Source organism: Streptomyces sp. NPDC048275 (assembly GCF_040652275.1).
Classification (GTDB): Bacteria; Actinomycetota; Actinomycetes; order Streptomycetales; family Streptomycetaceae; genus Streptomyces.
Window position 1 is genome coordinate 1 of the sequence record NZ_JBEZLR010000062.1, and the last position, 57,671, is coordinate 57,671.

Below are 57,671 nucleotides of genomic sequence, written 5' to 3' on the forward strand. Positions count from 1 at the left end.
TTTTGGCACGCTGTTGAGTTCTCAAGGAACGGACGCTTCCTTTGTACTCACCCGAGAGACTCTCTCAGGCTTTCCTCCGGGCGCTTCCCTTCGGTGTTCCAAACTCTATCAGTGATTTTCCGTCTCTCTGACCACGGTCCTGCAGGCATGCAGAACCAGACCCCGAGATAGGATCTGACAAGTTGGGTACTGCCAGGCAAGAACGCTTGCTCGCGTCGCTCGGCCTCAAGCAGGAGTACGACTCTACATGGGGGTTTGGAGCGGGCGCAAATCGTTTGCGCCGTACTCTACGGCCGCCAACCGTCACCTCTCATGCGGAACCGCCACTTCATATGACATACGCTGCTGAGCAGTGCGCCGTCCCGTACAGGCAGTGACGGCCCATATGAATCTCCACCCCTGGGAGGCTTCCCATGACCACCGTGACGTCCCCGCTTGCGGGACGCGCCATCGGACTCGCCGCGGTACCGGATCCCGTCTTCTCCGGGGCGATGGTAGGCCCCGGCATGGCGATCGACCCCGTTCGCGAGCCCTCGGAGGCTGTTGCCCCCGTGGACGGAGTAATTGTCTCGCTCCACCCCCATGCCTTCGTCGTCGTCGACGGACAGGGGCACGGTGTGCTGACACACCTGGGTATCGACACCGTGCAGCTCAACGGCGAGGGCTTCGAACTGCTCGCCAACAAGGGTGACACCGTGACGCGCGGTCAGGCCGTCGTGCGCTGGAACCCCGCTGCCGTCGAGCAGGCCGGTAAGTCCCCGATCTGCCCGGTCGTGGCGCTCGAGGCCACGGCCGACTCTCTCTCCAATGTCCGCGATGACGACGATGTGAAGGTCGGCGACGAGCTCTTCGGCTGGCAGTGACATCAGTGCCGTCATAGACGGCAAGTTCGACAACCACCGCGGCGGCGGGACGCGCCGCACTATCGGAGACGGGTGAGATGGAGACAACGCTGCGAGGCGTCGGCGTGAGCCACGGTGTGGCGATCGGCGAGGTTCGGCACATGGGAACGGCGGTACTTGAACCGCCTGCCAAGCAGATCCCGGCGGAGGACGCGGGGCGCGAACAGGGGCGTGCCCGCAAGGCCGTCGAGGCGGTGGCGGCCGACCTGATGGCGCGCGGCAATCTGGCGGGGGGCGAAGCCCAGGCGGTGCTCGAGGCACAGGCCATGATGGCTCAGGACCCGGAGCTGATGGCGGACGTGGACAGGCGTATCGCAGTCGGCAGCACGGCCGAGCGCGCCGTCTATGACGCGTTCGCCGCTTACCGCGCATTGCTGGCCGGTGCCGGCGAGTACCTCGCGGGTCGCGTGGCCGACCTCGACGACGTGCGGAACCGTATCGTCGCCCGGCTGCTGGGGGTGCCCATGCCGGGTGTCCCGGACAGCGACGAGCCATACGTTCTTATTGCCCGTGACCTCGCGCCCGCGGACACGGCGCTGCTCGACCCGACTCTCGTCCTGGGTTTTGTCACCGAGGAGGGCGGGCCGACGAGTCACAGCGCGATCCTGGCGCGGGCACTCGGTGTACCCGCCGTGGTCGCTCTGCCCGGCGCCGGTGAACTCGCCGAGGGCACAGTGATCGCTGTCGACGGCAGCACCGGTGAGATCTTCGTGGAGCCGAGCGCCGAAAAGAAGGCACAGCTGGAGACTGCCGCGGCAGCGCGCAAGGCGGCGCTGTCGGCCTCCACCGGTCCCGGTGCGACCTCCGACGGACACAAGGTGCCGCTGCTGGCCAACATCGGCGGCCCCGCGGACGTGCCGGCGGCCGTCGAGGCAGGGGCCGAGGGCGTCGGTCTGTTCCGTACCGAGTTCCTCTTCCTGGACGACAGCAAGCAGGCGCCGTCCGAGGAGAAGCAGGTCGAGGCGTACCGACAGGTGCTCGAGGCGTTCCCCGAGGGGCGTGTCGTGGTGCGGGTGCTGGACGCGGGCGCGGACAAACCTCTCGACTTCCTTACTCCCGCCGACGAGCCGAACCCGGCGCTGGGTGTGCGGGGTCTACGCACCCTGCTCGACCACCCCGACGTGCTGCGTACGCAGCTCACAGCGCTCGCGAAGGCTTCCGAGGGGTTGCCGGTCTACCTCGAAGTGATGGCTCCGATGGTCGCCGACCGCACCGACGCCAAGGCGTTCGCGGACGCGTGCCGTACCGCCGGGTTGCAGGCGAAATTCGGTGCGATGGTGGAGATTCCGTCGGCCGCGCTGCGGGCGCGGTCGATCCTGCAGGAGGTCGAGTTCCTGTCTCTGGGGACCAACGATCTTGCGCAGTACACCTTTGCGGCCGACCGGCAGGTGGGCGCGGTGTCCCGTCTGCAGGACCCGTGGCAGCCCGCGCTGCTTGACCTGGTCACGCTGTCTGCCGAGGCAGCGAAGGCCGAGGGCAAGAGCTGTGGTGTCTGTGGCGAGGCCGCGTCCGACCCTCTGCTCGCGTGTGTACTGACCGGTCTGGGGGTCACCTCCCTGTCGATGGGGGCCGCGTCGATTCCCTATGTCCGAGCAACGCTCGCCAAGTACACGTTGGCGCAGTGCGAGCGTGCCGCCGCGGCCGCGCGTGCCGCGGACACGGCCGAAGAGGCGCGCGCCGCGGCACAGGCGGTGCTGTCCGGCGAGTAGCTGGATCACATCGTCCAGCGACGCTTGCCGAGGGGCGCTCCACCTGCGGGTGGGGCGCCCCTTCGCGTTCAGTGCGTGTGGCCCGTCCCTTCTCCCTCCTGTCCGAGGTCGGGCGGTACGCAGTAGTCCACGCCTGATTCCGGTGAGACGAGGTCTCCGGATGCTGCGTCGGTGCAATAGGCGTCGAAGACTTCTCCGGCGGTGAGGGGTTCCAGTCCTTCGCCACGCAGCCGCCATCCGTAGACGCGGTCGGTCGTGTCGGGGGCAATGGTGCGCATGACGAGTCCTCCGGCGCTCCGGGTGGCGATGCCAAGGGCCAGGACAGTGGTGAATTCGAGGGCCTCTGCCTCGTCGAGGCGCGTGGTGCCGTCTGCGTCGTCGTCGGCTCGGAGTACGGCGAGCAGTGTTTCGGGTGCCGCGGAGACGCTGCACACGAGGTGATGTTCTCCTGGGCTCGCGGTGTCGAGGACGCGGGAGAGCAGATGGGAGGCTCGGGCGAAGGACGCGCGTCCGATGTCCTCTCCGCAGGCCGCACAGCTGCCGACGCGGGCCAGAAGTGTGGTCGCATACTCCCAGGTCGCTTTACGGACGGCCTCGTCGACAAGGTCCGGGACGAGTTCGGCGAGGGGCTGCCCCTGGTACGGAACGGTGGGGCCCGTGGCGGCCAGTTCTGCGGTGAAGCGTGTCCGGCTGGCGGCGGCGTCAGGTTCCAGGCCGCTGTCGGCGCAGAACTCCGCGTACTCCTCGGGGTCGAAGAGTGCCACTGTGGTGTGGCTGCCCTGGGCCGCAAGGGTCCTGAGCAGGGACTCCACCTGCTGAAGGTAGGTCGTGTGGTCGTCGAAGGTGAAGGTGCGGTAGCGCCGCATCGCCGTGAAGTCGTGCTCGTCCGTCAGCAGACCGATGGTGCCGGCGATTTCGCGGCGCAGGACGTGTCGCATGGTCCGGTGTTCGGTGTGCGCCATGTTTCCCCCTGTGCGCAGTCGATCAATGTTCACTCACAGTAACTGGCAGCACTGACAATGCAGGGACGACGAGGTGGTCGCGCACCACGCGATGCCGGAAACAGGCAGGTCAAAGCGATGGTCGCGCCACGGTGGCCCTGCCGATGAGGTCGGTCGCAATGGCTGTGGTGACGGCGAGTGATCCGATACTGCGCTGGGCGCCTGGCACGACTCCTGAGCCCCCGAAGGCGCCCTCGGCCGTGCCGGTGCGAGGGATACGTCAGTTCCCAGGAAGGCTGCACTCAGCAGGCCCGAGGCGTCCTATCGAGGTTGGTCAACCGCGCTCGCGGGCCAGGTCTTCGTAGAAGCGCAGCAGTTCGACGTTGTCCACAGAGCCCAAGTTGACCGCCTTCTCCAAAGGTGCGCCCTGGAGGAGGCGTTTGACGGGGACCTCGATGCGCTTGCCCGTGAGGGTGTGCGGGACTCCCGGTACTTCGATGACCTCGTCGGGAACGTGGCGCGGTGAGAGCTCTTCACGGATGGTCTGCTTGATGCGGTTCAAGAGGGCCTCGTCGAGTTCGGCTCCGGGGGCGAGGTGGACGAAGAGGGGCATCCAGTAGCCACCGTCGGGCTGTTCGATGCCGATGACGAGCGACTCCTTGATCTCCGGGAGACGTTCGACCGCTTCGTAGATGTCGGCCGATCCCATGCGCACGCCTTGGCGGTTGAGCGTCGAGTCGGAGCGACCGTGGATGACGACGGAGCCGCGCGAGGTGACGGTGATCCAGTCGCCGTGGCGCCACACTCCGGGGTACATGTCGAAGTAGCTGTCGTGGTATCGGCTGCCGTCGGGGTCGTTCCAGAAGCGGATGGGCATGGACGGCATCGGGTTGGTGACCACGAGTTCACCGACTTCGTCGGTGAGGGGTTTGCCGCTGGGGTCCCAGGACTGAAGGTCGGTGCCGAGGCCGGGTGCCTGGAGTTCGCCGATGAACACCGGCAGTGTGGGTACGGCTCCTGCGAAGCAGGAGCACACGTCCGTGCCTCCACTGACGGAGGCGATCCACAGGTCCTCGCGGACCTCGTCGTGCAGCCAGCGGAAGCCGTCGGGCGGCAGGGGCGAGCCGGTGGTCGCCACGCACCGCACGCGTGTGAGGTCGAAGTCACGGGAGGGGTGGACGCCCGCCTTGCGGCACGCCATGACGTAGGCGGCGGACGTGCCGAAGAGAGTCGCTCCCGTACGTTCGGCGATGCGCCACTGGGCACCCGTGTCCGGATAGCCGGGACTTCCGTCGTACAGGACGATCGTGGTGCCCGTGAGCAGGCCGGAGACGAGGAAGTTCCACATCATCCAGCCGGTGGACGTGTACCAGAAGAAGCGGTCCTCGGAGCCCAGGTCGCAGTGCAGGCCCAACTGCTTGAGGTGCTCGACGAGAATGCCGCCCTGGGACTGGACGATGGCCTTGGGAAGGCCGGTCGTGCCGGAGGAGTAGAGCACCCACAAGGGGTGGTCGAAGGGAACCTGTTCGAAGTCGGGCTCGACGTCGGCGGAGGTCAGGGCGTACCAATCCAGAGCGCCTTCGGGCGCCTCGGTGCCGAGCAGCGGGATGTGGACGACGGCGCGCAGGGTCGGCAGTTCGCGGCGCAGCTCGGCGACTACGTCGCGTCGGTCGTGCTCCTTGCCGCCGTACCGGTAGCCGTCGACCGTAAAGAGCACGACGGGTTCGACCTGCTGGAAGCGGTCGAGGACACTGCGGGCGCCGAAGTCGGGGGCGCAGGAGGTCCACACGCCTCCGACGGCGGCCGTGGCGAGGAGGGCGACGACGGCCTGCGGGATGTTCGGGAGATAGCCGCTGACACGGTCTCCGGGGCGTACGCCGAGGGCGCGCAGTTCGGCGGCCAGGGAGCCGACCTGGCGGCGCAGCTCTGTCCAGCTCACCGGGGTCGGTTCGTGGCCCTCGTCGACGTACAGGAGTGCTGGTTCGTCCATGCGGGTCTCGGCCGTGCGCAGGGCGTGCTCGGCGTAATTGAGCGTTGCCCCGGGGAACCACTCGGCACCGGGCATGGAGCGGTTGCCGAGCACGCGCGCGTAGGGGGTCGAAAACCGTACGTCGAACCACTCGGTGACGGCTTTCCAGAACGTGTCCAGTTCGTCCACGGACCAGCGGTGCAGCGCCGTGTAGCCGCCGCCGGACGGGGCTCCGTGGTTCTTGGAGGCCCAGGCCTGGAACTTGGTGATCTGCGCCTGGGCGATGCGTTCTGGTTCGGGCTCCCAGAGCGGTGAGGCGTTCGCGGTGGACATGGGGCGGCTCCCGGACTGTGTGCGTCGGTCGCGCACGAGTTGGGGTGTGCGCGTCACGCGGCTGACACGGACGATGCCATGTGATCGACTTCTGCACCAGGGTGCGCCACGCATGGCCAGCGGCGTGAAGATGTGCCCCCACCACGGGTGAACGGCAGTTGAACGACTCACCCATATGGGGCAGGCAATGGCAGGGTGAGCAGCATGGACGGTCGTGACCTGGTGCGTTCGGTGAAGGTGGTCGGTTCCACGGGGGCGGCCCAGAGGTTGCGTACCGTGCGTGCGGCATGGCGAAGGAAGCGTGCCGACGCCGCCGGGCTGCCGCAGCGGGGTGCCGAGCGGGCGCGGGTGCCGGGCCCGGTGCAGGGTGTGGAGACCGGGCCCGGGGGCGGTGTCGTCCGGTTCAGCCGGTCCGAGCTGCGGATCACGGTCGCGGTGGGCGGAGCGGTGTTCTGGGGCTGGGACGGAGCCCGTCCCGAGCCGTCGTACGCGCTCGCGGGCCGCTGCCCGGAGCCGGACCCGCGGGCCGTCCTGGAGCCCGACAAGGACGGTGGCTGGCGGGTGGTGGCCGAGCGGGTGACGGTCGTCGTCTCGCGGCACGGTGCCGTCGAGGTGCGCACCCCTGGTGGTGTGATCCTGCGCCGCGATCTGCCGCCTCGTTGGTGGGAGCACGTCGACGGGGGCGCAGCACGCTGGATGCAACGCTCCGAAGTGGCCGCCGACGCACGGTTCTTCGGTCTGGGCGGGCGGGCGGCGGGACCCACGTTGCGCGAGGGGACGTACCGGCTGTGGAACACGGATCCCGGCCACGCGTTCGCGCCGGGCGAGGACCCGCTGTACATCACGATGCCCGTGCAGATGGTGGTCGCCGACGCGGGCACGCACTTGGTGTTCCACGACACTTCGTGGGACGGCACGGTGACCTTGCGCGAGGGCGAGGAGGGTGCGGGCTCCGGGCACGACCGGTCAGGGACGTGCGAGTTGCGGATGGACGGCGGCCCACTGCGCTGCTGGGTGATGGTGGGTACCCCCGCACGCGTGCTGCATGCCTGGGCCTCACTCACCGGGGCGCCCGCGCTGCCGCCCGCGTGGGCGCTGGGGCACCATCACGCTCGGTGGGGTTTCGGCAACGAGCAGGAGGTGCGACGGATCGTGGCGGGTTATCACGAGCGCGGTCTGCCCCTCGACGCGGTCCATCTGGACATCGACCACTACGACGCACACCAGGTGTTCACGGTCGACCGGAAGCGCTTTCCGAAACTGCCGGAGCTCGCCAGGGAGCTGCGCCGCGACGGCATCCGGCTCGTGTCGATCGTCGACCCGGCGGTCAAGGCCGAGCCCGGCAACGCCGTGTATGACAGCGGCTCCACCGAGGACGCTTTCGTACGGGATGCCTCGGGACGGCTCGTGCGGGGTGTCGTATGGCCCGGGGAGTCGGTCTATCCGGACTTCACGCACGCGCGCGTGCGGCGGTGGTGGGGCGGGCTCTACGAGGAGCGGCTGGCGCAGGGGTTCGCGGGGTTCTGGCACGACATGAACGAGCCGACGTCGTTCACGGCGTTCGGGGAATCGACCCTGCCGCGTTCGGCGCGACACTCCCTGGAGGGACACGACGGTGACCATCGAGAGGCGCACAACGTGTACGCCCTGGGCATGGCGCGGGCCGCGTACGAGGGCCTGCACGAACTGACCCCCCAGGTGCGGCCCTTCCTCTTCTCGCGCTCCGGGTGGGCAGGAATGCAGCGCTACGGAGGGACCTGGTCCGGAGACGTGGCCACGGGGTGGCCCGGATTGCGAGCGTCGCTGTCGCTGGTGATGGGGCTCGGGTTGTGCGGGGTGCCGTACTCGGGGCCCGATGTGGGCGGCTTCGACGGAAGCCCGTCGCCCGAGCTGTTTCTGCGGTGGCTCCAGCTCGGCGCGTACCTCCCGCTCTTCCGCACGCACGCGAGCCTGCGAGCGGGGCGCAGAGAGCCCTGGGAGTTCGGTGACGAGGTCCTGGCGCACGCGCGCGTGGCGCTCGTTGAGCGGCGGCGGCTGCTTCCGTACTTCATGACGCTTGCGCATCTGGCACGCCGCACTGGTGCACCGTATGTGCGGCCCGTGTGGTGGGGCGCGCCCGAGGACCGGGCACTGCGTGACTGCGAGGACGCGTTCCTGCTCGGCGACTGTCTCCTCGTGGCACCGGTGCTGGACCACGGGGCTGATCGGCGCGCGGTGCAACTGCCGCGGGGGCGTTGGTACGACACGGTCACCGAGAAGGCGTACGAAGGGCCGGCCCAGGTGCTGGTCGACGCCCCCCTTTCGCGGATTCCGGTGCTGGCGCGCGCGGGTGCCGTCGTGCCCGTTCGGGGTGTCGACGGCGGTGTGGAGCTGGAGGTGTGGGCTCCCGCGCAAGGGCGTGTCGGCGGCGGGCTCGTGGTGCCGGACACGGGCGACGGGTGGGACGAGCCGGAAGTCGAACGCTATGTGACGCGTTGGAAGGGGCAGCACGTGGTCGTCCGGCGGGACGGGGAGCGCGGCCCGAGCGAGCCGGGGTACCCGGTGCGGGTGCGGGGCCTCGGAGGCGCCGTGACGAAGCCCTGAGGGGCTCCACGGCGGCCTTTCAGGCGTACCGTCCCTCGAACCACGCGTGGACCGCCAAGGTGTGCAGTGGGAAGGCGAGTTCGGTCGGCCTGCGCAGCAGGTGCCAGCCCTCGGTCTCGTCCGTGGCGGCGGACGCCGGCAGTTCGGCAGCCGGGCGCGTCGGGAGGAGCCCGAAGAGCAGCAGGTGACCGGCGGGAGAGCTCATCGCGTCGGCGAGCCGCACCTCGTGGCTCGCCGCGTCGATACCCGTCTCCTCCTTGAGTTCCCGGACGACGGCGTGCCGCCAGTCCTCCCGGTAGTCGATGAATCCTCCGGGCAGCGCGATGCCTCCGCGCGCGGGAGCGATGGTCCGGGTGATGACGACCAGCGCGGTGCCGCCGGCGTCGTACACAGGTTGCAGGGCTACCGCGACCGGCAGTGGATTGCGGTAGGCCACGGTGTCACAGGCGGCGCAGGTGCGGGGCCAGCCGGAGACGCCCTCTCCGTAGGGTGTTCCGCAACTCGAACAGTGCGAGTCCGGCGCGAAGTCGGCGGATGGGTGCGAGGGTGCGGGCACGCCGCGGACTGTATCCGATCACGGCGACTCCTCTTCGGGGCGTCCTCGGTGCGGCTTCGGATGTCGGCCCGCCCCGTCGCCGGAGGGCGGGCCGGCATGGCTCAGTCGGACGAAGTCAGGGATTTTTTGGACACCGGGAAGTCGAAGTAGGTGTCCGGATACGACTCAGGCTTGTACGTGTAGTGCCACCATTCCTCGGCGAGGTTGACGAATCCGAGGTCCTCCAGGGTGCTCTTCAGGAGCAGTCTGTTGGCGCGCTGCGCACCCTGGATGCGCGGGTCCACGGTGTGGGAGAGGGTGTCGAAGCAGTCGAAGCCGGTCCCCATGTCCACGGAGTTGTCGGGGAACCGCTCGTCCTGGGGCGCGTAGCAGGGCACAAGGGGCTCGCCGGGGGTGTACGGCCTGGTCGGCTTCGCCGGCAACCTGACGATGGTGAGGTCCATGGTCGAGCCGCGGCTGTGTCCGGACTTCTCGGCGATGTAACCGTCCTCGAACAGGCGGGTCTTGTCGACCTGCGGATAGAACTCCGGTTTCATCGACTCGGCGTCGAGGTCCTCGGCCCAGCGGACGAAGTGGTCGACAGCGCGCTGCGGCCGGTAGCAGTCGTACACCTTGAGGGTGTAGCCCTTGCGCAGCAGCGCCACTTGGGCCTGGTGAAGGGCTTCGGCGGCGGGCCGGGTCAGGATGCAGATCGGCTGGAGGTAGCCGTCGATGCGCTCGCCCACGAAGTTGTGCGGCGTGAAGTAGCGCATCTCCTGGATGATCGTCGGGTCTACGGATCGCAGGGTTACGAAGTCCTCGGGGGCCTTCGGCTCGGGCGTCGCCCGGGCAGTGACCGAGGCCGAAGTCACGGCCAGCAGAGCGGTGAGTGTGGTCACCAGGCCGCGCACGGCGGTCGAAAGTCGTGTCATGTCCCCTCCATCTATCAGACGCGGGTTCCGTGCAGGAAGGGATCGCATACGGCCCACGCCATGCGGCAACAAGGGGCGGCCGGAACCACCCCCGTGGGCCCCGGCCGCCCCTCCCGATACTCCGACGCCCGGGGTGCCTGCATGGTTCTCCACATCACCCTGCCGATTTTCCGTTACCCATGGCAGACTTCTGACGATCCGTCAGCTCAAGCGCCATGGAGGGATCTTGTCACGTACACGCTCACCCGTGGTCACCGGATGGTTCGCCGGCGAGAGCGGGGACGACTTCCGTCTGCTCGGCACGCGCTGCTCGGCGTGCACCTCGGTCTTCTTCCCCCGCGAGGACGCCTTCTGTCGCAATCCGGGCTGTCGGGGCGGCGAGCTGATCGAGGTACCGCTGTCCCGGCGTGGTCGCGTCTGGTCGTACACGGACAGCAAGTACCGGCCTCCGTCACCGTATGTGACCGATCCGGAACTCTCATGGGAGCCCTGCGCGTTGATCGCTGTGGAGCTGGAATCCGAGCGGATCGTCGTACTCGGTCAGGCGGTTCCCGGGATCGCCGTCGCCGACCTGGCGGTGGGCATGGAGGTGGAGGTCGTCCCCGGCGTGCTGAACGAGGACGAGGAGACGACTTGGACGACATGGCACTGGCGGCCGACAGAGGGGACGGCATGAGGGGCATGAGGCCTACGGGGGTGACGGCATGAGCAGCGACGTGGCGGTGCTCGGCGCGGGCATGCACCCGTGGGGCAAGTGGGGGCGCAGCTTCGTCGAGTACGGGATCGTGGCGGCGCGCGCGGCGCTGGCCGACGCGGGTATCGACTGGCGGGACATCGGCTCGGTCGTGGGCGCGGCCACCGTGCGCGGCGGCTATCCCGGATATGTGGCGGGGGCGACATTCGCGAAGGCGCTGGGCTGGCAGGGCGCGCGGGTCACGAGTGTGTACGCGGCGTGCGCCTCCGGGGCGCAGGCACTCAACGCGGCGCGGGCGCAGATCCTTTCGGGTCTCGCCGACGTGGTGCTCGTGGTGGGCGCGGACGCGGCACCCAAGGGGTTCTTCCGTCCGGCGGGCGGGGACAGGCCGGACGATCCCGATTGGTTGCGGTTCCGGGTTCTCGGAGCGACGAATCCCACGTACTTCGGGCTCTACGCACGGCGGCGGATGGCTGTGCACGGGGACACTCTCGAGGATTTCGCGCACGTCAAGGTGAAAAACGCCGCCCAAGGGGCACTGAATCCGAACGCGCGGTACCAGACGAGGGTCACCGCTGAAGAGGTGGCGGGCTCCGCTGTCGTCTCCGATCCGCTGCGGCTGCTCGACATCTGCGCGACCTCCGACGGGGGCGCGGCTCTCGTGCTGTCGAGCATGGGGTTCGCGCGACGGCACGGGGCGGCTGATCCCGTGCGGATCCGCGCCGTGTCGACGGTGACGCCGCGCTACCCCAACACCGTGCTGGATCTCCCGGACATCGCCACGGACTCCGCGATCGCGGTGGAGCCCCCGGCCGACAGCTTCCGGGCATCGATCGCGCGGGCCGCGTACGAGGAGGCGGGCATCGCTCCCGAGGATCTCTCACTTGCCGAGGTGTACGACCTGTCCACGGCGCTGGAGTTGCAGTGGTACGAGGATCTGGGGCTGTGCGGTGAGGGCGGGGCGGCAAAGCTGCTGCGGGAAGGTGCCACGACGCTCGGCGGGCGCATACCAGTGAACGTCAGCGGTGGGCTGGCGTCCTTCGGGGAGGCGGTGCCGGCACAGGCCATCGCCCAGGTGTGCGAGCTGACATGGCAGCTGCGAGGCGATGCGGGCGACCGCCAGGTCGCCGGCGCGCGAGTGGGCATCACCGCGAACCAGGGGTTGTTCGGACACGGGTCATCGGTCATCGCCGTGCATTGAGTCGGCAGCCGCGCGTACGCCCGTACGCCCTCTCGGTGACCGCCACGTATGCCCATCTCGGTGGCCGTCCGTGCGCAAACGTCCGGCAATCCTGCGCACCCGGTGTGACGACCTCGGATTGCTGCGTGAACAGCTCATGAATCGCGCCCGGGCGTGCGCGGGCGGCGTCATTATGCTCCCGTGCCCTCCTGGACGGATACTGTCCGCTTCGCGTTCCAGCCGGTCGCCAATCTGACGACCGGAGGAATTGCGGCGCTGGAGATACTCGCTCGTCCGGATGCTGGTGACATCTTGGCGCAGGCCCGCCGGGACCCCGAGCTCGACGGTCGGCTGGCCGCTTTGGCGATCCGGGCGGCGGCCCGCAAGGAGACGCTGCTGCCGCTACATGTCAACGTGTTCGCAGGGACCCTGGCCGATCTCGGCAGACTGGCGGCGCTGCGCAACGCGGTGCGCGAAGCCTGCCGGCAGCCCTGGGAAGTGACGGTCGATGTCGGTCCGCCGTACACGCACGTGCCACAGCGCGCCCTGCTGGAGGCGGTTGCCGCGTTGCGGGCCGAGGGTTTCCGGATCTGCGCCGACGGGGTGGGCGACGGCGACGTACCGCTGCGGCTGCTCACGGATCTCGCGCCCGAGCTGGTGGAGCTCGACGTGTCCCTGCTCGCGCGGCCGGCGGCGGTGCGGGCGATGCGGACGCTGTGCGAGCAGTTGGGCGCACTGCTGTCGGTCGAGGGAGTCGAGACGGAGCTTCAGTGCGCGGCCGCGGTATCAGCGGGCGCGCAGCTGGCGCAAGGCGAGCTCTTCGCGCCGCCCGCCCGGCTGCCTGCGGCGGACGTATACGTTCCGGCCCTCTCCCCCGGCGTCACGGCGGCGCCCCGGTCGGGGCCGTCGGTACGGCAGTTCGTGCGACCGGCCGCGCTGCTGCCCGCGACGGCATCCGCGGGGCAGGTGCGGGCGCTGCTCACCGGATCGCCCGACGTGTCCGGGGTGCTGCTCGTGGATTCCTCCGGGGTCCCTGTCCGGTCGGTGCACAGGTCGCGGTTCCTGTTGTCGATGTCGGGGCCGTACGGGCATGCACTGTATGCCGACCGGCCGGCCGCCAAACTCGGCGATCCGCCACGTACCGTCGGTGTCGACGCCACCGCGTGGGAGGTGCTCGACGTGGTGGCGGACGGGGAGCGGGGGTTGGTGCGTGCAGCTGCAAGGCGGAGGAGGGAGGCGACGCGGAGCGTCGTTGACCGACGACAACGCCGCAGATGGGCGTGCCAAGCCCCGCTCACCGGCATGATCCGCCGGACAGGCCCTAGCCCTCACTCCCCGGGACTCGGGCCTGCGACGGGCGATGTTGGACACCTGTGGGACGGGGGTGGCGCGTGAGTCGGTCGGCCTGCGGCCAGACTGCCGGTGAGGCCCGTACGGGCCCGGATCTTGCCTCGTTCATGGCCTTCAACCGTTGCCGTCGCCGACCTTGACGCCCTCTGGGCGCCGGTGAACACTTCCGGGTGTCAATCGGCATCGCCGCATTCGGGCGCCTTCAGCCACCGCGCCGCTCGGGATTCCGACCTGCACCAAGGGCCGTCCCCACGGGCGATTCCGCTGCGACGGCACGCTCGTCACGGACACCGGGCGGGGCGCGGGACAGGACCTCGCTGCCCTCGGCTGAAGTAGCCATGGGAAACGCACCCTGCACGGTGGCCCGGGGCGGATCGCTCCGGGCGAGGTCTAGGAGCCGCCATGAGCAACGGAGACATATTTGTGGGCGAGTTGATCGGCACCGCGATTCTGAATTCTGTTCGGCGCGGGCGTCTGCGCCGCGGTCACCCTCAACAAGTCCAAGGCGCAGGGAGCCGGTTGGGTCGTCGGGTGGGGATTCGGCGTGCTCGCCGGCGCCTACACCTCGGCTCCGTGGGAGGACGTGCCCTTCTACATCCCGGGACAGTTCGCCGGCGCCATCATCGGATCCACGCTCTGCTGGCTGCTCTACCTGGGCCAGTTCAACTTCAACCTCAACGCCGACGACGACAACGCCATCGAGACTCTGGGCATCTTCTCGATCCGGCCCGAGATCAACCATCCCGTGCAGGACCTGATAAGCGAGATCATCGCGACCATCGGGCTGATGCTGCCCGTTCTGGCCATGGTCGGCGGCGACGAGCACGTGACGGGCATCGGCGACGCGGGACTGCCCGTCCTGCTCATCGCCCTTCTCGTTGCGGCATCGGCCTCGCGCTGGGCGGCCCCACCAGGTACGCCATCAACCCGGCCCGCGACCTTGGCCCGCGCCTCACCCACGCTTTACTGCCGATTCCCAACAAGGGCACCTCGGAATGGAGTTATTCCTGGATCCCGGTGGTCGGCCCGATCACGGGTGCCGCCATCGGCGGCCGCGATCTACCACGCAGCATTCTGACGAAGGGGACGTCATGACGGACAACGCCGAGAAGTACGTCGCCGCAATCGACCAGGGCACCACCTCGAGCCGCTGCATCATCTTCGACCGGGACGGCGCGATCGTCGCCGTCGACCAGCGCGAGCATCGCCAGATCTTCCCCAAGCCGGGCTGGGTGGAACACGACGCCACCGAGATCTGGTCCAAGGTGCAGGCGGTGGTCGCGGGAGCGATCGCCAAGGCCGGGCTGCGCGCCGAACAGCTCAGCGCGCTCGGCATCACCAACCAGCGCGAGACAACGGTCCTGTGGGACCGCGCCACCGGCAAACCCGTGCACAACGCGATCGTCTGGCAGGACACCAGGACCTCCGCGCTCTGCAATGAACTGGGCGGCTCGGACGGCCAGGACCGCTTCCGTGAGCAGACCGGACTGCCACTGGCCAGCTACTTCTCCGGGCCCAAGGCGACCTGGCTGCTCGACAACGTGCCGGGCCTTCGCGCACGCGCCGAGCGCGGCGAGATCGCCTTCGGGACCATCGACTCCTGGCTGATCTGGAATCTGACCGGCGGCACGGACGGCGGGCAGCACGTCACCGACGTCACCAATGCCGGGCGCACCATGCTGATGAACCTGGAGACCCTCCAGTGGGACCAGTCCATCCTCTCCGCGATGAACGTCCCCGAAGCCGTGCTGCCCGAGATCAGGTCTTCCGCCGAGGTGTACGGCACCGCGGTCGGCCAGCTCGCGGGCGTCCCCGTCGCGTCGGCGCTCGGCGACCAGCAGGCGGCGGTCTTCGGGCAGGCCTGCTACGACGTGGGTACAGCGAAGAACACGTACGGCACCGGCAGCTTCCTGCTGCTCAACACCGGCAACCGTCCCGTCCCCTCGAAGAACGGGCTGCTCACGACCATGGGCTACAAGATCGGCGGTGAGGCGCCCGTCTACTGTCTCGAGGGGGCGATCGCGATCACGGGTGCCCTCGTGCAGTGGTTCCGCGACCAGCTCGGCATCATCCGGACCGCCGATGAGATCGAGTCACTGGCCGCCAGTGTCGAGGACAACGGAGGAGCGTACATCGTGCCCGCTTTCTCCGGCCTGTTCGCGCCGTACTGGCGCTCCGACGCGCGGGGGGTCGTCACCGGACTCACGCGGTACGTCACGAAGGCACACCTCGCCCGCGCGGTCCTCGAGGCGACGAGCTGGCAGACCCGTGAGGTCGTGGACGCCATGTTCCAGGACTCCGGTGTGCAGATCACCACCCTGAAGGTGGACGGCGGCATGACCAAGAACAATTTGCTGATGCAGCACCAGGCGGATGTCCTCGGGGTGCCGGTGATCCGTCCCAAGGTCTCCGAGACAACGTGCCTGGGCGCGGCCTACGCGGCCGGGCTCGCGACCGGCGTGTGGAACGATCTCGACGAGCTGAAGTCGCATTGGCAGAAGGACGTCGAGTGGACGCCGTCCATGGAGGCCACCGTGCGCGACCGCGAGTACCAGAACTGGCGCAAGGCGGTGGAGAAGAGCTTCGGCTGGCACGAGGAGGGCCTGAGCTGACGAAGCTCGATGGGGGTCTACGCGCGCGTGCGCCCCGGGTGAGCCACGCGCGCGTGCAGGACCGCGGCCCGTACCCCGGTCGGCGGGGGTACGGGCCGTGTCGGCGCGTGTACGGGCCGCAGGCGTGGATCAGGTCGGGACCGACTCACGTCGATCGGCCGCATACGCCATCGCATGCTGGACGACCTCGATGAGGACCTCCTTGGCCGACTCCCGGTCGCGTGCGTCGCAGAGGACGACCGGCACGTCGTCATCGAGGTCGAGGGCCTGCCGGACGACTTCGGCCGGGTAACGGGCCGCTCCTTCGAAGCAGTTGACACCCATCACGAACGGTATGGAGCGCCGCTCGAAGTAGTCGACGGCGGCGAAGCAGTCCTCCAGGCGACGGGTGTCGGCGAGCACGACGGCGCCCAGCGAGCCGGTGGCCAGCTCGTCCCACAGGAACCAGAAGCGGTCCTGTCCCGGCGTCCCGAAGAGGTAGAGCACCAGGTCCTCGCGGAGCGTGATACGGCCGAAGTCCATGGCGACGGTGGTGGTGTGCTTGGCCTCCACACCGCTGGTGTCGTCGACCGGGCGGCCCGCCTCGGTGAGCACCTCTTCGGTGCGCAGCGGTTTGATCTCGCTGACCGCGCCGACGAGGGTCGTCTTGCCCACGCCGAAGCCGCCGGCCACCAGGATCTTGAGCGTGATGGGCTCGACCGGTGGCTTGCCGCGCTCAGAACGCCCGAAGATCATCGATCTCTTCTCCTGCTTGATGGGGGTCGCGTGACGGTGGGCCGTAGCCCCCGCCGCCAGGGGTTTCGATGACGAGTACGTCGTCGGGGCCGACGTCCGCCGTATCACTTCCGTCAAGTTCGACGACTGTGCCGTCCGCGTGCTCCACCCGGCTCGCGCCGAGCGCTCCGGGCTCACCGCCGGCCATGCCGTAGGGCGGGATCCTGCGGTGCTGGGAGAGCGTGGAGACGGTCATGGGCTCGTGGAACCGGATACGGCGCACGGCACCGTCCCCTCCGCTCCAGCGCCCCGCGCCGCCGCTGCCGCGCCGGATCGCGAATTCGTCGAGCTGGACCGGCAGTCGCCACTCCAGGACCTCGGGATCGGTGAGCCGCGAGTTGGTCATATGGGTCTGTACGACGGACGCGCCCGGGAAGCCGTCCCCGGCACCCGATCCGGAGGCCACGGTCTCGTAGTACTGGTACCGCTCATTGCCGAACGTGACGTTGTTCATCGTCCCGGAACCCTCGGCCTGCACTCTCAGGGCTCCGTACAGCGCGCCGGTGATCGCCTGGGACGTCTCCACGTTGCCCGCGACCACGGCTGCCGGGGGCTCGGGGGCGAGCATCGAACCGCGTGGCACCACGATGGCGAGAGGGCGCAGACAGCCGTCGTTGAGCGGGATGTCGTCGGCGACCAGGGTGCGGAAGACGTACAGGACGGCGGCGTTGACCACCGAGAAGGGCGCATTGAAGTTGGTGGTCAGTTGCGCGGAGGTACCGGTGAAGTCAACGGTTGCGGAGCGTTCTTCGCGGTCCACGCGGATGCTGACACGGATGACGGCCCCGGAGTCGGTCTCGTAGGCGAACTCACCGTCTTCGAGGGCGTCGATGACTCGGCGTACGGCTTCCTCGGCGTTGTCCTGGACGTGGCGCATATAGGCCTGGACGACATCGAGCCCGAAGTCCTCGATCATGCGTGCGACTTCGTCGACGCCCTTCTGGTTGGCGGCGATCTGGGCGCGTAGGTCGGCAAGGTTGGTCTTCGGGTTACGTGAGGGGTAGGGCGCCTCGGTGAGCAGACTGAGCGTCTCGGCTTCGCGGAAGCGGCCGTTCTCGGCGAGCAGCCAGTTGTCGAAGAGGATGCCCTCCTCCTCGATGACGCGGCTGTTCGCGGGCATGGAACCCGGTGCGATACCGCCGATCTCCGCATGGTGGCCGCGCGAGGCGACGTAGAACAGGATCCGCTCACCCTCCGTGTCGAACACCGGGGTGATCACGGTGACGTCGGGGAGGTGCGTGCCGCCGTGGTACGGGTCGTTGACCGCGTACGTGTCCCCCGGCCGCATGCTGTCGCCGCGCCGTCGGATGACCTCCTGCACGCTCGTACCCATCGATCCCAAGTGGACAGGGATGTGGGGGGCGTTGGCGACAAGGCTGCCGTCGGGGTCGAAGAGGGCGCAGGAGAAGTCCAGGCGCTCCTTGATGTTGACCGACTGGGCCGTGGATTCCAGGCGGGCGCCCATCTGTTCGGCGATGGACATGAAGAGGTTGTTGAAGACCTCAAGGAGAACCGGGTCCGATTCCGTGTCGAGATCGGAACTCTGCGTAACCGCCACGCGTTCCATGACCAGATGCCCGTCGTGGGTCGTCGCGGCCCGCCAGCCGTCGTCGACGACGGTCGTCGCACCGGACTCGGTGATGATCGCCGGGCCGGGGACCGTTTCACCGGGGGGCAATTCCTCCCGGCGGTGCAGGGGCACGTCTCTCCAGGTGCCGCCTGTGTGGAGGCTGGCCGTCTCCGGGGGGGCGGAGCGGCCTTCATAAGCGACCAGGGCGGAGAGATCGGGGGGTTCGGTGAGACCAGTGGCCTCTACGGAGAGGGCTTCCACGACGACTGGACGGTCGAGGGTGAAGGAGTAGGTGGCGCGATGGCGTTCTTCGAAGGCCTGACTCATGGCGTCGGGCTGGGTGAGCTCGACGGCGAGTGCCGTGTCCGTGCCGTCATAGCGGAGCTGAGCACGACGAGTGATGCGGATGCGGCCTTCGGGCACGTCCTCGGCGAGGAGTTCGGCCCGGGCGACGCCCTCCAAGTCGTCGGCGGTCTTGAGGATGCCGGGCATCGCGGAGGCTTCCAGGGGCGCTTCGACGGACTGCTCGCGCATGGCCGTCGTGTCGGCGAGTCCGATGCCGAGGGCGGAGAGGACACCGGCCATGGGTGGGACCAGGACGGTACGGATGCCGAGCGAGTCGGCGACCATGCACGCGTGCTGACCGCCCGCGCCACCGAAGGTGGTCAGCGCGTACCGGGTGATGTCGTGGCCCTTCTGGACCGAGATCCGCTTGACGGCGTTGGCGATATTGGCCACAGCGATCTGCAGGTAGCCCTCCGCGACCTGCTCCGGCGTGCGGTCGTCGCCGGTCTTCTCGTGGATCTCGCGGGCGAGGGCGGTGAACCGGTCACGGACCAGTGCGTCGTCGAGGGGCTGATCGCCGTCGGGTCCGAACACCCTTGGGAAATGGGCCGGTTGGATGCGGCCGAGTGCGACATTGGCGTCCGTCACGGTGAGCGGACCGCCGCCCCGATAGCAGGCCGGACCGGGGGCGGCGCCGGCCGAATCGGGTCCCACCCGGTAGCGGGAGCCGTCGAAGTGGAGCACCGAGCCGCCGCCCGCGGCGACCGTGTGGATATCCAGCATGGGCGCCCGCAGCCGGACCCCGGCGATCCGCGTGGTGAAGACCCGTTCGTACTCCCCCGCGAAGTGCGAGACGTCCGTGGACGTGCCACCCATGTCGAAGCCGATGACACGGTCGAAGCCGGCGAGCTGCGACATCCGGGCCATGCCGACGATGCCTCCCGCGGGGCCCGACAGGATGGCGTCCTTGCCGCGGAACTGGCCGGCTTCGGCAAGGCCTCCATTGGACTGCATGAACATCAGCCGCACGCCCTGGAGTTCATCGGCGACGTGCCGGACGTAGCGGCGCAGCACGGGCGACAGGTAGGCGTCGACGACGGCCGTGTCGCCACGCGGGACCAGCTTCATCAGCGGGCTGACCTCGCTGGAGAGCGAGATCTGCGGGAATCCGACAGCGGCGGCCAGGTCACCGACGGCCTGTTCGTGGGCGGGGTGGAGGTGGCTGTGCATGCAGACGACGGCGACGGCGCGGATCCCGGCGTCGTACGCCTCCTGGAGGGGCCCGGAGAGGGCGTCCAGATCGGGGGCGCGCAGGACGGTGCCGTCGGCGGCGATCCGCTCGTCCACCTCGACGACACGCTCGTACAGCAGCTCGGGCAGTTCGATCGCGCGCGCGAAGATGCGGGGGCGGTTCTGATAAGCGATACGCAGGGCGTCGCGGAAGCCTCGGGTGACGACAAGGAGGGTGCGCTCGCCCTTGCGTTCCAGCAGGGCGTTGGTGGCCACGGTGGTGCCCATGCGGACGGCCTCGATCCGCCCCCTTTCGCCGTCTGCTCCACCGGCTCCACGACCGCCCTCTGCCAGGAGTTCGCGGACGCCCGCGACCGCCGCGTCCCTGTATCGGGCGGGGTTGTCGGACAGCAGTTTGTGGGTGAGCAGACGGCCGTCCGGGCGCCGCGCGACGATGTCGGTGAAGGTGCCGCCTCGGTCGACCCAGAACTGCCAGCCTGTCACGTCTGTCCCCTGCTTCCGCCCAGCTCAGAGCGCCCGGAGGCCGTTGATCACGTCGCGCAGAATACTCTCGTCCGGCAGCTCTGCGGGGGGTACGGGACGTGTCACATGGACCATTTCCTCGGTCACGAGGTCACCGATGAGAACTCGCACTACTCCGATGGGGAGATCGAGTTCGGCGGCGAGCTCGGCCACCGACTGGGGGGCGTCGCGGCACAGTTCGACGATGTCCAGGTGTTCCGGAGACAGCGAGTGGTCCGCTCCGGGGTCGTCCGTGTGGGACTCCGTCACGACCACCGCGATCAGATCGAGGCGGTGCTGGGCCGGACTGGTGGTGCGGCCTCGTGTCATGGCATAGGGGCGGACCACTGGTCCGGCGTCGTCGTCGAACCAGTGGCGTGTCCCCTGACCGTCTCCGCTCATGTCATCCCACTACCCGCCCGAAGGCAGATCCGTGCGCGGAGTGGCGGCCAGATGTACGCCGACCCGCTTCACCAGGAGCGTCATTTCGTAGGCGACCTGCCCGACGTCGGAGTCGGAGTCGGAGAGAACGGCGAGGCAGCTGCCGTCACCGGCGGCCGTGACGAACAGAAAGGCGTCCTCGAGCTCGACGACCGTCTGCCGGACACCGCCCGCTTCGAAGTGGCGGCCGACGCCCTTGGCGAGACTGTGGAAGCCGGAGGCCACGGCGGCCAGGTGCTCGCTGTCCTCCCGGGTCAGGTCCTTCGAGGCCCCGGTGGGGAGGCCGTCGCCAGAGAGCACGATCGCCTTGTGGATGCTGGCAACGCGGTCCACCAGGTCGTCGAGAAGCCAGTTCAGCTCTCCCGAAGCCTTGGTGGTCGCGGTAGGCCCTGCGGCCTTCGGTGCGGTCATCGACCGTCTCCCTTTGTCGTTCGTGGTGCTGTGCCGTCCTGGGCCTCGCCGCCCGTGGCGTTCTCCTCGCGGCCGCGCTGCCAGCCTCGCTGCAGCGAAGCCATTCGGCTGCGTACCTCGTCGGCGTCGCGATCGGCGAGATCCGCCCCGTTCCCGTTGCGGGCCTTGTCACGCTCCGTAAGCCGTTGGGGTCCGTCCTTCAACTGCGGGGCCAGATTGGCCTGCCGAACGCGGCGGGGCAGCGGGCTTGCACCCGATTCTGCCCCTTCCGGCGCGGCGTCGGAGTTCGGGGGGGTCTCAGCCGTGCCGGACGACGAGGTGGTGCGACGAGTGCGTTGGGGGAGAGCGGGGGCCTCTCGAAGACCGGAGGTCTCGGATCGGAGGCCTGGGGTCTCCGCGCGCTCGCCGTTACGACGCGCGGAGGTTTCGGTGCGCTCGCCGTTACGGCGCATGGAGGTCTCAGAGCGCTCAGCATGCTGGACGGCAGGCGGCTTCAGGCTTTCCCGCTCCGCCGCACCCAGCAGTTCCACCGGCTCCCGATCCTCCACCGGCTCCAGAGCCTGCACGGGTTCGAGAGCCTGCATGGGCTCCTCGTCCGCCTCGCCGCGTCGGGGTCTCGTCCGGGCCACGGGACGACCGTGTGAGCTGACGAGCTTGGGGGTCCTGCGGCGCGGCAGCGAGACCGGGGCTCCCGGATGGCCGCCGCCGTCGTCGGAGCGGGCCGTCTCGCCGCGGCTCTCGCGGGGCTGCTCGTGCTGCTCGACGGGGACACCGGCGATGGAGCGGCGCGGCCGGAACAGGCCGCCCTGGCCGCCGTCCTCGTCGTCGAGGGCGGCCGGGAATCCGCTGAGGGTGTCCAGCTCGACCGGCGCCTCCAACTCGACCGGCCCGTCCAGGATCGAGGTGGGCAGGCCAGGGAGGTGCACCGGCACCTGGGAGAGCGCCGACTTGCGGTCGCCCTCGATCTGGCCCTCCTTCGAGGGCAGCGCGCGGTCGAGACGGAACCCGATGCCGTTGGTGTCCGGGACGTCGTCCGTGAGCAGCGCGTCGGGGATGAAGACGACAGCGGTGGTACCGCCGTACGGGGATGTCTGGAGGGAGACACGGACGTTCTGTCGCTGAGCGAGTCGGCTGACCACGAAGAGACCGAGCCGGTCGGTGTCGGACAGCTCGAACTCGGGGGTTTCGGCGAGCCGCAGGTTGGCGTCGAGGAGAGCTTCGGCCGCCATGCCCAGGCCGCGGTCGTGGATCTCCAGGGTGAAGCCGTTGGCGACGCGCTCGCCGACGACCTGCACGGCGGTGTGCGGGGGCGAGAACACCGTGGCGTTCTCCAGGAGTTCGGCCACGAGGTGGGTGAGGTCGGCGACCGCGGGCCCGGTGACGGCGACGCGGGGCAGTCGGCGTACCTCGATGCGTTCGTAGTCCTCGACTTCGGCGACCGCGGCGCGGACGATGTCCATGAGCTGGACGGGCTTGCGCCACTGGCGGGACGGGGCGGCGCCGGAGAGGATGACCAGGCCCTCGGCGTGCCGGCGCATGCGCGTGGTCAGGTGGTCGAGGCGGAACAGGTCGGCCAGTTCATCGGTGTCCTCGGTCCGACGCTCCATGGTGTCGAGCAGGGTGAGCTGCTTGTGCAGCAGGACCTGGCTGCGACGGGCGAGGTTGACGAAGACTTCGGAGACGCCATCCCGCAGTTCAGACTGCTTGACGGCGGCCTCGACGGCGGCACGCTGCAGGGTGTTGAGGGCCTGACCGACCTCGCCGATCTCGTTCTTGTCATACTCCAGGCGCGGCACTTCGGTCTCGACGTCGACCTGTTCGCCTGCGGAGAGGCGGCGCATGACGCTGGGCAGCCGGACGCCGGACGCCTCGTGGGCCTCCAGGCGCAGTCGGCGCAGATCGCGGATGAGGCCCCTGCCGATGCGCACGGACATGATGAGCGAGACCAGCAGGGCGATGAGGCCCAGTACGCCCGCGATGACCACCTTGACGATGATGCCGGTGGCCACCGGCTGGACCCGGTCCTGATAGCGGTCGCCCGCCTTGTCGTCGAGATCGCCCAGTTCCTTGAGCACATGGCCGGCCGCCCTGTCCCAACTCTTCGCGGTGACGCCGCGGGGCAAGCCGGAGGAAGAGATGGCGACGGCCTGTTCGGCCACGCGCAGGGGAGCCGTGTCGGCGTTCTTCCAGTAGCGCTCGTAGCGTTCGCGTTCCGAGGAGGGCAGTAGCGGCAGGTTGACGGCGTACAGCAGGGTGCGCTGGGCGACGAGGTCGGAGATGTCGCGGATTTCGTCGTCGGTGACACGGCCCGAGACCAGTGCGGAGCCGAGGAGGGCATCCTCGCGGGAGAGCAGTTCGCGGGCGACAGCCACGTTGACGAGGGCGCGGCCCTGCTTGTCCATCTCCACGTTGTCGACCACATGAAGATTGGACACCAGCGTGTAACAGGGGTCGAGCAGACGGTTGTAGCGGTCGAAGGCCTGGGCCCGGTTGACGGTGCCCTCCTCGACGGTGCGGCGCAGCGAATCGATGCCGTCGAACGCGTCCAGGATGGAGCTGAGATGCTCCGAGGTGCCCCCTCCCATCGCCTCGAGTACGTCTTGGTCCTTGGCGTTCTTGCGGACCTTCGACACGGCCCGGTCGGTGGCGGTCCGACTGTGCTTCAGCGCGGTGAGCGCGTCGGAGGCACGAGGGTCGGCGAGATAGACGAGTGTCTGGCGGCGTTCCTGCTGGAGGACGCGGACGGTGTCCTCGGTGGGGTAGCCGATCTTCTCGACGACATCCGACACATTGAACAACTGGTTGGCCTCGCGCCCGGTGAGGACCGTCGCGAAGGCCCAGATCCCTGTCAGAGACAGAAGCGGCACGAGGAGCAGCGCCACGATCTTCCGGCGGATGGACTTCCCGCGAAAGCGCATGGCCTCCCCCACCTCGCCCCCCTCCGGTTTGGGGGTACACATGTGCGTCAACAAACGGCGTGAGCCTACTACCGACGCACAGGTAACTCGAAGGCGCGTCCGGTCGCTCACCCGGCGCGAAGGCAACGAGACATGGCCAGTTGGGGGAACAAGAGATGGGCAGTTGTCCGTTCATTGGGGGAGATTGCCTCCCTCAATCAGGCACCGGGGACCGGACCGCATCGGAACGGTGAACTTGGTCAGTTGGCCGGAATTCTTCGCTGGTTGGGAATCTTCGAGGCACGCCGTTCGTCCTTCTCTATGGGAAATGGGGGCGGAATCGGCCACACGGGTCGCATGCCGCTCATAGGCGGCGTAAAACAGCGCAAGCCGGGCAGCCACTGGGGAGCCGGTGTCGCATGACACCTGCGTGAGGGGTCTGCTGGGCGGTGGGGAGTGACAAGTTGATGGGCACGGCGGAGCGGAGCGGGGCGCCCGGGATCGGTGCTGCGACATCCGTGGCGGCGGCGCAAGGGGCTACCCAGGCACCGGATCGCGACATTCCGGCGGACGGGCACGACCGGACGGACGGACGGACGGCTACGACTGGTGGGCGCGAGGAAGTGAACAGACTGGGCGTTGCCACGGGCGGGCGCAGTCAGGTGAGCGGGCGCGGCGGTGCCGGGGAGCGCGACCACGGGAGCGGGCAGGCCGGCGTCAGGAGCGGGCGCGAGCAGGACGGCGGGCAGGGCCTCGCCGCGGGTGGGCACACGGACGAGCGTGAGGAGCAGGCGTACTACCGGCCGTTGTGGATCGAGGAGCCCGCACGCCGACGGCGACTGCCCGATCCGGTGCGGACGGCGGCCGTGCGGGCGGTGCTCATCATCTCCGTGACCCTGATTCAGGCGATGGTCGCCTTCCTGTCCACGCTGGCGGGATCCTGGCTGGCCTTCCCCATGGTCTTGAGCAGCGTGGCCAGCACGGTCGTGGCCACATGGGCGGCCCTGGACGTCTGGGTGACACGCCAGGTGTGGAACCAGCGGAACGGGGTGGTGTCGGAGCCGAGCAGCACCGCGCGGGCCCTACGGCGCGAGCGGCGCCGGACCCGACGGCAGGCCCGCGCTGCCGAACGCGCGCAGAAGCGAATACGGCGGCAGGGCGGGACCGGCCAGTTGTCGCACTCCTAGTACGGCTGACGGCTGACGGCTGACGGCTGACGGCCAAGGGGAACACCCGGGGCGTCACCCGGCTACGTCGGTGGGGCGGGCCCTCCCCCGTAAGCCCGCCCGCGCAGCCGTCAGGTCGCCGCCGCGCCTGTCGGCTCCAACAGGTCGGCGCTGCGGACCAGTTCGCGCCGCGCCTTCATGAACGGGCGCGGCCGGTCGATGGAGAGCACAGCTGTCGTTCGGCCGTCGCGTTCGTACAGGGCGAGGAACCCGCCTTCGGCCGGAGCGCCGTCATCGAGTGCGCCCTCGGCGATACGGACGGTGTCCGCATGGTGGCGGCGCCCCGCGAACTGGATTCGCGCGCCGTACTGGTCGGACCAGAAGTAAGGCAGGGACCGCACGGTCTCGACGGCGCGTCCGGCGAGCAAATTGCGCACAGCGACACGGGGTTGTTCCGTGGCGGAGGTCCAGTGCTCGGCTCGCGAACCTCCGACACGGGCGACGTCACCGACAGCGACCACCTGCGGCAGTCCGGTCACACAGCCGTCGTCGCACAGCACACCGTCGTGCAGAGCGAGTGTCGAACCGGCGAGCCAGCCGGTGTTGGGGGTGGCGCCGATGCCTACGATCACGACGTCGGCGGGCAGGATCCGGCCGTCGGAGAGTTCCACGCCGGTGACGACGGCTCGCGCCGCGCCGTCCCGGCTGCGCTCCGCAGCGGGAGAGGAGGCAGTACTGCCCTCTGGGCCGACAACGGTGCGGCCTGCCTCGGCATAGGCGACGCGGCTCCCGCGCGCCGCAGCGACGCGGCTTCCGCGCAAACCGGCCACACCCGTGCCGGTGACGAGGTCGACGCCGCCACGGCGGTGCAGTGCGGCGCACACGGCGGCCATCTCGAGGCCGAGTTGGGGTACGAGGGGCAGCGGCGCTGCTTCGACGACGGTGACGTCGTGGCCGAGTCCGGCGCAGGAGGATGCGGTCTCGGCACCGATGAATCCACCGCCGATGACGACGACGCGGCGCGGGCCCTGGGCGAGTTCCTCGCGCAGGGTGCGGGCGTCGTCGAGGGTACGCAGGGTATGCACGCCGACGAGGTCGTCGCCCGGGAGGCGACGGGCCGAGGCACCGGTGGCGATAACCACGCCGTCGGTGGAGGCGGTACGGCCGTCGTCGAGGAGGACGGTGCGACCGCGGGCGTCGAGGCCACGTGCGCGTACGCCGAGAAGCCACTCGGCGCCGAGTTCGGCGCTCTCCTCTGCGTCGGTGAGGGCGAGTTGGTCCTCGTCGGCGCGACCGGTGAGGAAGTCCTTGGACAGGGGTGGGCGGTCGTACGGGTGGTGGGGTTCGTCCCCGATGATCACCAGGCGTCCGTCGAACCCCTGGGCGCGCAGCTCGCGGGCAGCGTACAGCCCGGAGAGCGAGGCGCCGACGACGGTCACGGTCCTCATGAGGCGGGCCTCCGGTCCCCTGCGACCCGCGGGAGGGAGGCGTCATGGCCGGCACGCCGGGACTCGCCGCAGTCCTGGCGGGTGCGCTGAAGCCAGGCGCTTCTCCCGCGGGTGCGCTGGAGCCTGGCACTCCCCTCGCGGGTGCGCTGGAGCCTGGCACTCCCCTCGCGGGTGTGCTGAAGCCCCGCACTCCCCTCGCGGGTGTGCTGAAGCCCCGCACTCCCCTCGCGGGTGCGCCAAAGCCCGGAGCTGCCGTCGTGAGTGCGCCGAAGCCACGCGCTGCCGTCGTGAGCGGCATGCCGAGGCTGGACGTTCGACGCGCGAGCGACACGCCGGGGCGCGGGGTTCAACTCGGGAGCGGCACGGCTGGATCCGGCGTTCAGTTCGCGTGCGAATGCCGTGCCGGCGGCATGGGTCTCGTTCCTCATGCGGCGGTGCCCTCCTGCGCGGCCACGTGGACGTGGATGATTCCGTCGTCGACGGTGACGCGGTGGGTGCGGACGGGGCGGCGTGCGGGGAGGCACGTCGGCATGCCCGTACGGAGATCGAATGAGGCGGCGTGCAGCGGGCATTCGACCAGACAGCCCTCCAGCCAGCCCTCCGAGAGAGAGGCGTCCTGGTGGGTGCAGGTGTCGTCGATGGCGTACAGCTCGCCGTCGGCGTTGAACACGGCGATGGGCGGAGTGGTGTCGACACGGACGGATTCGCCCGCGGGGAGGTCGTCAAGGCGGCAGACGGGAATCATGGGCCCCCCTCTCGGTCCTGGACTCTTGGTCCGGGACCTCCTGGTCCAGGTGGTCCGGGGACCTATCCGGTTCCGGACGCTTCGGTAACATGATGTTTCGCATGGCGCATGAGGGAGCGCTATGCGCAACAGAATCCGCGCGGGGGTCCCGTCACGTCAAGGGCTTCCCGCAGATGCGGCCCAAACACGGCCGCCAGGTGGTGAGAGTTGACCTATGACCCGCACGCAGAAGCAGGCTGAGCACACCGAGGAGAACCCCCCGAAGCAGAACGGCAAGGGCGCGGTCAGCGCCGTCCAGTCGGTGGACCGCGCCGTGAGTGTGCTGGAGATCCTCGCCCGGGTCGGCGAAGCGGGCGTCACCGAGATCGCCGACGAGCTGAACGTGCACAAGTCCACCGCCTTCCGTCTGCTCGGTGTCCTGGAGAACCGCGGCCTGGTGGCCCAGGCCAAGGACCGCGGGAAGTACTACCTGGGTGCCGCGGTACTGCGCCTGGCGGGGGCGGCGGCGGTGCGCCTCGACATCTCCCAGGAGGGCGTCCCGGTCTGCCGCGAACTCGCCGGCGAGCTGGGCGAGACGGTCAACATCGCGGTCCTCGACGACGACGCGGCGGTCAACATCATGCAGGCCCGCGGCACCGCGTCGGTCACAGCGCAGAACTGGCTGGGCCGACGCACCCCGCTGCACGCCACCTCCAGCGGCAAGGTGCTGCTCGCACACATGCCGCCCACGCTGCGGGAAGGTCTGCTGGCGCGCTCACTGCCTCGGTTCACCGAGCGCACGATCACCGGCACGGCCACGCTGCGCGCCGAACTGGAGGCGGTGGTCGAGCAGGGCTATGGCATGACCATCGAGGAGCTGGAGTTGGGGCTCGCCGCGGTGGCCGCGCCGATCCGGGCGCACGACGGCAAGGTGATCGCGGCGATCAGCGTGTCGGGTCCGGTGTATCGGCTGAACTCCGATCGGCTGCCGGAGCTGGCGAAGCGGACGGTGGCGGCCGGGGCCGAGTTGTCCCGGCGTATGGGTTACGGCTTCTGAGATGCGGGGGGGGGCACCATCCGTAGTCCGTGAACTGCGGGCCGTCGATGGCTGGTCGCGCAGTCCCCAGCAGTCCCCCGCGTCCCTTCGGGGCGCGGGCCCACCACCGCGCGGGGCCGAGAGAATCTCGGCCCCGCGCTGTTGTGTGTCCGTCAGGTTTCCGACGCCCCATTCCTTTTGCCAAGGGTTAACGCCCGCCTCTTGACGGCTCCATGACGGCGTTCTCAATATGTTCCTCATCGCGCAACCCATCTTGTATTGCGCAACAGCAGAGGAGCTTGGTCGTGCCACACGAGGTCCGTGCCGTAGTCGCTGTCAAAAAGGGCGCACCCGTCGAGGTGCAGACGATCGTCGTTCCCGACCCGGGCCCCGGTGAGGTCCTCGTCAACGTCCAGGCCTGCGGGGTCTGCCACACGGATCTGCACTACCGGGAAGGGGCGATCACCGACGACTTCCCCTTCCTGCTCGGGCATGAGGCGGCCGGCACGATCGAGGTGGTCGGCGAGGGCGTCACCGACCTGATTCCCGGCGACTACGTGGTCCTCGCCTGGCGAGCGCCCTGCGGATCCTGTCGCTCCTGTCGCCGCGGCCGCCCCTGGTACTGCTTCGACTCCCGCAACGCCACCCAGCCGATGACACTCCTCGACGGCACCCCGCTCACCAACGCCCTCGGCATCGGCGCCTTCGCCGAGAAGACCCTGGTGGCGGCCGGGCAGGCAGTGAAGATCGACCCGGCCGCCCGCCCGGAGGCGGCGGGCCTGATCGGCTGCGGGGTGATGGCCGGCTACGGCGCCGCCGTCAACACCGGCAACGTCGGCCGCGGTGACACCGTCGCCGTCATCGGCTGCGGCGGCGTCGGCAACGCGGCCATCGCGGGCGCCTGTCTCAACGGGGCCATGAAGGTCATCGCCGTGGACATCGACGACAAGAAGCTCGACCAGGCGGAGAAGTTCGGCGCCACCCACACGGTCAACTCGCGCGGGACAGATCCCGTCGAGGCCGTCCGCGCGCTCACCGACGGCTTCGGGGTCGACATCGCCATCGACGCGGTGGGCCGCCCGGAGACGTACAAACAGGCCTTCTACATGCGCGACCACGCCGGCGTCCTCGTCCAGGTCGGCGTCCCGGACCCCGAGATGAAGATCGACCTGCCGCTGATCGACCTCTTCTCCCGCGGCGGATCCCTCAAGTCGTCCTGGTACGGCGACTGTCTGCCGAGCCGCGACTTCCCGTACCTCATCGACCAGTACCTGTACGGACTGCTGGACCTCAACGCCTTCGTCAGCGAGACGATCTCCCTCGATCAGGTCGAGGAGGCGTTCGCCAAGATGCGCCGAGGTGAGGTGCTGCGGTCGGTGGTCGTCCTGTGAGTGTCGACGCCGCCCACGCCGCCCACACGATCCACCAGGCCGTCGCCGGACGTCATGTCACCGCGATCGCCGGCACCACGGTCGTCCGCACCGGGCACGGCGCGGACACGACCATCTCCGCCGAACGCCCCAACGTCCCCCGTCCCTGAGCGCGTTCACTCCCCACCCCGGCAAGGAGGGGCATGTCCAGCACCCCCGCACCCCGTCCCCGTGTCGTCGTCATCGGCGCCGGCATCGTCGGCTGCTCCCTCGCCGACGAGCTGACCGCCCGCGGCTGGACCGACGTCACCGTTCTCGAACAGGGGCCGCTGCCCGCCCCGGGCGGCTCCACCTCGCACGCACCTGGCCTGGTTTTCCAGACCAGCCCGTCCAAGACGCTCACGGCCTTCGCGCGGTACACCGTGGAGAAGTTCAACTCCCTCCAGGTGGAGGGTGTCTCCTGCTTCAATCCGGTCGGCGGTCTCGAACTCGCCACCACTCCCGAACGCCTCGCCGACCTGCACCGCAGGGCCGGTTACGCCGCCGCCTGGGGCGTGCGCGGCGAGATCGTCAGCGCGGCCCGCTGCAAGGAACTCTGGCCGCTCATCGACCAGTCGGCCGTCCTCGGCGGCTTCCACACCCCCGACGACGGCCTGGCCAGCGCCGTGCTCGCGGCCCGCGCACAGAGGGAACGCGCCGTGGAAAAGGGCGCCCGCTTCCTCGACCGCCACACGGTCACCGGCATCGAGCAGGAGGACGGCCGCGTCACCGCCGTCGTCACCGACCGCGGCACCTTTCCCGCCGACCATGTCGTCTCCGCAGCCGGATTCTGGGGCCCCGTCATCGGCCGCATGGCCGGAGTCGACGTACCCCTGCAACCGCTGGCACACCAGTACGCGAAGACGCAGCCGCTCCACGAACTCGCCGACGCCACAAAGGAAGCGGAAAGGCCCATCCTTCGCTTCCAGGACCGCGACCTCTACTTCCGCGAGCACACCGATCGCATCGGCATCGGCAGCTACGCCCACAAGCCGCTTCCCGTCGACCCGTTCGGCATCCTCCCGTACGACGAGGCGCGCGCGAACGACATGGAGATGCCGTCCTCGTACCCGTTCACCGAGGAGGACTGGGCGCCGAGCTGGGACGACTGCCGCCGGCTGATGCCCGCCCTGCGGGAGACGGAGATCGAGGAGGGCTTCAACGGCGTCTTCTCCTTCACCCCGGACGGCATGCCCGTGCTCGGGGAGTCACGACAGATCCGTGGCTTCTGGCTCGCCGAGGCCGTCTGGGTCACCCATTCCGCGGGGGTGGCGAAGGCGGTCGCCGAATGGATGGTCGACGGGCGCGCGTCGATCGACCTGCACGAGTGCGACCTCACGCGTTTCGAGGACGCACAGCGTTCACCGTCGTATGTCCGTGAGCGCGGTTCACAGCAATTTGTCGAGGTGTACGACGTCCTCCACCCGCTTCAGCCGATGGAACAGCCACGACCACTGCGCGTCAGCCCCTTCTACGCCCGGCAGCAGCAACTCGGCGCCTACTTCCTGGAGGGCGGCGGCTGGGAGCGCCCGCACTGGTACGAGGCGAACGCCCCCCTCGTGGACGGCCTGGAGCTCCCCGAGCGTGACGCCTGGGCGGCCCGCTACTGGTCGCCGATCGCCGCGGCGGAGGCCCAGGTCACCCGCGAGAAGGTCGCGCTGTACGACATGACCCCGCTGCGCCGCCTCGAAGTCACCGGCCCCGGCGCCCTCGACTTCCTCCAGCGCATGACCACCAACAACCTCCGCAAGAAACCCGGCGCCGTCACCTACACCCTGCTCCTCGACGAAGCGGGCGGCGTCCGTTCCGACCTGACCGTCGCGCGCCTCGCCCCCGACCGCTTCCAGGTGGGCGCCAACTCCCCCACCGACCTGGACTGGCTGACCCGGCACTCACCCGACGACGTGCAGATCAGGGACATCACCTCCGGCACCTGCTGCATCGGCGTCTGGGGCCCGCTCGCGCGCGACCTCGTCCAGCCCCTGACCCGCGACGACTTCTCGCACGAGGGCTTCGGCTACTTCCGCGCGAAGGAGACCTACCTCGGGCACGTCCCGGTGACGGCGATGCGCCTGTCGTACGTCGGTGAGCTGGGCTGGGAGTTGTATACCTCGGCCGATCTGGGGCTGAGGCTCTGGGACACGCTGTGGGAGGCGGGACAGCGGCACGGCGTGATCGCGGCCGGACGGTCGGCATTCAACAGTCTGCGGCTGGAGAAGGGGTACCGCGCGTGGGGCGTGGACATGACCGACGAGCACAACCCGTTCGAGGCGGGCGTCGGCTTCGCGGTCCGCATGGACAAGGACGGCTTCGTCGGCCAGGAGGCGCTCCAGAGCCTCGCCGGAACCGAACCCGCACGCCGGCTCACCCCGCTCCTCCTCGACGACCCCGCCGCCGTCGTCCTCGGCAAGGAGCCCGTCTACGTCGACGGCGCCCCGGCGGGATACGTCACCAGCGCCTCGTACGGCTACACGCTGGGCCGGTGCGTCGCGTACGCCTGGCTGCCGGCGCTCCCGACCGGCACCGGCGTGCACATCGAGTACTTCGGCGAGAAGGTCCCCGCGACCGTCGCCGACGAACCCCTCTTCGACCCGAAGATGAACCGCATCCGCCGCTGAAACCGATCAAGAGTCAAGAGACCGGCCAAAAGCCAGAGGAGGCCCCGTGTCCCCCACCTACGACGTGATCGTGATCGGTCTCGGCGGCATGGGCAGCGCCGCCGCCCACCATCTGTCCGCGCGCGGCGCCCGCGTGCTCGGCCTGGAGAAGTTCGGCCCGGTCCACAACCGCGGCTCCAGTCACGGCGGTTCGCGCATCACCCGCCAGTCCTACTTCGAGGACCCGGCGTACGTACCACTGCTGCTGCGCTCGTACGAGCTGTACGACGAGCTGGAGCGAGCGACGGGCCGTGAGGTCGCCACCCTCTGCGGTGGCGTGATGGTCGGACGGCCGGACTCTCGGACCGTCTCCGGTTCGCTGCTCTCCGCCGAGCAGTGGGACCTGCCCCACGAGATGCTGGACGCTCCGGAGATCCGCCGCCGCTTCCCGACCCTGAACCCGAACGACGACGAGGTCGCGCTGTACGAGGCGCGGGCCGGGCTCGTCCGTCCCGAGAACACCGTCGCCGCGCACCTCCAGCTCGCCACCCGGCAGGGCGCCGACCTGCACTTCGAAGAGCCGATGACGCGCTGGGAGCCGTACCGGGACGGTGTACGCGTGCACACGGCCGAGAACACGTACACCGCGAGCCAGCTGGTGCTCTGCCCGGGCGCGTGGGCACCGCAGCTGCTCACCGATCTCGGGGTGCCGTTCACGATCGAGCGGCAGGTCATGTACTGGTTCCAGCCGAAGGGCGGAGTACGGCCCTTCCTCCCCGAGAAGCACCCGATCTACATCTGGGAGGACGCGGCCGGAGTCCAGGTGTACGGCTTCCCGTCCATCGACGGGCCGGAGCTGGGCGCGAAGGTCGCCTTCTTCCGCAAGGGGGTCGTGACCACCCCGGAGACCATCGACCGGACGGTCCACGAGGACGAGATCCAGGCCATGGCGGATCACATGTCCCGGTGCATCCCCGACCTACCGGGCACCTTCCTCAAGGCCGCCACGTGCATGTACTCCAACACCCCCGACGAACACTTCGTGATCGCCCGCCACCCCGCGCACCCGGAGTCCGTGACCGTGGCCTGCGGTTTCTCCGGGCATGGCTTCAAGTTCGTGCCGGTTGTCGGCGAGATCGTCGCCGATCTCGCCCTGACGGGCACCACCGATCATCCGATCGGTCTGTTCGACCCCCACCGCCTCGCCGCCGCGCCCGCCTGAGGAGTACGCACGTGACGACGACCCCCGTCTCCCCGTCCCCCATCTCCCCGAGCCTGATCTCCACCCTTCCCGGGCACTACTACACGGACCCGGAGATCTTCCGACAGGAGCAGGAATTCCTGTTCGAATCGATGTGGTTCTGTGCCGTGCGCTCCGCGGATCTCGCCAGGCCCGGTGCCTTCCGCACCGTCAAGATCGGCCGCGAGAGCGTTCTGATCACTCGCTCACGCACGGGTGAGCTGCGCGCCTTCCTGAACATCTGCCGCCACCGCGGTGCACAGCTGTGCACGGAGGAGTCCGGCGAGGTCCGCCGCAATCTCCAGTGCCCCTACCACGCCTGGACCTACGACCTCGACGGCAAGCTGATCGCCGCGCCCAATCTGATCAAGATGCCGGACATCGACCGCGTCGCGTACGGTCTGGTCAAGGTCGCGCTGCGTGAGTGGCTCGGCTACGCCTGGGTCTGTCTGGCCGACGAGCCGCCCTCCTTCGAGGAGACGGTGATGGGCGCGGCGGTGGAGCGGCTGGGCGACACGGCCGCCATCGAGCACTACGGCACCGAGAAGCTGGCCCTCGGCAAGCGCATCACGTACGACGTGAAGGCGAACTGGAAGCTGATCGTCGAGAATTTCATGGAGTGCTACCACTGCGCCACGATCCACCCCGAGCTCACCGACGTCCTCCCGGAGTTCGCCGAGGGCTACGCCGCCCAGTACTACGTCGGGCACGGCGCCGAGTTCGGCGAGGACATCCAGGGGTTCACGGTCGACGGCAGCGAGGGCTTCGGCCGGCTGCCGGACATAGCGGACGACCAGGACCGTCGCTACTACGCGATCACTGTGAAACCGACGGTCTTCATCAATCTGGTCCCGGATCATGTCATCCTGCACCGCATGTTCCCGCTCGCAGAGGACCGCACGATCGTCGAGTGCGACTGGCTCTACGCGCCCGAGGTCGTGGAGTCCGGCGCCGACGTGTCGAAGTCGGTCGAGCTCTTCCACCGGGTCAACGAACAGGATTTCGAGGCCTGCGAGCGTACGCAGCCGACGATGGCGTCGCGAGCGTATCGGAAGGGTGGTGTGCTGGTTCCGAACGAGCACCACATCGGGATCTTCCATGAGTGGTTGATCATGCAACTGGGAGGCTCCCATGCCTGATCTGTTCATCGACGGTACGTGGCGAGGCGCGCTCGACGAGCGCACCCGAGAGATCCGTTGCCCCGCGGACGGCTCCCTGGTGGGCGTCGTCGACGAGGCGGGCGGCAAGGACACGGTGGAGGCGATCGCCGCCGCGCGCCGCGCCTTCGACGAGGGCCCCTGGCCGACGACTCCGGCGGCGGACCGCGGTGACCTGCTGGTACGCGTCGCCGACCTCCTCGTACGCGACAAGGACGCACTCGCCCGCGCCGAGTCGCTCGACACCGGCAAGCGGCTCGTCGAGAGCGAGTACGACATCGACGACATCGCGAACTGCTTCCGCTACTTCGGACGGGCGGCCGCCATCGAGACGGGTCGGGTCGTCGACACGGGCACGGCGAGCGTCGACAGCCGTGTCGTGTACGAGCCCGTCGGGGTCTGCGCGCTGATCACGCCCTGGAACTATCCGCTGCTGCAGACGGCCTGGAAGGTCGCCCCGGCGCTCGCGGCGGGCAACACCTTCATTCTCAAGCCGAGCGAGCTGACCCCGCACACGGCGATCCATCTGATGCGGCTCCTCGACGAGGCCGGGCTGCCGCCGGGCGTGGCCAACCTGGTGCTGGGAGCGGGCCCCGAGGCGGGTGCGCCCCTCGGCGACCATCCGGATGTGGACCTGGTCTCCTTCACCGGTGGACTGCACACGGGCCGCCGGCTGATGGCCGCCGCGGCCGGGACGGTCAAGAAGGTCGCCCTGGAACTCGGCGGCAAGAATCCCAACATCGTCTTCGCCGACGCCGACTTCGAGACGGCGGTCGACATGGCGCTGACCGCTGTGTTCCTGCACTCCGGGCAGGTGTGCTCGGCCGGGGCTCGACTGCTGGTCGAGGACTCGCTGCACGACCGGTTCGTCGACGAGGTGGTCCGCAGGGCGTCGGAGATCCGCCTCGGCGGCCCGTTCGACGAGCAGGCGCAGACCGGGCCGCTGGTCTCGGCGGCGCATCGGGCCAAGGTCGAGGCGTATGTCGACCGGGGCATCGCGGAGGGCGCGGTGCTGCGGTGCGGTGGCAAGCGTCCCGAGGGGCTCGACGAGGGCTTCTACTACCTGCCCACCGTGCTGGACGAGTGCACGGCCGGCATGTCCGTGGTGCAGGACGAGTCCTTCGGGCCGGTGCTGACCGTGGAGCGCTTCAGCGACGAGGCGGAGGCGGTGCGGCTCGCCAACGACACGATCTACGGCCTCGCGGGTGGCGTCTGGAGCACCGACGAAGCCAAGGCCCAGCGTGTGGCGGCCCGGCTGAGGATCGGCACGGTCTGGATCAACGACTACCACCCCTACGTCCCGCAGGCCGAGTGGGGCGGTTTCAAGCAGTCCGGTTTCGGGCGCGAACTCGGGCCGTCCGGCCTCGCGGAGTACCGCGAGGCGAAGCACATCTGGCGCAACACCGATCCGGCTCCGCAGGGCTGGTTCGCGTAGTCCCTCTTCCGTCCCTTCGCCCCGCCCCCCTACTCTCTCCTCCCACGTCTCGTCCACCCCTTTGTCCCGCACCCGCACGAGCCGCGCCCCTCTCCCCGATCCAGGAGGCCGCTCATGACCGCCCACCCACCGACAACGCAACAGAACGACGATTCCGAACTCGCCGAGTTCGGCTACAAGCCCGAGCTCAAGCGCACCCTTGGCAACTTCCATACCTTCGCCGCCGGCATCAGCTACATCTCCATCCTCACCGGCACCTTCCAACTCTTCTACTTCGGTTACGGCACTGGTGGTCCCGCCTACTGGTGGTCCTGGCCGATGGTCTTCATCGGCCAGTTCATGGTCGCGCTCTGTTTCGCCGAGTTGGCCGCCCGCTATCCGGTGGCCGGCTCCGTCTACAACTGGTCGAAGAAGGTGGGCAATCCACACATAGGCTGGCTCGCGGGCTGGATGATGCTGCTCGCCTCGATCGTGTCGATCGCGGCCGTGGCGCTTGCCTATCAGTTGACGCTTCCGCAGATCTCGTCCACCTTCCAGTTCGTCGGCGACGGGACCGGGACGTACGACGTCGCCACCAACGCGGTCCTGCTGGCGGCCGTGCTGATCCTGTTCACGACCCTGGTGAACGCCTTCGGTGTGAAGCTGATGGCGACCATCAACACCGCGGGCGTCTTCATCGAGCTGGTCGCCACCGTCGTACTCATCATCCTGTTCGCGGTGCACATCACGCGCGGCCCGCAGGTGGTCATGGAGACCCAGGGCCATGGGGCCGGGCAGCCGTTCGGCTATCTCAGCGCGTTCCTGGTGGCCTCGCTGGCGTCCGCGTATGTGATGTACGGATTCGACACGGCCTCGTCGCTCGGCGAGGAGTGCCTCGACCCGTCGCGCAACGCACCGCGCGCCATCATCCGTGCCATCGTCGCCTCGTTCATCCTTGGCGGCCTGATCCTGCTGCTCGCGATGATGAGCGTCTCCAGCCTGAAGGGCGAACAGCTGTCCACGGACGGTCTGCAGTACATCGTGCTCGACGTGCTCGGCCCGACGGCCGGCAAGGCAATGCTGTGGTGCGTGCTGATCGCGGTCACGGTGTGCGCTCTCGCCGTGCACACGGCGGCGGTCCGGCTGGCCTTCGCGATGGCCCGCGACAACAACCTGCCCGCCTCGTCCAAGCTGGCCAAGGTCAACCCGCGGTTCAAGACCCCGGTACTGCCGACCGTGATCATCGGTCTGCTCGCGCTGGCGATCCTGGTGGTCAACATCCGCCAGCCGCAGATCTTCACCGTGGTCACCAGCATCGGCATCATCATGATCTACCTGGCGTATCTGATGGTCACCGGGCCGATGCTGGTGGCCAGGCTGCGTGGCAAGTGGCAGCCCGCGGGCGACGGCAAGTTCTCGCTCGGCCGCTGGGGGCTGCTCGTCAACATCGTCGCCGTGGTGTGGGGCGCGGCGATGACCGTCAATCTGATCTGGCCGCGCTCGGCGGTCTACAACGCGACCGCTCCGTACCACTGGTACCTGCGCTGGGGTGCGGTCCTGTTCGTGGGCATCGTCGCGGGCGGGGGCTTCGCCTACTACTGGTTCGTGCAGCGGCACCGGACCGGAGTGCTCGCCGAGCACCAACTCCAGCCCTCGTCGACCGCGGCGGCATCCCTGGGCACCCCGGCCACCGACTGAGCACCGAAGAACGACCGGCTGAAAAGCAAGTCAAGGAGGTCAACTCCCCATGAACGTAGATGAGTTCGACTATGTCGTGGTCGGCGGCGGCACCGCGGGCAACGTGGTGGCGGCCCGACTCTCCGAGGACCCGTCCGTCACCGTGTGCGTTCTGGAGGCGGGACCCAGCGACGTCGGCGACAACGACGTCCTCAAGCTGGAACGCTGGATGGGACTCCTCGAGTCCGGCTACGACTGGGACTACCCGGTCGAGCCGCAGGTCAGCGGCAACAGTTTCATGCGGCATGCCCGTGCGAAGGTGCTCGGCGGCTGCTCCTCGCACAACTCCTGCATCGCCTTCTGGGCACCCGCGGAGGACCTGGACGACTGGGCCGCCGGGGGCTGTACGGGGTGGAGCGCGGCTGAACTCTTCCCGCTCTACCGACGGTTGGAGTCGAACGACGCTCCTGGCGACCACCACGGCCGCACCGGCCCGGTGAAACTGCGCACGCTCAAGGGCGAAGACCCTTGTGGCACCGCACTGTTGGAGGCGTGCGCACAGGCGGGTATTCCCACTGTCGGTTTCAACACGGGCAAGACCGTGGTCAGGGGCGCCAACTGGTTCCAGATCAACTCCGACGAGAACAACATCCGCCAGTCCTCGTCGGTCGCGTATCTGCACCCGGTCATGGACAAGCGGCCGAACCTCTCGGTGCGGACGGGTGTTCGGGCCAAGAAGCTCGTCCTGGACGGGCGCAGGTGCGTGGGCGCCGAGTATCTGGACCCGGATCTGATCCACACCCGGACGGTGCGCGCCCGCCGCGAGGTGATCGTGTCCTGTGGGTCCATCGACACGCCCAAACTGCTGATGCTGTCGGGCATCGGGCCCGCCGCGCATCTGCGCGAGGTGGGCGTCGAGGTGGTGGTGGACTCCGCGGGCGTCGGCGAGAACCTCCAGGACCACCCCGAGGGCGTCATCATGTGGGAGGCCGAGCAGCCCATGCCCACCACGTCCAGCCAGTGGTGGGAGGCGGGCATCTTCTACGACACCGAACCCGGCCTGGACCGGCCGGACTTGATGTACCACTACGGCTCGGTGCCGTTCGACATGAACACCGCACGGTGGGGCTACCCCACGTCCGAGAACGCGTTCTGCCTGACGCCGAACGTCACCCGTGCGAAGTCACGCGGCACGGTCAGGCTGCGCACCCGGGACTACCGGGACAAGCCGATGGTCGATCCGCGCTACTTCACGCACGAGCACGACGTGCGCGTGATGACGTACGGGCTGAAGCTGGCCCGTCGCATCGCCGAGCAGCCCGCGCTGAGCGGGTGGGCCGGCGCGGAGTTGGCGCCCGGTCCGGACGTCCGGACCGACGACGAGTTGCTCGACTACATCCACAAGACCCACAACACCGTCTACCACCCGTCCTGCACCGTGAAGATGGGCGCGGACGACGACGCCTCGGCCCCGCTCGACGCGCGGCTGCGGGTCAAGGGGGTCGAGGGTCTGCGGATCGCGGACGGTTCGGTGATGCCGGATCTCGTCTCCGTCAATCCGTGCATCACGACGATGATGATCGGCGAGAAGTGCGCGGACATGTTGAAGGCGGATGGGTAGGTTGCTGTCGTGGGGTGACTGCGGGCCGTCCGTGGCTGGTCGCGCCCACGCGGCAGAGCCGCATACGTCAGAGCCCCGCGCCCCTCAAGGGGCGCTTGGCGCAGGCTTCTTGAACATCCTGGTCGCCGTGATCTCGCTGTGCACCGCCTCCCCGTCACCGGCCGGAGCCTGCTTCGGCAGACCCGGCCGGAGGTGTTCCTCCACGCTGATGTACTTCAGCCCGGCACGCAGGTCGGCATCATTGCGGAGCCGGATGACGAGCGGGAACTCGGCGAGCGCGGTCGTGTCGAACAGGCCGGTGGTGTACAGAAGTTGGACGCCGAGCGCGTCGGACACGGCCCTCTGCAACTCCAGCAGGTACGTCGCGTTTGCGCGCCCGATGGGGTTGTCCAGGAACAGCGTGCCCGCGTGCCGGTGCTTGTCCCGGCCCCGGTCGTTGCTGCGCAGCGCGGCCATCGTGCAGTACAGCGCGATGGCGGCGGTGAGCAGCTGACCACCGGAGAACACGTCGCCCATCTGTCCGACGGGGACGCGCTCGGCGCGCAGCACGGCGTCAGGCTTGAGGATCTCCACGGCGATGCCCTTCGGCTGGAGCGCGGCGGCGACCCCGCGCAGCAGCAGCGACATGCCGTCGCGGCGCATGTCGGAGTTCTTCTTGACGGCGGCGCGCGTGGCCTCGTCGACCACCTCCCCGAGCCGCTCGGTGAGCGTGGCCTGGTCGGGCTCTTCGAAGCGGATGCGCAGGAACTCCTGCCCGGACCACTCGCCGAGCCCCTCCGGCAGCCGGGACAGCCGCTGCGCGGACCGCAGGGTGGCGAGCGCGGACTCGACCAGCCCGCGCAGCCGGTCCACGATCGAGTCCCGGTTGCGCTCCAGCTGCTCCAACTCGTCGGTGAGTACCCGCAGTCGGGGCGCGAACGCGTCCGCCCACTTCTGGGCGTGCTCGGGCAACGCGGACGCGGGCAGCTCACGGATCTGCTGACGGGCCGGCGTGCGCACCTGCTCATAGCGGGTGGAGTTGGCATGCCGTACAAGGATGTCGCTCGCCTCGCGCACCGCGGCCTCGGCGGCGGACAGATCGCCGGCGCAGCCGCGCAGGGAGCGGCGGGTCTCGGCGGCGGAGTGCCGTGCCTCCTCCAGGGTGCCGGGGTAGGGCTCGGGCTCCTCCTGCTCGTCGTCGGAGTGCTCGCGCAGCAGGTCCCTGAGGAGGGCGGCCGTCTCGTCGAAGCCTCCGGCCGCGTCCTCGGCGGCGCGGTGGGCGTCGAGCAGTTCGGCGTGCGCCTCGCGCGCCTGGTTCAACGCCTCGGTGCGGGCGGCGAGTTCACCGGTGGCCGTGCGCAGCAGCGCCTGCGCGTGCTCGGCGTCGCGCGGGACCAGCTCCTCCGCCAGCTCGGTGTGGGCCTCGCCGTCCTCGGGCGCGTGCCGCTCGGCCTCGCCGCGCAGCCGCCCGAGCTGCTCGCTCGCCGTCGACACCCGGGTCTCCAGAAGCTGCACGAGCTCCTCGGCGCGGGCGGCGGCGGCCTGCCGGGAGGGCCCGTCGGAACCGTCCGGCGACTCCAGCAACTGGGCCGCACGCGTGCGTACCTTGTTGCTGAGCCGGTCCAGCTCGGCCAGCGCCGCACTCTCGTCGCTCTCGGCGCGCGCCTGCTCGGCCCGCAGATCGGCGCCGACGCCGACCTTCTCGTAGAGCTGGGACGCGGCCCGGTAGGCCTCGCGCAGGGCGGGAAGCGACGACTTCGCCGCACTTGTCCCGTCCTCCGGTACGTCGTCGGGGGCGCCCGCGATCTCCGCGCGCTCGGCGCGTAGCGCGCGGGCCGTGCGGCGGGCGTCGTCGGCGGCGCGCTGGGCGCCACGGCGGTCCTCGTCGGCGGCGCGGGCACGCTCCAGGCAGACCTGGGCCCGGGCCTCCGACTCCGCTGCCTCGTCGGCGAGTTCACGCAGCTTGACCTGCCAGCCGGCGCGCTCCCGCAGCCGGAAGGCGAGTCCGGCGAGCGCGTCGGCGGCACGCCGGGCCCGCTGGGCGGCTTCCTGGCGCTCATCGCGTAGCAGGGCAGCCTCGGCCGCTGCCTCGTCGGCCTCGGCCCGTACGGTCCGCGCCTCGGCCAGCTCCGTCTCGGCCTCCTCGGCGAACGCCCGCGCGTCCCCGGCGGCCGAGGCCAGCTCGAGGAGCCGCCCCGCCGGGCAGCCGGTGCGCCAGGACGCGAGCCGCGCGGCCAGCTCACGGTCCTTGGCGAGCCGGCCGGCCAGCGCGCGGATCTCCTCGTCCCGCTGGGTCGCCCGCGTGCGCAGCGCCTGCCGCTCCTCGTCGGCGGCGTGCTCGTCGTGCATGGCCGGGTTCGGCGGTACGAGGAACACGTCGCTGTCGCCCGCGTCGGGGGCCGGGGTCGGCGCGAGCAGCGCGGCGGCCGTACCGACGGCGACGGCGGAACGCGGCAGGAGGGCCGCTTCACCGAGCGCCTCGCGGGCGCGCGCGTGGGTGTCCGGGTCGGTGATGATCACACCGTCGACGAGCTCCGGCCGGGCGGCCAGCACGCGCGCGTGGTCGGCGGGATCGACGGCCTGCGCAAGATAGCGCCAGCCGGGCAGCGCGGGGATGCCGTGCTCGCCGAGGTACTCGACGGTGGCCAGTACGTCCGGGCCCGGCGGAAGCAGCCCGCCGTCGCCGAGCGCCCCGAGGATGCGTGCGTCGTCGGCGGCCGCGGTCCGCAGCTCGAAGAGCTGCCGCTCGGCGGAGGCAACACCGTCGTCGAGGAGCTCGCGCAGCTCGTCGGCGTAGTGATCCAGCTGTTCGGGGGTGAGGGGACCGTCGGCGGGGGACCACACATCGGCGTGGGCGCCGGCCGTCCCGCGTCGCGCCCGTGCGACGGCCGTACCGGGGGCCTTGCCCGGGCCGGCAGCGGCTCCCTGACCAGGCAGCCCGGTGGCGTCGTCGGTCGCCCCGCTCCCCGGCCGCGGCACCGCACCGCCTGCCGCGGCGGAGCCGTCCGTTCCCGCTCGGGGCAGCGGTACCCCGCCGCGCCCCGCGCCGTGGGCACCCGGCAGGCTCAGCAGCTCCGCCAGCCGCTCTTCCCCCGCCAACGCCTCCGCGGTGCGCCGCTCCCCGTCGTACGCCCGCTCCGCCGCCGTCGCCGCGTCCGCCGCGCGGGCCGCCGTCAGCTCCGCGCGGGACTCGGCGGACGCCGCCTCCCGAGCGTGCTCCGAGGCGCGCCGGGACGCCTCCCGCGCGGTGTCCCACGCCGCGACGGCCGTCTTCTCGGCGTCGCTGGCGGCGAGTGCGGCGCGGGCCGGGTCGGCGTCGGGGGCACTGTCGTCGAGCCAGCCGGCGCGCACCGCCTCGGCGGTCTCCTGCTCGACCTCGCTCAGTCGCTGGCGCAGATGCCCGATCTCGCTGCGGGCGCGCTGTGCGGCGGTGGCCGCGGCGGTGGAGTCGGCGTACGCCGACTCACCGACCTCCTGGAGCCCGGCGGACCGCTCCTCCTCCTCGTTGGCGAGTGCCTCGGCGCCTTCGGCGGCGCGGTGCAGGGCTCGTACGAGGTCGACGGCGGCCTTGGCCCGGGCGGCGAGGGCGGGCGCGGCGTCCCGCTCGGCCTCGCGGATCGCGTCCGCCACGCGTGCGGAGCGGTCGGCCGCGGCGCGGTGCCGCAGCACGGACTCGGCGGCCTGCCAGGCCGAGTGCAGGGTGCGCGCGTCGGCCAGCTCGCGCTTCTGCGCGGCCGCCGACTTCTCGGCCTTGGCGAGGGCCAGCGAGGCATGCCGGTAGGCCAGCTCGGCGGCGATCAGTGCGCCGCGCTCGCGGGCGCCCTCGGCATGGGTGACGGCGTATGCGGCGGCGGTCACGCGCTGCGCGAGTTCACCGGCGCGTACGCGCTCCTGCACGGCCCGCGCGGACAGCCGCCGGGCGAGCGTCCGAGTACGCCGCTCGGCGCCCGCGTGGATGTCACGCGCGCGTGCCCGTGCCTCGGCGGCCTCCACGATCCGGCCGAGCAGGTCCACGGAGCCCGCCGTGAAGTCCCGCTCGGCGATGAGCTCGGCGCGCCGCCCCAGCTTGTTGCCGAAGCCGCCGACCAGGTCGGCGAGCCCGTCCGTGTCCCGTGTGTCGGTGACCGCCCGCAGCAGCAGGTCCGTGAAGTCGGAGTCCTTCTTGACCGCGAAGAGACCGGCGGCCTCGCCCTCGTCGGCGTTCATCTCCCGCTGGTAGCGGAAGAGTTCGGGGTCGAGGCCCAGGTCGCCGAGGTGTTCGTTCCAGCGGTCGTGGATCTCCTCCCAGTGCACTTCGAGGTGCGGGTACGCCTTGCCCGCATCGGTGATCGCGTCCCGGAAGCCCTTCATGGTGCGGCGCCGCCCGTGCGCGCCGGACGCGCCCTCGACGGGGGGCCGGACGGTGGTGGCCTCGGCTACGGGCAGGTTGTCCAGGCTCAGTCCGGGTCCGGGCCGGAAGGAGTACCAGGCCTCCGCGAACTTCCTCGGGTCATTGGAGACTTGGCGCCCCCGCCACTCGCTCGCCTTGCCGACGACGACGCACTCACCGGTGAGCGTGTGCTGCCACTCCAGCGCGACATGACCGCAGTCGTCGGCGAGCAGGAACTTGCGCAGTACACCGGAGCTGGCGCCGCCCAGTGTGTTCCGGTGGCCCGGCAGCATCACCGAGAAGATCAGCTTGAGCAGCACCGACTTACCACCGCCGTTCTCCAGGAAGAGCACGCCCGCGGGCGCGGGCCGGCGCGGTGGCCCGACCGGCTCCTCCTCGAAGAACTCCGCCTGGATGGGCGCGGGGTCGGGCACGGGCTCGCCGACACCCCGAAGGTCCAGCACGGTGTCGGCGTAGCGCGCACCGGCGGGACCGATGGAGTAGAGGCGGACCCGGGACAGCTCGTACATGGCGGCGGACTCTCGTCGTAAGTCTGGGAAGGTCGGGAAAGGTCGGTGGGGTTCAGAAGCTCAAGAGGCTTCAGGAGTGGAACGGCAGCCCGGCGCCGGCCGCCAGCTCCAGATCGTCGGTCTCCTCGGCGGGCAGCAGCGTCGCGGTGCCGTCGGTCACCGGCACGATGCCCAGCTCGAGGAGCTCGGCCAGCGCGGCACTGCCCGCCATGTCGCGGACCTGGAGCTGATAACGGGCCGTGGTCCGGTATGTCCCGCCCGCGTCGTCCCCGGTCCGCTGCAGGAACCCGGAGTCGGTGAGGAACGCGACGGCCTTGCCGACGATGCCGGTGGTCGAACCGGCGAGTCTGCGCGCGTCCTTGGTGGCGCCGGTGGAGCTGCGCCGCGCCCAGATCCGCCAGGCCGCTTCCAGGCCGGGCGCCTCGGTCGCCGGGTCGGTGTTCTCGCCCTGTTCCTCGGCGCGCTCCTCCAGGCGGCGGCAGGCCTGTCGTACGAACGCGTCGACGCCGTTGACCGAGACGCGCCCGATGTAGCCGTCGTCCGCGAGATCCTCCGGGCGCGGGAAGGCCATGGCGGCGACGGCGAGGTGGGCGAGGCCGTGCAGGAAGCGGTCCACGGAGTCGGCGGACGTACGCCGGGCGTAGTCACCCATACGGACGGCGAACAGTGAGTCCTCGGCGGCCGTCACCGCCATCCCCGCGCGCGGGGACACCTCCAGGACGACCAGGCCGAGCCCGGCGGCCACGGCGTCGGCGAGCCGTGCGAAGGGCGGGTCCTCGCGGTAGCGCCGCAGCAGCTCCGCGTACTCCTGGTCGCGCGCGGGCTGCAGCTTGGGCTGCAGCCCGAAGGAGACGAGCCGCGCCGCGTCGGCGGCGTCGGCGGGGGTGACGGGCGCGTTCGCCGGCGCGGCGACGGCATCCGGCTCACTCCACTCGACGTGCTCGGTCACGGCTGAGACTCCTTGTTCTGTGAAACGTTCTGCGAAACGAGGGGGAGGACGAGTGCCCCGACAGGGGTGCGGGGCTGTGGCATGAGCGGCTCCGCCGCGTGGGCGCGACGAGCCCCGACCGGCCCGCGGGTCAAAGACAGCCCGCAGGTCAAAAACAGCCCGCGGTCCCCCGGCTCTTCCGGCGCGGCATTCACTTGCGATCGGCCGCCATCCCCGCCGCGTCCAGCAAAGCCATCCCCACGATGAGATCCGCCCCGCCGAACTCCGGATCATCCAGCTCGACCCCGTCGTCCACGGCGAACAACAGCTTCTCCTCGCCCTGCCGATAGGCTGTGCCGACCGGCGGACTGGCCGCGTGAACGGCCAACAGAGCGACCAGGTAAGGCAGTTCGGGATCGCGGCGGCGCGCGTCCGCAAGCAGCCCGGACAGCCGCCGCGGCGCATCGGCCGGCAGATCGAGCAGTTCCATGGCGGAAGCCAGTTGCTCCTCGCTGAACCGGCTGTCGTCCGGCGTGGCGATCAGGTCCGGCTCCGGCATCTCCGCGCCGAGGTGCTCCCGCTCCATGGGCGGCGTCAGCAGTATGTCGACGAGATCGCCCACACGCACGGCCACGGGCGTGCGCAGCCCGGTCCCGCGGGCGAAGAACGCGTCCGTCACGCGCCGTGCCCGTTCGACGGGCAGCGGCAGCAGGGGCGCGACGAGATGGCCGTAGAGGTCGATTCCCGAGGTGGTCATGGGGGTGGCGAACGCCTGCCGGTCCTGCTCGGCGCGGAACAGCGGTCCGGCCTCCAGGAGCCGGGACTGCAGCTGCGTATGCCTGCGGATGCAGTCCTTGACGATGTCGACAAGCTCGGCGGCGCGGCGCTTCTGCTCGGGGTCCTCGGACTCGTCCCGGGCCTTGCGGATGTTGGTGAGGATCGCGTTCTCGTGCCGATAGCGGTCGGCGACGTGGTCGAGGGCCTCGGCGATCATGTCGGGTACGGCCTGGAGCCAGTCGACGGCCCGTACATTGCGCCGGGTCGCGTCGAGCGCCTTGCGGAGCGTCTCCGAGTACTGCACGGTCCGGTACCGGGCCTGTTCGGCGGCGAGCTGCGCGTCGGCGAGCCGGCCGCGGCTGATCAGCACTTCCAGCTTGACCTCGGCGGCGATCTGCGCGCTGGTGACGTCGGTGTCGAGGGCGCCGACGAGGACGTTGACCGCCTCGTCGGTCGTACGGAGATAGACCGTCCCCCCGTACCCGGGGACCTCCTCGATCAGCTTGAAGTCGTAGTCACGGCGCACATAGGAGCCGTCGGGTGCGAAGGTGCCGTATACGGCCCGGAAGCCGCGATCGACGGTGCCTACATTGATCAGGTTCTCCAGGACCCAGCGGGCCACGCGCTCGTGCTCGGCGACGGGCCGCTGCGGGGCCTGGGCGGCGATGCGCGGGATGAGCCGGGCCACTATCTGGTCGTGGTCGGCGCCTGTGTCGAAGTCCATGTTCAGTGTGACCAGGTCGATGGCGGCGAGGGCCACCTCCGCCATCCCGTACACCGTGTACTCGCCCGCGAGATTCGCCTTGCGTACGTCGAGGTCGTGCAGCGGCGCGGTGCAGGCGAGCGCACGCAGCCGTCGCGCCAGGCCCTCGTCGGCGGCCGGGCCCGGAGCGGGGCGCGGCCCCGCGCTGAGCTGGGGCGGAACACGGTCCGTCGATGCAGGCGAAGTCACGGTGCACAGACTAGGTCCTCGGTCTGACACCGGTCGAAACGACGCAGATGCGACCGGCCGCCCCGCGCCCTGTGCCAGTCCCGGACCTCACACCGGTCCCGGACTCACGCCAGTCCGGAACTTCACACCAGTCCCCGGACCCGACACCAGTCCCCGAACCTCACACCAGACCCCGAATCCCACGTCCGCCCCGAACCTCACACCAGACCCCAAATCCCACGCCGGTCCCAAGCTCACGCCGGCCCCAAGCTCACGCCGCCCCCCACGCTCACCCCGGTCACTGCCGTCTCAGCCGATCCCCTGCCCACCGTCGGCCACCCGCCGCCCGTACACGTCCACGAGCCCTGTGAGCGAGTCGTCGAGATAGACCGCGAGCAGCCGCTCGGCCCCGTCACGGTCGCCCTCCTGGAGCGTCCGGAGGATCTCACGGTTGCGCGCGAGATACGGCTCGTGCAGCCGCTGCGGGTCGTCGACCACGTGGAAGGCGAGCCGCAGTTCGGCGAAGACGCTGCGCATCAGCTCGTCGGTGCGGGCGCTCCCGGCGAGCGCCACCAGCTCCCGATGGAAGTGGATGTTGGCCGTGGAGACGCCTTTCCAGTCACCTTCGCGCGCCGCCCGCTGCCCGTCGGCGACGGCCTTGGCGAGGCCGTCCACGGCGTACGGCGGCTTGCCGAGGCCGCGGACCACGGCGCACTCGACGAGGGTGCGGGTGCGGTAGATGTCCTCGACGTCCTCGACGGTCAGCACCCGCACGAAGACTCCGCGGTTGAGCTCGTGCACCAGCAGCCGCTCGTGCGTGAGCAGCCGGAACGCCTCGCGCAGCGTGTTGCGGGAAACGCCGAGTGCTCCGCCGATGCTGTCCTCGGACAGCCGTGTCCCGGGCGGGAAGTACCCCTCGGCGATACGGCTCCTGAGGATGTCCGAAACCCGCTCGGCGGTGCTGGTGCGGCCCAGCAGGGCGCGATCGTCGGCCAGTCCCGTCAGCTCTGCCATGCCCGGAATTCAACCGCAGATACAAGAACGAAACAACATAGGTATTGAGGGATCGTTCAACGATCCTCTACCTTGGCGGTCAGGCGCCGACCGCACCACTGCGGACCACGGCGACCAGCGCTTCCCGCACGGCATGGCACGGCTCAGTCCTCAAGCACTCTCCGTCCCTCACTGCGAGGTGCCCATGAGCACGACCCCTCCATCCCAGGCCCTGACCGCCGAAACCCAATCCGGCACGGATGGACTCCCCGTCCAGGAAGGCACGTTCGCCTGGCTGCACGCGCTCGGCCCGCGGGGCCGCCGCGCCTTCGCCGGCGCGTTCGGCGGATATGGCCTCGACTCGTACGACTACTTCACGCTGCCGCTGAGCATGGTCGCGCTGGCGGCGTACTTCGGCCTGGACAGTGGCCAGACCGGCCTGTTCACCACCGTCACGCTGGTCGTCTCGGCGGTCGGCGGCGCGATCGCGGGTGTGGTCGCGGACCGGATCGGGCGCGTCAAAGCGCTGATGATCACCGTGATCACGTACGCGGTGTTCACCGTGGCCTGCGGCTTCGCGCCCAACTACGAGACGCTGCTGGTGTTCCGCGCCCTTCAGGGACTCGGTTTCGGCGGCGAGTGGGCGGTCGGCGCGATCCTGGTCGCCGAGTACGCGAGCCCCCGGCACCGGGGCCGCACGCTCGGCGCGATCCAGAGTTCCTGGGCCGTCGGCTGGGGACTGGCCGTGATCGTCTACACGCTGGTCTTCGAGTTCCTCGGCGACGATCTGGCCTGGCGCGTGATGTTCTGGACCGGCGCGCTGCCCGCGCTGCTCGTCGTCTGGGTGCGACGCCGGGTGCAGGACGCTCCGGAGGCGGCCGCCGTTCGTGAGAAGAGCGCCGACAAGGGCTCGTTCGCGGCGATCTTCCAGCCCGCCACGGCCGACCGCCCCGGCCTCCTGCGCACCACCTTCTTCGCGGTCCTGCTCTCCACCGGTGTCCAGGGCGGCTACTACACGCTGGCCACCTGGGTGCCCACCTACCTGAAGACGGAGCGCGGTCTGTCCGTCGTCGGCACCGGCAGCTATCTCACCTTCCTGATCTCCGGCGCCTTCATCGGCTACCTCACCGGCGGCTACCTCACCGACAAGCTGGGCCGCAAGCGGAACATCCTGCTCTTCGCGATCCTCTCCGCCGCCTGCATCCTCATGTACGCCAACATCCCGAGCGGCGCCAACACCCTTCTCCTCGTGCTCGGTTTCCCGCTCGGTTTCTGTATGTCGGCGATCTTCAGCGGCTTCGGCTCCTTCCTCAGCGAGCTGTACCCGGCGGCGGTGCGCGGCACCGGGCAGGGCTTCACGTACAACACCGGGCGTGCCGTGGGCGCCGTTTTCCCCACCACGGTCGGCTTCCTGGCCGACAGTTGGGGCGTGGGCGGCGCGCTGGTCTTCGGCGCGATCGGGTACGCCCTCGCCGCGCTCGCCCTGATCGGGCTCCCCGAGACCCGAGGGAAGGAGCTCCTTTGAATCCTCCCCCAGCTAAAGCAGCAGGGGGATTCCTGGCTCACGCTGCCTGCGGGTCAGCGACCCAACAGGTCTTCCACGATCAACACCAGCCGGGTTGAAACCAGCCCGGTTTGATATGGCAAAGCTTGGAGGTGCATGTGCTGTCTTGGCTCTCGATCAGCACGGTGTACGCGCTTGGTTCTGGCAACGCACGGCATGCAGCCTACCCGAAGGTGGACGGTGTTTCGCCCTGGGGGCGAAACACCGTTTCCTGCCCTGCTATCGGGTCTGGGAACACGGCGAGTTGGTCGACGAGCCCACGGACGTGGTCGATCGCTGGCGCGGCGATCTGGTCTCGTTCCTCATTGGATGCAGCTTCACCTTCGAGTGGGCGCTGGCCGAGGCGGGCGTCCCGATGCGCCACATCGAACAGGGCCGCAATGTCTCCATGTACGTGACCGGTCGCCAGTGCCGGCCCGCGGGGCGGCTGCACGGCCCCATGGTGGTGTCGATGCGCCCGGTCCCGCCCGAACACCTCGCCGCGGCGATCAGGGAGAGCAGCCTCATGCCCGCCGTGCACGGCAGCCCGGTGCACTGCGGGGAACCGTCCGGTCTGGGGATCGAGGATCTCTCGCGCCCCGACTTCGGCGATCCGGTGGAGGCCGAGCCGGACGACATCCCGGTGTTCTGGGCCTGCGGAGTGACACCCCAGGCGGCCGTGATGGCGTCCCGCCCGCCCTTCGCGATCACCCACGCACCGGGCCGGATGTTCCTCACCGACGCCCGCGACCAGCAGTACCGCGTGGCCTGACCAGCGGAAAATAAGCAGAACGGAAGCAGAACGGAACCTCATGACGACACCGATCGATCTGAACGCCGACCTCGGCGAAGGCTTCGGCCGCTGGCGGCTGACCGACGACGAACAGCTGCTGTCCGTCGTCACCAGCGCCAATGTGGCCTGCGGCTTCCACGCCGGGGACGCGGTCACCATGCGACGGGTGTGCGAACTGGCGGCCGAGCGGGGCGTACGGATCGGAGCCCAGGTCTCCTACCGCGACCTGGCGGGTTTCGGGCGGCGCGCGATGGACGTGCCGCCCGACGAGCTGGCGGCCGAAGTGGCCTACCAGATCGGCGCCTTGGAGGTTTTCGCGCGCGCGGCGGGCACGCGTGTGTCGTATGTGAAGCCGCACGGCGCGCTCTACAACCGCGTCGTGCACGACGAGGAGCAGGCGGCGGCGGTCGTCGACGGCGTGTTGCTCGCGGACGCCGCCCTGCCCGTCCTCGGTCTCCCGTCCTCCCGCCTCCTGAAGCTGGCCGAGCGGGCCGGACTGCCCACCGCCACCGAGGCGTTCGCGGATCGCGCGTACACCGAGGAAGGCACCTTGGTGCCGCGCGGTCAGGACGGCGCGGTGATCACGGACGCGGACACGGTCGTCGAACGTTCGCTGGGCCTGGCCCGCTCCGGCTCGGTGACCTCGCGCTCCGGGGAGCGCATCCCGGTCCGCGCCCGCTCCTTGTGCCTGCACGGGGACACCCCTGGCGCGGTGGACCTGGCGCGCCGGGTGCGCGAGCGGCTGGAGTCCGCGGGTGTCCGCGTGGAGGCGTTCGTATGAGGGCACTGCCGGTCGGTGACCGCGCCCTGCTGGTCGAGGTCTCCTCCGGCGAGGCGGCCCAGGCCCTGCACGCCGAGTTGGTGCGCCGCCGCGCGGAGGGCTCCCTGTCCGTGCGTGAAATCGTCCCCGCGGCCCGCACGGTGCTGCTGGACGGCCTGGACGACCCGGTGCGCCTGGCGACCCGGCTCCCCACGTGGGAGATCCCGCCACTGCCCGCGCGCGCGAAGGAGGCGCTCGAGATCCCCGTGCGGTACGACGGTCCGGACCTGGCCGATGTCGCCGCCCTGTGGGGAATACCCGAAGAGGAGGTGCCCGAGATCCATGCGGCGGCCGAGTTCCGGGTCGCCTTCTGCGGGTTCGCGCCCGGTTTCGGCTATCTGACGGGGCTGCCGTCGCGGTACGACGTCCCTCGCCGGGCGACTCCGCGTACGGCGGTTCCGGCAGGCTCCGTGGCGCTCGCGGGCCCGTACACGGGCGTGTACCCGCGCTCGTCGCCGGGTGGCTGGCAGCTGATCGGCACGACGGACGCGGTGTTGTGGGACCACGCGCGCGTACCGGCCGCGCTGCTGGCCCCGGGGACGCGCGTCCGGTTCGTGCCGGCGAGGTGCTCATGACGGACCGGGCCCTGTCCGTCGTACGGGCCGGGGCCCTCACCACCGTGCAGGACCAGGGCCGCGCCGGTCACGCCCACCTCGGCGTACCGCGCTCCGGCGCCCTCGACGCGCCCGCGGCGGCGCTGGCCAACCGTCTCGTCGGCAACCCCGCGGACGCGGCCGTCCTGGAGACGACGCTCAACGGCTGTGCCCTGCGCCCTCGCTCGGCGGTCACCGTGGCGGTCACGGGCGCGCCCTGCCCGGTCACGGTCGACAGGCGTCCGGCCCCCTGGGGAGCGCCCGTACGCGTCCCCGCCGGAGCCCTGCTGGACATCGGCCCCGCCCGCGCGGGGGTGCGCAGCTACATGGCCGTCGCCGGCGGCGTGGCCGTGGAGCCGGTCCTCGGCAGCCGCTCCACGGATCTCCTTTCGGGCCTGGGTCCACCGCCCCTCGCGAACGGCATGGTGCTGCCACTGGGGCACCTCGACGGCGTCCACGCGCGCGTGGACGTGGTCCCGCACCCCGGGCCACCCTCCGAGCTGGTCCTGGGCGTGACACCCGGCCCGCGCGACGACTGGTTCACGGCCTCGGCCCTACGCACCCTGACGACCGGCACCTACCGGGTGTCCTCGGCGAGCAACCGCATCGGGCTGCGTACGGAAGGGCCCTCGCTGGAGAGGGCCGTTTCCGGCGAACTCCCCAGCGAGGGCATGGTCCTGGGCGCGGTGCAGGTACCGCCCGACGGAAGACCGGTCGTCTTCCTCGCCGATCATCCGACCACCGGGGGGTACCCGGTGATCGCGGTCGTCCGTGCGACCGACCTCCCGGCGGCCGCTCAGGCGGTCCCGGGCACGCCGGTCCGCTTCATGGTCGTACGCCGCCGCTGATCCAGCACGACCGGCGCGACCGGGGCGGCCGTCATGCCGCGTCCGGCTGTTCGGCCACCGACAGGGCGGCCAGCGCGGACGCCACGGCGTGCGAGGCGCTGAGGTCGAGCCGGGCGCTGGTGCCCCGTGCCCGATGGCGTACCTCGGCGGCGGCCAGAGTGAGCAGCTGCGGCAACAGGTCCGTGCACCGCCGGGCCACCCAGCCCGTCCCCGCGGTGGCCAGCCACCACAGGCTCGCCGACCGCGTGGGCGCGGGGAAATCGGGCTCGGCCGCGGGCGCGGCCCCGGTGGCCAGGCCCTCCTGCGCAAGCAACGCGTGGAAGCGAAGGGCGAGTTGCCTGTGTCCCCGCTCCCCCGGGTGCAGCCGGTCCGCGCTCCACATCGCGCGGTCGGTGAGCCACTCCTCCTCCGCGGCGTGCAGATGCACCGCTCCGTGCCGCTCGGACAGCGCGTGCACGACCGCGTTGACGGCCCGCTGCCGCCGGGCCAACGGCCGCGCCAGCGCCCCCGGCAGCCCGAGCATGGAGCCCGGATCCGGCAGACAGGCCGTCATCACCACCGCGCCCTGAGCCCGGAACTCCGCATACACCTGGTCGAGCCGCGCGGCCACGGCGTGGATGTCGAAGGTGCACCGCAGGGTGTCGTTCACGCCTATCACCACGGACACCACGTCCGGCCGCAGGGCCAGCGCCGCCGGTGTCTGCCGCTCCAGGACGTCTCGTGTCTGGGCCCCGCTCACCGCGAGGTTGGCGAACTCCACAGAGGCGTCAAGACCGCCCGCGAGCAGCGCGGCCCAGCCCCGCCAGGTCTCGTCCATGGGATCGCCGACGCCTTCCGTCAGCGAGTCCCCGAGGGCCACGAACCGAACGGGTCTCATCCGACGCCCTCCTGCAGACGGGGCCGCTCCTCGACCACCGCGTCGTACGCGGCGAGGAACGCCTTCACCGCGGTGTCCCAGCCGAAACACTCCGCACGCGCGCGTGCGGCTTCGCGGCGCTCGCCCTCGGGGCGTCCCAGAAGCAGCCGCACCGCGTCCGCGAAGGAGTCCCCGCTGTCCGCGGCGGTGGCCCCGGCGGACCCGACGACCTCCGGCAGAGCGGACAGCGCGCTCGCCACCACCGGCGTACCGCAGGCCATCGCCTCCAGCGCGGCCAGCCCGAACGTCTCGGCCGGCCCGGGTGCCAGGCACACGTCGGCGGAGGCCTGCAACGCACCGAGCAGGGCACGGTCGGCGACATGTCCGAGGAAGGTGACCGGCAGCCTCCGCTCCCGGGCCCGCTGCTCGAGCCGGGCCCGCAGCGGGCCGTCCCCGGCGACCACGAGCACAGCGCGCTCGCCGCGCCGCAGCAATGCCTCCAGCGCGTCGAGCGCCGTGCCCGGCCGCTTCTCGACGGACAGCCTGGAGCACATCACGAGCAGCGACTCGTCCCCGCGCGCGTACCGGTCGCGCACCGCCGGATCCCGCAGCGTGGGGTGCCGTCCCACCAGGTCGACGCCCAGCGGGGCCCGGACGACATTGCGGGCCCCGATGCGGACGAACTCGCGCTCCGCGAACTCCGTGGTGCACACGACGCGCGCGTAGGTGTGTGCCGTACGGATGTTGAGGGCGTCGGCGGTCCGTCGGGCCATCCCCTCGGGGAGCCCCCAGGTCCGCAGCACGCCGTCGGCGGTCTCGTGGGAGACCATGACCGCGGGCACCCGGGCCCGCCGTGCCCACACCCCGGTCCAGCGCAACGTGGTCCGGTCGGAGACCTCGAGCCGGTCCGGCTCGAGTGACTCCAGGAGGCGGGCGACGCTCCGCTTGTCCGTGAGCACGCGATAGCCGCCTGTTCCGGGCAGCAGCGGCCCGGGCAGCGTGATCACCCGCCCCTGCTCGGTCTCGCGGTCGGTGGCGCGCTCCCCGGGGACGACGAGCACCGGCTGGTGTCCGGCGGCCCGGTAGCCCGCGCCCAGCTCCCGCAGCGCGGTACGCAGTCCGCCCGACGCGGGCGCGACGAAGTTGGCCAGCCGTACGATGCGCAGGCTCATGCCGCCACCAGCTTCCGCGCGGAGAGTACATCGGCGTAGTGCCCGATGAGCTGATCGCCCACGGCGGCCCAGGTGCGACCCTCGACCATGGCGTGCCCGGCGGCCCCGTAGGCGGCCCGGAGGGCCGGATCTGCGGCCAGGGCCCGGACCGCGTCACGTACGGCGTCCGCGTCGCGCGGCGGCACCAGCAGCCCCGTACGGCCGTGCGCCACCAGGTCGAGCGGTCCGCCCGCGGCGGGCGCGACGACGGGCACTCCGCTGGCCATGGCCTCCTGCACGGTCTGGCAGAAGGTCTCGAAGGGGCCGGTGTGCACGAAGACGTCCAGTGAGGCGAAGATCCGGGCGAGCTCGTCGCCGGTGCGACGCCCGAGGAAGACAGCGCCGGGAAGAGCCTCGTGCAAGGTCGATTCGCTGGGCCCGTCGCCCACCACCACGACGCGCACCCCGTCCACGCCACAGGCCCCGGCGAGCAGTTCGACCTGCTTCTCGGGAGCGAGCCGGCCGACGTAGCCGACGATCAGCTCGCCGTTCGGGGCCAGTTCACGGCGCAGTGCCTCGTCCCTGCGGTCGGGACGGAAACGAACCGTGTCCACGCCACGCGCCCACAGCCGCACCCGCGGCACACCATGTGCCTCCAGGTCCTGCAGGGCCACGCTGGACGGAGCGAGCGTCCGGTCGGCGGCGGCGTGCACCGAGCGGATGCGCCGCCACGCCGTGGCTTCGCCCGCACCCACGTACGTACGGGCGTATCCGGCGAGGTCGGTCTGGTAGACGGCGACGGCGGGGATGCCGAGCCGGGCGGCGGCGGCCATCCCGCGGACGCCGAGGATGAAGGGACTGGCCAGGTGAACGATGTCCGCGCGGTGTTCGGTGATCGCCGCGGCGACGCGTCGGCTGGGGAGAGCGACGCGGACCTGGGGGTAGCCGGGGAGCGGAAGGGAGGGGACACGGATGACGGGGCACGGCGCGAGAGCGTCGGGCCCGATTCCGGTGGGGGCACCTCCCTGTTCGAGCGGAGCCGAGAACTTGGGGGAAGTTGCCGGGGCGACGACGAGGGGAACGTGACCGCGATCGACGAGGTGCCGGGCGGTCTGGAGCGCGCAGTGGGCCACGCCGTTCACATCGGGGGGAAAGGATTCGGTCACGATGACGACACGCATACCGGTGTTGTCGCCGTACTGGACGTGGCCGCGTCAACGTGGATCTTTCCGTACGGGGAACGCCTTGTGAGCGTTGGACTGCACGCCTGTCCAGGTCAGCCCGCGGCCATGCCCTCCTGCCCCCCGGGTCACTTCGCGTTCATACGGCGGGCGCGTCGGGCCCGATACGGCTGCGCACGGCTGTCTGGACTTCCGCCTCCTCGGCCGGGTCCGCCGCGAGCCGCCGTAGCTGTTCGACGACGCGAGCGTCACCGGTCTCGGCGTGCCGTGCGGCCACCTCCCGGGTCGACTCCTCGCAGTCCCACAGGCACTCCACGGCGAAGCCGGCGGGGAAGGAGGGATCGGTGGCGGCGAGGGCACGGGCGGCTCGCCCGCGCAGATGGGACGAGGCGGTTTCGCGGTAGACGTGGCGCAGTACCGGTGCGGCACAGACGATGCCGAGCCGTCCGGCGCCGTCCACGAGGGTCCACAGCGTCGGCGCGTCGGGGCCTTCGCCCCGTACGGCTTCGCGGAGCGCGCCCAGGACCAGTTCTCGGTCCTTCGTGCCGCCCCGGCAGGCGAGCATCCGTCCCGCGGCGGCGCCCAGGGCGTCGGGCCGGTGTGCCCACCGTCGCGCCCGGTCGACGGCGGCGACACTGCGCATCCGTTCGAAGGCGTCAGCAGCGGCCTCCGCGACTGCCGCCGTGCCGCCGGCCACGGCGCCCTCTATCAGGTCGAGGGCGTCCGGATCGTTGCTGTCGGCGAGATAGCGCAAGGCCGTACAACGGGCGCCGTCGCCACCGCCGCGGGCGGCCTCGACGATTTCCGGCCGGTCCTCGGGGCCCGCCACGGCGGTGAGGCAACGGGCGGCCGGCACATGGAGTGCGGCTCCGCGGTCGAGGCCCTGTTGGGCCCACTCGAACACGGCTCGCACGCTCCACCCCGGGCGTGGCCCGGTGGGGCGCAGTTGTCGTTGCCAGCGGTCGAAGGACCCCTGTTCCTGGGCGGCACGCACGCGCGTACCGATGGATTCGCGGGGATCGTCGGCCCACAGCCGCCAGGGCCGGGGCTCGAAGGCGTCGCGCACGGCGGCGGCGAGGGCGGCCTCGCCCTCCGGGTCGGCCGGGAAGCGGGCGAGCACGGGCGCGGCGAGGGCGCGCAGGCCCGCGTCGTCGTCGCGCAGGGCCAGCTCGTCCAGGGCCCAGGCCCAATTGCTGCCGGAGGCCGCGTACTCGCGCAGCAGTTCCAGGGCGTCCCGCCTGCCGTACGAGGCGAGGTGCCCGAGGACCGCGAGGGCGAGCCCCGTGCGTGATTCGCAGTCGTCGAGGACGTCCTCGACGTCGAAGAGATGCCGCTCGATCTCGTCGAGCTCACCGCTCAGATCGAGGTAGAGACGGGCGTAGTACAGGGAGCGGTTCTCCACCTGCCAGTCGTGGCGGGGGTCGCGCAGCACACACTGGTTCAGCGCCGCGAGCGCTTCGGCGCGCGGTGCGGTGAGCGCGTGCAGCGTGCCGTCACCGCGGCCCCTCTGGAGCAGGCCGAGCAGCGTACCGCTGGGCGCTATGACCGGATCGAACATGGGAAACAGCCTCACATCAAGCGTCGACGCAACCGGGATCCTGCATTACCTGGCCGCGTGACAACACGTCGGAGCGCCCGCCGTTTCTTGCTTGCTGTAGACCATCTTCCTCTGCCTCTCGTCGGTGGCCCAGGCGGGCCGCATCACGGCCCGCGCGGTGCGGCAACACCTGCCCAGCCATCGCGTCCATGAATCACGACGTCATGATGACTCGGCAGTTCTTCTTGCCGCGACCGTATTTCCGGCGGCCCCGTTCCGCCTCCCCCGTTTTCCGTGTTGTGCCTGGTCAGCGTGTTCGGATCAGAGTGCGCCGAACAATTCGAGCAGTTCCGTCTTGCCGAACATGCGGGCCGTGTCCACGGCCGAGGGGGTGCCCGCGGCCGGGTCGGCCCCGCCGTCCAGGAGCGCGCGGATGACCGCTTCCTCGCCCTTGAACACAGCCCCGGCGAGCGGAGTCTGCCC

40 protein-coding genes and 3 pseudogenes (1 of these 43 running past the window's edge) are annotated in these 57,671 nt (G+C 70.3%); 23 read left to right on the top strand and 20 right to left on the bottom strand.

Going from position 1 to position 57,671, the window contains the following annotated elements; all coding sequences use genetic code 11:
• Positions 1-413: 413 nt before the first annotated feature.
• Positions 414-863, top strand: coding sequence for a PTS glucose transporter subunit IIA (locus tag AB0D57_RS30220; protein ID WP_362079899.1), 450 nt, complete (start codon positions 414-416; stop codon positions 861-863).
• Between the two features lie 77 nt (positions 864-940).
• Entirely contained in the window at positions 941-2,611 is a 1,671-nt protein-coding gene (gene ptsP, locus AB0D57_RS30225; RefSeq protein ID WP_362079902.1) for a phosphoenolpyruvate--protein phosphotransferase, read from the top strand.
• Positions 2,612-2,679: 68 nt separating this feature from the next.
• On the opposite strand, the gene AB0D57_RS30230 is transcribed toward ptsP, so the two are convergent.
• On the bottom strand, positions 2,680-3,573 hold the full coding sequence (locus AB0D57_RS30230) for a hypothetical protein (RefSeq protein WP_362079905.1): 894 nt from the start codon (positions 3,571-3,573) through the stop codon (positions 2,680-2,682).
• A gap of 313 nt (positions 3,574-3,886) precedes the next feature.
• Positions 3,887-5,854, bottom strand: a complete 1,968-nt coding sequence (locus tag AB0D57_RS30235; RefSeq protein ID WP_362079908.1) for an acetoacetate--CoA ligase — start codon at positions 5,852-5,854, stop codon at positions 3,887-3,889.
• Positions 5,855-6,058: 204 nt separating this feature from the next.
• Between AB0D57_RS30235 and AB0D57_RS30240 the strand changes: the two genes are divergently transcribed.
• Positions 6,059-8,437: a TIM-barrel domain-containing protein gene (locus AB0D57_RS30240; RefSeq protein WP_362079911.1), complete on the top strand. Its 2,379-nt coding sequence runs from the start codon at positions 6,059-6,061 to the stop codon at positions 8,435-8,437.
• 19 nt (positions 8,438-8,456) lie between these two features.
• On the opposite strand, the gene AB0D57_RS30245 is transcribed toward AB0D57_RS30240, so the two are convergent.
• Both AB0D57_RS30245 and AB0D57_RS30250 read right to left on the bottom strand, forming a co-directional pair.
• Positions 8,457-8,993, bottom strand: coding sequence for an NUDIX domain-containing protein (locus tag AB0D57_RS30245; RefSeq protein ID WP_362079914.1), 537 nt, complete (start codon positions 8,991-8,993; stop codon positions 8,457-8,459).
• A gap of 101 nt (positions 8,994-9,094) precedes the next feature.
• Entirely contained in the window at positions 9,095-9,904 is an 810-nt protein-coding gene (locus tag AB0D57_RS30250; protein ID WP_362079917.1) for a M15 family metallopeptidase, read from the bottom strand.
• Positions 9,905-10,151: 247 nt separating this feature from the next.
• Here AB0D57_RS30250 and AB0D57_RS30255 point away from each other — a divergent pair, with 247 nt between their 5' ends.
• From AB0D57_RS30255 to glpK, 5 genes and pseudogenes are all read left to right on the top strand, one after another.
• Entirely contained in the window at positions 10,152-10,580 is a 429-nt protein-coding gene (locus tag AB0D57_RS30255) for a zinc ribbon domain-containing protein (RefSeq protein ID WP_362080023.1), read from the top strand.
• Positions 10,581-10,608: 28 nt separating this feature from the next.
• Positions 10,609-11,799 carry a lipid-transfer protein gene (locus tag AB0D57_RS30260; protein WP_362079920.1) on the top strand — a complete coding sequence of 397 codons (1,191 nt, stop codon included), beginning with the start codon at positions 10,609-10,611 and terminating at the stop codon, positions 11,797-11,799.
• A gap of 180 nt (positions 11,800-11,979) precedes the next feature.
• Positions 11,980-12,966, top strand: a pseudogene (locus AB0D57_RS30265) (EAL domain-containing protein); the annotation flags it as partial.
• Positions 12,967-13,530: 564 nt separating this feature from the next.
• A pseudogene (locus AB0D57_RS30270) lies at positions 13,531-14,223 on the top strand (MIP/aquaporin family protein).
• Positions 14,220-15,740 carry a glycerol kinase GlpK gene (glpK, locus tag AB0D57_RS30275; protein WP_362079923.1) on the top strand — a complete coding sequence of 507 codons (1,521 nt, stop codon included), beginning with the start codon at positions 14,220-14,222 and terminating at the stop codon, positions 15,738-15,740. Before AB0D57_RS30270 ends, glpK begins: the two are co-directional and overlap by 4 nt.
• Positions 15,741-15,869: 129 nt before the next feature.
• Here glpK and AB0D57_RS30280 read toward each other — a convergent pair whose 3' ends face one another.
• From AB0D57_RS30280 to AB0D57_RS30300, 5 genes are read right to left on the bottom strand one after another with little or no spacing between them, the layout of a single operon-like run.
• On the bottom strand, positions 15,870-16,475 hold the full coding sequence (locus AB0D57_RS30280; RefSeq protein WP_362079927.1) for an ATP/GTP-binding protein: 606 nt from the start codon (positions 16,473-16,475) through the stop codon (positions 15,870-15,872).
• The gene (locus AB0D57_RS30285; protein WP_362079930.1) at positions 16,456-20,103 is read right to left on the bottom strand and encodes a hydantoinase B/oxoprolinase family protein; all 3,648 of its coding nucleotides are present in this window, start codon (positions 20,101-20,103) and stop codon (positions 16,456-16,458) included. The genes AB0D57_RS30280 and AB0D57_RS30285 overlap by 20 nt, the downstream gene beginning before the upstream one ends.
• Before the next feature lie 24 nt (positions 20,104-20,127).
• Complete coding sequence (locus AB0D57_RS30290) at positions 20,128-20,523, bottom strand: DUF742 domain-containing protein (RefSeq protein WP_362079933.1); 396 nt, start codon at positions 20,521-20,523, stop codon at positions 20,128-20,130.
• Between the two features lie 9 nt (positions 20,524-20,532).
• Positions 20,533-20,973 carry a roadblock/LC7 domain-containing protein gene (locus AB0D57_RS30295; protein WP_362079936.1) on the bottom strand — a complete coding sequence of 147 codons (441 nt, stop codon included), beginning with the start codon at positions 20,971-20,973 and terminating at the stop codon, positions 20,533-20,535.
• A complete protein-coding gene (locus AB0D57_RS30300; RefSeq protein WP_362079939.1) occupies positions 20,970-23,891 on the bottom strand; it encodes a nitrate- and nitrite sensing domain-containing protein in 2,922 nt (973 codons plus the stop codon). Before AB0D57_RS30300 ends, AB0D57_RS30295 begins: the two co-directional genes overlap by 4 nt.
• 602 nt (positions 23,892-24,493) lie before the next feature.
• Between AB0D57_RS30300 and AB0D57_RS30305 the strand changes: the two genes are divergently transcribed.
• On the top strand, positions 24,494-25,057 hold the full coding sequence (locus AB0D57_RS30305; RefSeq protein WP_362079942.1) for a hypothetical protein: 564 nt from the start codon (positions 24,494-24,496) through the stop codon (positions 25,055-25,057).
• A gap of 110 nt (positions 25,058-25,167) precedes the next feature.
• Here the strand turns inward: AB0D57_RS30305 and AB0D57_RS30310 are convergent, their stop codons facing one another.
• The gene (locus tag AB0D57_RS30310) at positions 25,168-26,484 is read right to left on the bottom strand and encodes an FAD-dependent oxidoreductase (RefSeq protein ID WP_362079945.1); all 1,317 of its coding nucleotides are present in this window, start codon (positions 26,482-26,484) and stop codon (positions 25,168-25,170) included.
• A gap of 424 nt (positions 26,485-26,908) precedes the next feature.
• Complete coding sequence (locus tag AB0D57_RS30315) at positions 26,909-27,229, bottom strand: bifunctional 3-phenylpropionate/cinnamic acid dioxygenase ferredoxin subunit (RefSeq protein WP_362079948.1); 321 nt, start codon at positions 27,227-27,229, stop codon at positions 26,909-26,911.
• A gap of 214 nt (positions 27,230-27,443) precedes the next feature.
• Between AB0D57_RS30315 and AB0D57_RS30320 the strand changes: the two genes are divergently transcribed.
• The 9 genes from AB0D57_RS30320 (at position 27,444) to AB0D57_RS30360 (ending at position 39,359) form a co-directional block, all read left to right on the top strand.
• Positions 27,444-28,265, top strand: a complete 822-nt coding sequence (locus tag AB0D57_RS30320; protein ID WP_362079951.1) for an IclR family transcriptional regulator — start codon at positions 27,444-27,446, stop codon at positions 28,263-28,265.
• Between the two features lie 284 nt (positions 28,266-28,549).
• Entirely contained in the window at positions 28,550-29,635 is a 1,086-nt protein-coding gene (locus tag AB0D57_RS30325; RefSeq protein ID WP_362079954.1) for an S-(hydroxymethyl)mycothiol dehydrogenase, read from the top strand.
• Positions 29,632-29,784: a hypothetical protein gene (locus tag AB0D57_RS30330; RefSeq protein WP_362079957.1), complete on the top strand. Its 153-nt coding sequence runs from the start codon at positions 29,632-29,634 to the stop codon at positions 29,782-29,784. The genes AB0D57_RS30325 and AB0D57_RS30330 overlap by 4 nt, the downstream gene beginning before the upstream one ends.
• 33 nt (positions 29,785-29,817) lie before the next feature.
• The gene (locus AB0D57_RS30335; protein WP_362079960.1) at positions 29,818-32,271 is read left to right on the top strand and encodes an FAD-dependent oxidoreductase; all 2,454 of its coding nucleotides are present in this window, start codon (positions 29,818-29,820) and stop codon (positions 32,269-32,271) included.
• A 46-nt stretch (positions 32,272-32,317) separates the two neighbouring features.
• Positions 32,318-33,472, top strand: a complete 1,155-nt coding sequence (solA, locus tag AB0D57_RS30340; protein ID WP_362079963.1) for an N-methyl-L-tryptophan oxidase — start codon at positions 32,318-32,320, stop codon at positions 33,470-33,472.
• 11 nt (positions 33,473-33,483) lie between these two features.
• Positions 33,484-34,629 (top strand): aromatic ring-hydroxylating dioxygenase subunit alpha, encoded by a 1,146-nt coding sequence (locus AB0D57_RS30345; protein WP_362079966.1) that lies wholly within the window; start codon positions 33,484-33,486, stop codon positions 34,627-34,629.
• Complete coding sequence (locus AB0D57_RS30350; RefSeq protein WP_362079969.1) at positions 34,622-36,082, top strand: aldehyde dehydrogenase family protein; 1,461 nt, start codon at positions 34,622-34,624, stop codon at positions 36,080-36,082. The genes AB0D57_RS30345 and AB0D57_RS30350 overlap by 8 nt, the downstream gene beginning before the upstream one ends.
• 114 nt (positions 36,083-36,196) lie before the next feature.
• Positions 36,197-37,759: an amino acid permease gene (locus AB0D57_RS30355; RefSeq protein ID WP_362079972.1), complete on the top strand. Its 1,563-nt coding sequence runs from the start codon at positions 36,197-36,199 to the stop codon at positions 37,757-37,759.
• A 49-nt stretch (positions 37,760-37,808) separates the two neighbouring features.
• The gene (locus AB0D57_RS30360) at positions 37,809-39,359 is read left to right on the top strand and encodes a GMC family oxidoreductase N-terminal domain-containing protein (RefSeq protein WP_362079975.1); all 1,551 of its coding nucleotides are present in this window, start codon (positions 37,809-37,811) and stop codon (positions 39,357-39,359) included.
• 84 nt (positions 39,360-39,443) lie between these two features.
• On the opposite strand, the gene AB0D57_RS30365 is transcribed toward AB0D57_RS30360, so the two are convergent.
• From AB0D57_RS30365 to AB0D57_RS30380, 4 genes are all read right to left on the bottom strand, one after another.
• A complete protein-coding gene (locus AB0D57_RS30365) occupies positions 39,444-44,237 on the bottom strand; it encodes a hypothetical protein (protein ID WP_362079978.1) in 4,794 nt (1,597 codons plus the stop codon).
• Positions 44,238-44,307: 70 nt separating this feature from the next.
• The gene (locus AB0D57_RS30370) at positions 44,308-45,186 is read right to left on the bottom strand and encodes a hypothetical protein (RefSeq protein WP_362079981.1); all 879 of its coding nucleotides are present in this window, start codon (positions 45,184-45,186) and stop codon (positions 44,308-44,310) included.
• A 190-nt stretch (positions 45,187-45,376) separates the two neighbouring features.
• Positions 45,377-46,894 carry a hypothetical protein gene (locus AB0D57_RS30375; protein ID WP_362079984.1) on the bottom strand — a complete coding sequence of 506 codons (1,518 nt, stop codon included), beginning with the start codon at positions 46,892-46,894 and terminating at the stop codon, positions 45,377-45,379.
• 288 nt (positions 46,895-47,182) lie between these two features.
• The gene (locus AB0D57_RS30380) at positions 47,183-47,887 is read right to left on the bottom strand and encodes a GntR family transcriptional regulator (protein ID WP_362079987.1); all 705 of its coding nucleotides are present in this window, start codon (positions 47,885-47,887) and stop codon (positions 47,183-47,185) included.
• Positions 47,888-48,071: 184 nt separating this feature from the next.
• On the opposite strand from AB0D57_RS30380, the gene AB0D57_RS30385 reads away from it, so the two are divergent.
• The 5 genes and pseudogenes from AB0D57_RS30385 to AB0D57_RS30405 all read left to right on the top strand — a co-directional run bounded on the left by AB0D57_RS30385 (position 48,072) and on the right by AB0D57_RS30405 (position 52,463).
• A complete protein-coding gene (locus AB0D57_RS30385) occupies positions 48,072-49,391 on the top strand; it encodes an MFS transporter (RefSeq protein ID WP_362079990.1) in 1,320 nt (439 codons plus the stop codon).
• Between the two features lie 250 nt (positions 49,392-49,641).
• Positions 49,642-50,181 (top strand): annotated as a pseudogene (locus AB0D57_RS30390) (DUF1445 domain-containing protein); the annotation flags it as partial.
• A 40-nt stretch (positions 50,182-50,221) separates the two neighbouring features.
• Positions 50,222-50,983: a 5-oxoprolinase subunit PxpA gene (locus tag AB0D57_RS30395; RefSeq protein ID WP_362079993.1), complete on the top strand. Its 762-nt coding sequence runs from the start codon at positions 50,222-50,224 to the stop codon at positions 50,981-50,983.
• Positions 50,980-51,597 carry a 5-oxoprolinase subunit PxpB gene (gene pxpB, locus AB0D57_RS30400; protein WP_362079996.1) on the top strand — a complete coding sequence of 206 codons (618 nt, stop codon included), beginning with the start codon at positions 50,980-50,982 and terminating at the stop codon, positions 51,595-51,597. The genes AB0D57_RS30395 and pxpB overlap by 4 nt, the downstream gene beginning before the upstream one ends.
• Positions 51,594-52,463 carry a biotin-dependent carboxyltransferase family protein gene (locus AB0D57_RS30405; protein ID WP_362079999.1) on the top strand — a complete coding sequence of 290 codons (870 nt, stop codon included), beginning with the start codon at positions 51,594-51,596 and terminating at the stop codon, positions 52,461-52,463. Before pxpB ends, AB0D57_RS30405 begins: the two co-directional genes overlap by 4 nt.
• A gap of 31 nt (positions 52,464-52,494) precedes the next feature.
• Here AB0D57_RS30405 and AB0D57_RS30410 read toward each other — a convergent pair whose 3' ends face one another.
• The 5 genes from AB0D57_RS30410 to AB0D57_RS30430 all read right to left on the bottom strand — a co-directional run.
• Positions 52,495-53,340, bottom strand: a complete 846-nt coding sequence (locus AB0D57_RS30410) for an SGNH/GDSL hydrolase family protein (protein ID WP_362080002.1) — start codon at positions 53,338-53,340, stop codon at positions 52,495-52,497.
• Positions 53,337-54,491: a glycosyltransferase gene (locus tag AB0D57_RS30415; RefSeq protein ID WP_362080005.1), complete on the bottom strand. Its 1,155-nt coding sequence runs from the start codon at positions 54,489-54,491 to the stop codon at positions 53,337-53,339. Before AB0D57_RS30415 ends, AB0D57_RS30410 begins: the two co-directional genes overlap by 4 nt.
• Entirely contained in the window at positions 54,488-55,651 is a 1,164-nt protein-coding gene (locus AB0D57_RS30420; RefSeq protein ID WP_362080008.1) for a glycosyltransferase family 1 protein, read from the bottom strand. Before AB0D57_RS30420 ends, AB0D57_RS30415 begins: the two co-directional genes overlap by 4 nt.
• Before the next feature lie 139 nt (positions 55,652-55,790).
• Positions 55,791-57,209 (bottom strand): HEAT repeat domain-containing protein, encoded by a 1,419-nt coding sequence (locus AB0D57_RS30425; RefSeq protein ID WP_362080011.1) that lies wholly within the window; start codon positions 57,207-57,209, stop codon positions 55,791-55,793.
• Positions 57,210-57,509: 300 nt separating this feature from the next.
• Positions 57,510-57,671, bottom strand: the 3' end of a protein-coding gene (locus AB0D57_RS30430; RefSeq protein WP_362080014.1) for an ankyrin repeat domain-containing protein. The gene runs 231 nt beyond the window's last position; 162 of the gene's 393 nt are visible here — the last part of the coding sequence; its start codon lies off the right edge, out of view; the stop codon is at positions 57,510-57,512.

Excerpts from the sequence above, each read along its gene's own strand:
- AB0D57_RS30220 (WP_362079899.1), top strand. The coding sequence starts at position 414 with ATGACCACCGTGACGTCCCCGCTTGCGGGACGCGCCATCGGACTCGCC.
- ptsP (WP_362079902.1), top strand. The coding sequence starts at position 941 with ATGGAGACAACGCTGCGAGGCGTCGGCGTGAGCCACGGTGTGGCGATC.
- AB0D57_RS30230 (WP_362079905.1), bottom strand. The coding sequence starts at position 3,573 with ATGGCGCACACCGAACACCGGACCATGCGACACGTCCTGCGCCGCGAA.
- AB0D57_RS30235 (WP_362079908.1), bottom strand. The coding sequence starts at position 5,854 with ATGTCCACCGCGAACGCCTCACCGCTCTGGGAGCCCGAACCAGAACGC.
- AB0D57_RS30240 (WP_362079911.1), top strand. The coding sequence starts at position 6,059 with ATGGACGGTCGTGACCTGGTGCGTTCGGTGAAGGTGGTCGGTTCCACG.
- AB0D57_RS30250 (WP_362079917.1), bottom strand. The coding sequence starts at position 9,904 with ATGACACGACTTTCGACCGCCGTGCGCGGCCTGGTGACCACACTCACC.
- AB0D57_RS30260 (WP_362079920.1), top strand. The coding sequence starts at position 10,609 with ATGAGCAGCGACGTGGCGGTGCTCGGCGCGGGCATGCACCCGTGGGGC.
- glpK (WP_362079923.1), top strand. The coding sequence starts at position 14,220 with ATGACGGACAACGCCGAGAAGTACGTCGCCGCAATCGACCAGGGCACC.
- AB0D57_RS30280 (WP_362079927.1), bottom strand. The coding sequence starts at position 16,475 with ATGATCTTCGGGCGTTCTGAGCGCGGCAAGCCACCGGTCGAGCCCATC.
- AB0D57_RS30290 (WP_362079933.1), bottom strand. The coding sequence starts at position 20,523 with ATGAGCGGAGACGGTCAGGGGACACGCCACTGGTTCGACGACGACGCC.
- AB0D57_RS30295 (WP_362079936.1), bottom strand. The coding sequence starts at position 20,973 with ATGACCGCACCGAAGGCCGCAGGGCCTACCGCGACCACCAAGGCTTCG.
- AB0D57_RS30300 (WP_362079939.1), bottom strand. The coding sequence starts at position 23,891 with ATGCGCTTTCGCGGGAAGTCCATCCGCCGGAAGATCGTGGCGCTGCTC.
- AB0D57_RS30310 (WP_362079945.1), bottom strand. The coding sequence starts at position 26,484 with ATGAGGACCGTGACCGTCGTCGGCGCCTCGCTCTCCGGGCTGTACGCT.
- AB0D57_RS30315 (WP_362079948.1), bottom strand. The coding sequence starts at position 27,229 with ATGATTCCCGTCTGCCGCCTTGACGACCTCCCCGCGGGCGAATCCGTC.
- AB0D57_RS30320 (WP_362079951.1), top strand. The coding sequence starts at position 27,444 with ATGACCCGCACGCAGAAGCAGGCTGAGCACACCGAGGAGAACCCCCCG.
- AB0D57_RS30335 (WP_362079960.1), top strand. The coding sequence starts at position 29,818 with ATGTCCAGCACCCCCGCACCCCGTCCCCGTGTCGTCGTCATCGGCGCC.
- AB0D57_RS30350 (WP_362079969.1), top strand. The coding sequence starts at position 34,622 with ATGCCTGATCTGTTCATCGACGGTACGTGGCGAGGCGCGCTCGACGAG.
- AB0D57_RS30355 (WP_362079972.1), top strand. The coding sequence starts at position 36,197 with ATGACCGCCCACCCACCGACAACGCAACAGAACGACGATTCCGAACTC.
- AB0D57_RS30360 (WP_362079975.1), top strand. The coding sequence starts at position 37,809 with ATGAACGTAGATGAGTTCGACTATGTCGTGGTCGGCGGCGGCACCGCG.
- AB0D57_RS30365 (WP_362079978.1), bottom strand. The coding sequence starts at position 44,237 with ATGTACGAGCTGTCCCGGGTCCGCCTCTACTCCATCGGTCCCGCCGGT.
- AB0D57_RS30380 (WP_362079987.1), bottom strand. The coding sequence starts at position 47,887 with ATGGCAGAGCTGACGGGACTGGCCGACGATCGCGCCCTGCTGGGCCGC.
- AB0D57_RS30385 (WP_362079990.1), top strand. The coding sequence starts at position 48,072 with ATGAGCACGACCCCTCCATCCCAGGCCCTGACCGCCGAAACCCAATCC.
- AB0D57_RS30395 (WP_362079993.1), top strand. The coding sequence starts at position 50,222 with ATGACGACACCGATCGATCTGAACGCCGACCTCGGCGAAGGCTTCGGC.
- pxpB (WP_362079996.1), top strand. The coding sequence starts at position 50,980 with ATGAGGGCACTGCCGGTCGGTGACCGCGCCCTGCTGGTCGAGGTCTCC.
- AB0D57_RS30405 (WP_362079999.1), top strand. The coding sequence starts at position 51,594 with ATGACGGACCGGGCCCTGTCCGTCGTACGGGCCGGGGCCCTCACCACC.
- AB0D57_RS30410 (WP_362080002.1), bottom strand. The coding sequence starts at position 53,340 with ATGAGACCCGTTCGGTTCGTGGCCCTCGGGGACTCGCTGACGGAAGGC.
- AB0D57_RS30415 (WP_362080005.1), bottom strand. The coding sequence starts at position 54,491 with ATGAGCCTGCGCATCGTACGGCTGGCCAACTTCGTCGCGCCCGCGTCG.
- AB0D57_RS30420 (WP_362080008.1), bottom strand. The coding sequence starts at position 55,651 with ATGCGTGTCGTCATCGTGACCGAATCCTTTCCCCCCGATGTGAACGGC.
- AB0D57_RS30425 (WP_362080011.1), bottom strand. The coding sequence starts at position 57,209 with ATGTTCGATCCGGTCATAGCGCCCAGCGGTACGCTGCTCGGCCTGCTC.